Raw genomic sequence first — 57671 nt, 5'->3', positions numbered from 1 at the left:
GGCGAAAAAGTACGTGAAGGATGGCGCGGTGAAATCGTTATTCGTGGACATAATGTCATGAAAGGCTATTATCAAAATGAAGAAGCAAATGTTAAGGCATTTGAAAAAGGTTGGTTTCACAGCGGCGATGAAGGATTTTTCAAAACCGATGAAAAAGGTAGAAAATTCTTTTTCATTACAGGGCGAATTAAAGAACTAATTATTCGTGGCGGTGTTAATATCTCACCATTTGAAATTGACGAAGTGCTTTGTAGCATCGAGGGCGTTAAAGCGGCAATTGCTGTAGGATTTGAAAACGATTGGTATGGCGAAGAGGTCGGCGCACTGGTTCAACTTAAAGATGGCGCAACACTCACAGGCGAGGAAATTATTAAAAAGTGTGCTGAAAAATTGCCATTCAACAAATGTCCAAAAGTCGTGCTCTTCAGCAATGAAATTCCAGTAACTTCAACAGGAAAATATCAACGCAATAAAGTCAAAGATTTATTTAAGCAGTGGAAAAACGTGCAGTTTAAGCAGAATTAAAAAACAACCTATCCCATGGCACTTTTAGAAGTAGGTGCAATAGCGCCAAGTTTTAAGACTACTGACCAAAACGGCGAACCAGTCGCATTAGAAAATTTTAGAGGCAAAAAAGTTATTCTGTATTTTTATCCGAAAGATGATACGCCAGGCTGCACGAAAGAAGCATGTGCGTTTCGCGATAATTTCGCAAAATTCAAAGAACTAAATGTGGAAGTGCTAGGAGTGAGCATCGACGATGAAAAAAAACATAAAAAGTTTGCAGAAAAATACAATTTGCCGTTCCGACTTTTAGCAGACACTGAGAAAAAATTGTACAAGATTATGGCGCTTGGGGCGAAAAAAGTCTCTACGGAAAAAAATATATGGGTACGAATCGAGTAACTTACCTCATTGATGAAAATGGAAAAATTGAGCATGTCTTCCCGAAAGTCAAGCCCGAAACACACGCTGAAGAATTACTAAAACTGCTTTCAGAAAAAAAGAAATGAGAGCTATCGTGGTAGAAAAGTATGGCGGCGTAGGAGAATTAAAATGTCAAGAGCGTCCCGTGCCGTCCCTCAAAGCAAACGAAGCACTGGTTAGGTTGCATGCAATCGGCGTCAATTACATTGATGTTTATCATCGTACAGGGCTGTATCCACAAACCTTACCGTTTATTCTGGGGATGGAGGGCGCTGGCGTCGTAGAAGCTATCGGAGAAAATGTAACTCTTGTGAAAGAAGGCGACCGTGTTGCCTATACAGGTCGACTCGGTACCTATGCAGAGTATCATGCTGTGCCAGAAGCGCAATTGGTGCAATTGCCTCAATCACTCTCGTTTGAGCAAGGCGCCGCAGCAATGCTACAAGGTATGACCGCACACTATCTTGCCACAACGACCTACCCACTAAAACAAACCGATACCGCACTGATTCATGCTGCAGCAGGCGGCGTAGGATTGCTGCTAGTTCAACTTGCAAAAATGCGCAGTGCACGTGTTATCGCCACGGTCTCCACCGAAGAAAAAGCCGCACAAGCAAAAAAAGCAGGGGCAGATGAGGTCATCATATATTCCACGCAAGACTTTGTGTCTGAAACCAGAAGGCTCACGGCAAACGAAGGCGTAGATGTCGTGTATGATTCCGTAGGCAGAGATACATTTGAAGGGAGCTTGAGCGTACTTAAACCACGAGGAATGTTCGTCTCATTTGGCAATGCAAGTGGCTTGATTCCGCCGTTCAGCCCACTTCTACTGAGTCAAAGAGGATCGCTATTTATGACTCGCCCTGCGCTAGCACACTACACCGCTACACGTGAGGAACTCTTGTGGCGAGCTCATGAAATTTTCTCCTGGATTCAAAACGGTGCATTAAAGCTATTTATCTATGCACGCTTACCGCTGAACCAAGCCAAAGATGCCCACCAACTGCTTGAAGAGCGTAAAACCATTGGAAAAGTTTTGCTTGAGCCCTGAAGGAGTTACATAACCTTTGCTATATTTATCTCAACATAAACGTTACCAAAATGAGCGCAGAGAGCTTCTCTATCGACGCGGAAGTCAACACAGTGTATGACGTCCCAATTGAGAAAGAATCCCTCATGCAATTCCTGTCGCAACCAAAGACATTTGAAGAGTATATGCCATCGGTGCGCGCCGTCAAGCTAATTGGCAAAAGCAACAGTGGCTTACCACTCTATGAATGGCAGTATGATGTTGACATGCCACTTGCACCAACATTGCACATAAGTATCCCAACCGAATTTTGCAGAAACGGCGCTGTCTTTACGCACTATACGCCAGACCAAGATGCGCACGATTGGATGATGTGCAAACTAACATTTGAACATGCAGAGCATAGCTCAACCAGCAATCCGCACACACTGGTCAGAATGCATTTGCACATTCGGCTCCGACGCGCGTCAGGAACAGATTTTCACCCCTTGGGGGCGTTTATGGGACAAGCCTTTATGTGCAGTCAGATGAAAAACCGAATGCAGACAATTGCTGACACGTTTGTGTACAAAAGTGTGAATGCACTCTATGAGAAAATGAAAAAGGGAGACTAGTAAAGACAAAGCAAGATTGAAATGAGAATTGAGATTACGGTGCGATATGGCAATGGAAAAGAAAAGTGTGTAACAATTGAAACCGAGAATGTAACGCAGCGTTCACTGCAAGACCTGGCGCTCGATGAAGGTGTGCAAATTGGTGGCGCATGCGGTGGAATAGGGCTTTGCACAACCTGTCGCGTGCAGGTTACAAGGGGGGCAGAGCACTTACCGCCACTGACGCGCGCTGAAAAAGAGTTCCTGGCGCAAAAATTGTTAAACTCACAAGAACGCTTAGCGTGCCAAATTGCCCCACAAAGTGATTTGAGTGTCGTCTTAGATAAATGAATGATGATGAAATCCGCCCTGCTTGCGCTGCTTACAACGCTGAGCTGCTTAGCCCTGAGTTGTGCAACACAGCACCCAGAAAAATCCACATCCGCGCCAGAACACATCAAACATACACTGACATTAGATTCTTCACTCATCCAACTCTATGAGCAAGCTGCACGCATGGCGCAGAGCGTGCAGACACTCGAGGCTATGGCAATGTAGAAATTGATGCGCCAGAATTGCGTCAGTCGCTTGGATGCGTCATCAAAGCAAAACGCAACGAAAGTATTCAGATTGTGGTAACAGCATTTTTGGGTATTGTGGCAGCACAGACCCTGCTGCGCACCGACAGCGTGTTTGTGTATATTCCACTCCAAAATACACTCCTGATTGGGCAAAACAGTCCTGAAAACTTGCGACGCGCAACAGGCATTGGCGCAACCTTCAAAGATGCCGCTAATGTGTTTCTTGGCGTACCTGAACTGACCGTGCCACTGCATGCACTTGAAAGTGTAACGAGAGAAAATGATGCAATCATCTACACGCTTCGTGGCAAGGAAGGATTTCAAGTTGTGCAAATTGATTCAGCAACAGCATGCGTGCGAGCACTTGCACAACTCGATACCGCCAAACGCGTGCAACTTCAAACTATCTTTGAAGATCCAGAACCTGTTCAAAGCGGCAAGACAGCAGTACTGCTGCCCAAGCGAACCGTGGTGGAAACGTTTGAGTACCCGCAGGAGCATGAGAGCCCCAAGACACCAATCATACGGCGCATGAGGATTACCTATGCCTCGCGCATGCTTAATGATTCAAATTTTGTAGTAAATTTCACTATGCCACGCTTTGCCTTGATGCGCCGCATTGAAGACGTGCTGCTCTTTTCAAGATGAGAAGTGATAGCGTGGCAGCGCAAACCCAAACGAAAAGTTTATGCTGATACCAAGACCGATTTTACTTTACGATGGATATTGCAACCTTTGTATTCGCCTTGTGCGCTGGCTTGAAACGATGAATCAAGACGGTGAGCACTACCGAATGGAGTTTGTGCCATTTCAACATGCCGATGACCTTATTGCACAATTTGCCTTGAAAAAAGAAGCGTTGCGCTCGAGCTTACATGTGATTGATGAGCAGGGCAGAGTCTATCAGCGCTCGGCTGCAATTGAAAAACTCTCTGAAAAATTTCCGCTGCTTAAATTAACAAGCCCACTCTGGAAAGTTGAATTTTCTGATGCACTCTATGATACTGTAGCTGAAAATCGTTACAAACTCTTTGGCTGCGCTGAAGCATGTTATATCTCTGCACACAGAGAGCAGGAAAGTAACGCTAATACTTCGTCAAACACTAATCCGTGATGAGAGACTATGAAAATTTTGCACACCGCAGATATTCACGTCGGATATGAAACTCATGGTCGGCACGACGCAAAGTCAGGGCTCAATTCGCGCTGGCTGGATGTGCAAAAGTGCCTTGATTTATGGTTCAAAAGGCACTCGAAGAAGAAATCGACCTCTTTCTCTTTTGCGGCGACGCCTACAAAGAACCACAGCCGACACCGACTGAACAGCGAATTTTCGCATGCGCTTTGAGACCGCTGCTCGATAAAGGTATTCCAACGGTATTTGTCATAGGCAACCACGACTACTCAAATACAGCAGGAAGAGTCAATGCCTTGCAGATTTTCCCCGACCTGCACGACAAAGTCTATCTTTTTCAAGACCGCATAGTAAAGACTTTGAGACAAAATCTGGAAAAATTAGGATTGTCGGGTTACCTTGGCCCGCGCGAAAACATGCTTGCGGGACAAAAAGAAAACCTTGGCAAAACACCAGAAGAGTTGAACGCGTTGGTGCACGAATACTACGCTAATTTTATTGAAAATGAAGCCGAAAAAATCCGAAATAAAAATTTACCCTATCCTGCCATTCTTGCTGCGCATATACATGTAGCTGATGCAATCATTTCCGAAGGCTCAGAGCGAATCAAAAGTAGAGACCCGATATTCAATGTTGCAGCCTTAGCCAAGCGAGAGTTTAGTTACGTGGCTTTAGGTCATATTCACAAGCACCAAGATTTGAACGAAGGGGCAGTGGAGCATGGCGAGCCGCCAGTGGTGTATTCAGGGAGCATTGAACGTATCACATTCTCTGAAGAAAAAGACCCGAAAGGATTTGTCATCGTAGAGTTTGATGAGCACAAGCGCGCAACTTATCGCCATGTGCAAACCCCTGCACGCCCAATGCAAACCATCAAAATCAATATCAAGGAAAAAGGTGACCATGAAGTGATGCAAGAAATTCTCAGTACCCTAAGTTGCTGCGATACAAAAGACGCGATTGTGCGTATCAATATTGAGTGTAAGAAAAATCAGCAGCGCCTTGTCGACCTCGTAGAAATTAAAAAGGCGCTTTCGTGCTTCAATCTCTCGACGATTGAATTCAATGTTCATCAAGAAAAAAGTGTGGAAGATAGTAGCCGCCGAGCTATTGCGCGTGCTTCAACCATGCGTGAAGCCTTCTCACGCTATATTGACGCTCGAAAAGATCTTGTGCCAAAAAAAGATAAACTGCTCTCAAAGTTTGATGAACTGGAGCACGAATTAAACCAAGTAGTTTGAAGCTCAAGAGTGAAGCGCAAAAGAAGTGAAAACAAAGAAAACTCATCTGCTTATTGAGCTTCAAGGCGTAAAATTTCAAGCGGCGGCTTGGTAACCACATCGCGACTGATAAGAACACCAATAAGAACGATAAGACCGACAACCACAAAATAGCCAACAACAAGGGGAAAGATCGAGGGCAAAAATACCGTCTCAAAGACGAAATATGCTAGTGCCCAACTGCCAAGAAGTGCAAGTCCAAAGCCGGAGAACGCTGCAAAGCTACCTAAAAACACATACTCGACCACCATAATCTGCACAACCTGTTTCTGACTTGCACCAAGCGTGCGCAGTAAAACACTTTCCTTCATGCGCTGATAGCGGCTGGTGAGTACTGCCCCAACTAACACCGTTAAGCCTGTAACAATGCTAAAAAGCGACATAAAGCGAATCACTAAAGAAATTTTGTCGAGAATCTTATCAATAGTACTGATGATGAGCTCAAGGTCAATGATTGAGACATTAGCAAAAGACTGCACAACGGCTTGCTGGACTTTTGCGGAAACTGTAGTGGAAGGCGTGCGCGTAACAAGCGCATAAAACTGTGGAGCGTCGTTAAGCACGCCATCAGGAAAAAGCAACGTAAAAGCAGGCTGGACACGACGAAAATCCACGCGGCGGATGCTCCCGATGTAAGTTTTGATGAGCACACCTTGGACATCAAAGACCAGTTCATCACCTAATTTCAGCCCTTGACTTTGAGCGAAGAAATCAGATACAGAAATCAGCACAGAGTCATGAGGCGAGTGCACTTTGCCAAAGAAGTGTCCTGCAACTAACTGCTCGGTCTCAAGTAGTGAATCACGGTAGGTAGCGCGAAATTCAGCGCGTAAAAAAGAATTTTCTGAAATCGTTGTATCGCGTTGTAGTTCCTTGCCGTTGAGCGAGTAAAGGCGCATGGTAACAACAGGAATGGTTTGTAAAACAGGCATCTGAAAGGATTGAACAAGTTCTTCTACGCCCTCCTTTTGATCGGGCTGGATATCAAACATGACCATATTGGGCTGTTTTTTACCCATGCCAACAATTGAAACTTCGCCTAACAAAGTAATTTGGGAAAGATAAATAGTGGAAATAAGAAAAGTGCCAAGTCCAAGCGATACAATAAGAACTAAAGTTTGGTTGTTAGGTCGATAAAGGTTAGCTAAACCTTGACGCCAGACATAACTCCATGAAGAAGGAAAAAACGTGCGTGTTGCACGCATAAGCAAATGTGCGACAAGTACAAGAAGTCCAAATGAGGCGCCAATAGATAGGGCAAAAAAGACACCTGTTATCCAACCCGTGCGCAGTGAGACGGTCTGTGAGATAGAGAAAAGTAAAATGCAGCCCGAAATAAAAAGATAGACAAGCCAGCGTAAAGCATCTTTAGGGACGGCAGTATCTTCAAATGCCGCGCGCAATACCAACAGTGGCGATATCTTGCGAATGCGAAGCAAAGGTAAGAGTGCAAATGCCAGCGACATGCCAAGACCAATGCCCAATCCTTGCAGCATGGCTTTAGGTGAAAAGGCAAATTCAATTTTGACGGGCAAAAAATCACCCAGAATAGAGGGCAAAAGAAGTTGCACGCCAATCCCTAAAAAAGCACCAAGTGAGGAGCCAATCAGTCCCATGACAGCGGCTTGAATAAGGTAAATAAAAAAGGTTTGTGCAGTGCTTGCACCCAGACAGCGCATCACAGCGATGGTGCCGAGTTTTTGCTTTACATAAACATTCACAGCACTGGCTACACCAACGCTGCCGAGCAGAAGGGCAATAAACCCCACGAGATTTAGAAACCGATAGAGATTTTCGACTGAGCGACCCAGTGCAGCTTGACGCGATTCGGCAGTGACAAGCGAGACTTGCTCTTTTTCAAGTGTTGGACGAAGCAGGGTCGTCAGAGCTGTGAGATCTTTTTCGGGCGGAAATTTGAAATAAGCTTTGTAGGTTGCTCTGCTGCCATATTGAATGAGTTTGGTATCTGCTAAAGTCTCAAGCGGAATGTAGATGCGCGGTCCAACCAGTGCAGTTACGACTGCTTCACCTGCGACTTCTTTTAGGGCACCAGCGATTGTAAAATAAGCCTCGCCAAGTTTGAGTGTGTCGCTAACCTCAGCGCCAAACTGAATCATCAAGGCTTCATCGACTAACGCTTGAAAGCCCTTGCGAAAAGAATGTGCGGCGCTGTCGGGTTCTGTGATGAGCGCCCCATAGTATGGAAATTTGCCCTGCAGCGCACGCACTTGAGAAAAACGCGTGTTGCCGCTCTTGGTGAAATACGCCATAGATGAAAAGCTCACTTCGCGTGAATGCTCACCAAGTGAATCAAGAAGGTGCTCGAGCGTCGGAGAAAATGCTTGGCGTGATTCAAATTGCAAGTCTGCCCCTAAAAGCGATTTAGCTTGCTGTGCAACAGCGCGTTGCAAGTTTTCACCAAGTGCGGTAATAGCAACAAGTGCGGCTGTGCCCAGCACAATGGACGACATAAAAAACAGCAACTTGCGACGATGTGTGCGGCTATCGCGCCACGCCATTTTCCAAACAAATGCATCGAAGAGCATCGTGGCTATAGTGTTAAGTACTTTAGGAAGCGTCAAGACTGGTCGGTGCTGCAGAGTGCACAAGGCGTTCATCGCTAATGACTGAGCCACCTTTCAAGCGGAGAATGCGCTGCGTTTTTTGGGCAAGTTCGAGATTATGTGTTACCACAACAAGCGTTGTGCCTTTATCATGGTTGAGTTCGAAGAGCAGTTGCTCAATTTTTTCGCTGGTCTCTGCATCAAGGTTACCTGTCGGTTCATCTGCAAAAAGGATTTTGGGACGGTTGATAAATGAGCGAGCAATGGCGACACGCTGCTGCTCACCGCCAGAGAGTTGCGCAGGGTAGTGTGAGAGGCGATGCCCTAAGCCGACGCGCTCCAGAAGCTCTATTGCATCGCGCCGCGCCCGTTTTTCACCACGCAATTCCATCGGCACCATCACATTTTCTAGCGCTGTCAGTGTAGGGATAAGTTGAAAACTTTGGAAGACAAAGCCGACAAATTGATTGCGCACACGCGCTCGCTCATCTTCACTGAGCACATCGAGCACAGTGCCACAAAGCGTAATTGAACCAGAAGTTTGTCGGTCAAGACCAGCACAAATGCCAAGCAGAGTGGTTTTGCCGCTGCCCGAAGGACCTACGATTGCGCAGGAATCACCTTCATTGAGCTCGAATGAAACATCATTTAGAACGGTAAGAGACCCTTCACCACAGCGGTAGGTTTTCGTTAAATGTTCGGCAAGAAGAACTGTAGACATACTGATGAAATTAGTGCAGACATCAAAAATATATGCTCGTAAAGTATGCTCTGAACAATCAAGTGATTTCTTTCTAAAACTATATGATATACTTAATCAGTTCATCGGCGTATTGCTCTGTGGTAGCATGGCCTTTGAGATCGGGCGTGCGCACTTTGCCTTCTCCCATCACACGATAAATTGCGCTGGTAATGCGTTCTGCTGCATGATGTTCGTTAATGTGTTGCAGCATCATGACGGCTGAAAGCAGCATCGCTGTTGGGTTTGCGATACCTTTACCTGCAATGTCGGGCGCAGAGCCATGCACAGCCTCAAAGACACTGGCTTCGGTGCCAATGTTTGCGCCAGGCACGACACCTAATCCACCTACAAGTCCAGCGCACAAATCCGAGACAATATCGCCGTAGAGATTTTCAAGTACCATGACATCGAAACGCTGTGGATTGAGTACAAGTTGCATGCAGCAATTGTCTACGATGACTTCGTCGTATTGAAGCTCGGGATAATCTTGGCTAACCTCTTGGCAGCATTTGAGAAAAAGCCCATCGGCAAGTTTCATAATGTTGGCTTTGTGAATAGCGCTGACTTTTTTGCGATGATGCGTGCGTGCGTATTCAAAGGCAAATTTTGCAATGCGCGTTGAGGCTTCGCGTGTAATCACCTTCGAGGCTTGAATAACGCCCGGAGCAATTTCATTCTCAATGCCGGCATAAAGGCTTTCAGTATTTTCGCGCACAACGACAATATCAACCCCTTCATACTTTGCGCCAGCACCGGGCAGTGTCTTGACAGGACGCAAGTTGGCGTAAAGATTCAGCGTTTTGCGCAGTTGCACATTGACAGACTTGAAGCCCTTTCCCACTTCCGTGGTCAGCGGTCCTTTCAGAGCAACTTTATTGCGCAGAATTGAGTCAAGTACTGCTTGCGGCAGCGGGTCGCCATATTTTTCAACTGCGGCTTTGCCAGCAAGATATTCTTCCCATTCAATTTTAACGCCCGTCGCAGCAATGATGCGCTTGACAGCATGCGTGATTTCAGGACCGATGCCATCGCCAGGCAAAAGTGTGATGGTGTGCGACATACAAAGCAAGTTTTTGAGGTTGCATGAAACAGTTGAAATGTACAGGGTGAAGTAGCGTTTAGAACGCTTAGAATTAAGGCAGACGAGCAAATTCTGTCAATGCAAAGATAACAAACTCGATAACAAACCTTAATGCTCTACTATGACGAGGCGCAAGACTTTTTTCGTGGAAGTAAGCTCGAGCGCATGGATTTATGCTCAACGAGCAGCGAGCGCAGACTGCAAAGGTCTGCGGCAGTTTACTCTGAAAACTTGCGCCAAAGATAAAGGATAGCAGAAAGTAAAAGCGAAATCAGAATAGATGTGCCAAGCGGAAAATAAAAGCTAAAATTTTCTCGCTCAATTTTGAAGTCAAGTGGCAAGCGACCCAGCCAGTTGAATGCAGAAATTTTTGGCGCAAAGTAAAATGCGGCACCAAGAAGAAGCAGAAGTGCGCCAAGCCCCATCAACAATTTACCGAATTCTGACATCGCAAAACTTTTTGACAAATTTAAATTCGTATATTAAATTTTAGGTCTCAAAAAAATTTAAGCAATTCAAAAGAGCCAAAAGGCAAAAAAGCAAAAGTATAAAGGTATGCATATTGCGCATGTTATTGTCGTTGTAGCAGCAATGATTGTTTCAATCTTATTGATTTTGGTGGTACTCTTGCAAAGCAGCAAGGGTTCAGGCTTAGCTAGTGCTTTTGGCATTGGAATGGGGGCAACACAAGTGTTAGGGGTGCGCCGTACAGCCGACATTCTAAGCCGTACGACAACTTACCTTGCGGTTATTTTTATGTTGCTGTGTGTCGCGGCGGAATTTACGACACGCTTAGGCAAAGAAGAGACACCGCAGGAAAGTATCATTCAGAAGAGTGCGCCAAAGACAGCGCCAACGTTGCCCTCGCTGCCATCGACTGGGTCTTTACCAAAAGACGAGGCCCCTGCTGCGCAGCCAAGTGACTCTGGCAAGTAAGTGCAGCGTATAGACAGGCATCCGTAGCTCAGTTGGTAGAGCAGCTGACTCTTAATCAGCGGGTCCTAGGTTCGAGTCCTAGCGGATGCACAGAAAATTTCTCACGCCTTCTGTTCATACCATACTGTTCGTTTGCCTATCCTGTTTGAGTGATGCAGGTTGCCCATCCTGAAGGCTTCTTCAAAATCTAAAACTTGCTGTAAAGACGATATTGCTATTGCGAACGGTTTCATTCACCACGCGAGAGCCGCTGTACAATCTGCCTTGCAGATTTTGCGTGGAGAGAAGGTAGGCGATGTCGATGGAGAGTGTTTGCTGAAAAAGAAAACCTGCACCAAAACTCAAGGTTTGTCGTGCATCTGCAAGTGAGGTGCTGATGCGCTCATTTGGATTGTCTGAAAGTCGGTAGCGGAACGGTGTCTGTTGAATTGTGTAGCCCACGCGCAAGCGCAGCGGCAGCAATAGGGGGCGTGCTTCAAGTCCAACTGATGCTCCAAATGCACCTTGTAATTCCGATGCGATAACACGGTTGATGTCAGCAAATGAGATAGCAGCACTGCTGTAAGAAAGCTGCGTCCAATCACGGTAGTTAAATTCTGTTCCCAGCGTGAAGAACGAGTCTTCGAATGAAAGGCTAATTCCAAAGACCCAAGGTGTTTGCAAGCGATATTCTATGTTGCTTGCGGGAAGTGCATCATTAAAGACTGCGCGGGTTGCGCCATCAGGTGGGCGTTCATAGCGTGTTTGCAAGCTCGTAGTGAATCTATCTTTCAATTCAAGTAACAACGGCGTTTCGAGTGTGAGACCAACCCGCCAGTTTTTATCAGTGCGATAAAGCAGTCCAGCTTTGATATTCCAGCCGGAGGCTTCGGTTTCAAACTCTTCAGAAAGTGTCAGGGAAAGGAAATTGGGGTAGATGTTATTTTCGTCGCTCTCGGTGAAGTTGCGCATGAAGCTGTAGCGCGAGTTCATGAGATTGAGTGTAGCGCCAACAAAGAGCGCGGGTGCAACTTCGATTGCGGCAGAAATTGAAAACGCATTGGCGCCACCATCTTCGAGCAAGTTAGAACGCTGCAGAACCTGACCACGATTGATAAGTGGATCGACATACTGTCCATTTCTATCGTTGATAAGGAAATGATTAAATGCAAGCGCGCCCACGTCGTCAAGTAAAATACGTTGCTGCGAATCGAAACGGGGGGTAAAAGAAAGAAACCAATCGCTAATGCTGCCTGATGGATTGAAGGCAGTGGCATTTTGTGCGGCACGGAAGTTTCTTAGTCGGTTGTAGCCTGCAGCAACGACAAAACTGCCTTGGTAGGTCGGAAAAGGCACAACAAGACCGATGCTGTTGAGCGCATTGCCTGAATTTGTAGCATTGTTGCTGACATCAAGGTAAAGCGCATCGGCGCTGTATTGGAAAAAGTCGAAGCCGAGCGTTGCCTCAAAACGCTTGATTTGTCCAAGTCCAGCGGGGTTGAAGAAAACGGCGGCGTAGTCGTCGGAAATGGCGCTGTATGCCGGTCCAATAGCAATGGCTCGTGCCCCAATGCCATGACCATGTTGCGCTTGGCGCACGGCGTCGATTTCATTTTGAGCTCGCAGCGTTGAAGCACAAAAAAGTAACAAAAATGGCAGCAAAATGAGGCGAGACGTCATAGCCTAACGTTGTGGTTTAGAGTTGAGAGAAAAGCGTTGTTAATGCCACAAGCACGACGAACCAGTGTATTACTCACGAATGCGTCCAGAAGAGCGTGGTGTAGACTCTGACTTCGATTCGCCACTACTTTGTCGAGACCCGTGATTTTCTTTGCTCGACGAGCCAGCCTCAGAAGAGGAGCGTGTGTTTTGCCCAGATGAAGAAGGCTCAGAAGGTTGTGCACCGCTGGCAGCAGTCGTAGCAGAGGCAGGAGATGATGCTGGGGTCGTGCGTGCAGCGGGTTGCGCCCCGGAATGCGGTGCTGAACTTTGCATCGCACGACCGAAAGAACGCCGATAACTTTGACGGATACGCTCAGGTGTAGATGCAGCAGCGGGCGAAGTACTTACGCCATAGAAACCAGACTCTACAATCACAGGATTGAACCACCACGCAGCGTAATAGTAACTGCCTAAGTCAGAATGAAGATAATTTTCATAACCACGCAGTTCAGGCATAGCGCGGGTTTGAAGTAAATCGATTTTCTCGATGCTGGTGGTGCTGCCCGACGTGCGCAAAAGATGACGATACACATCAAACTTGCTGGGCTGATTGGCGTGACAGTTTCGGCAGTTCGAAGCCAGTGTAACTTCTTCAAAAATATATTTCTCAAGATGTTCGTCGTAGACTTCTACCTCAGGATGTGAAAGCATCGTATAAGTGGCACAACCTGAAAGCAAAGCTATGACAAGGAGTAGAGTGGCAACTAAGGTGCAACGCATAACTTCGTATCACAAGGTTTAGCGGTTTCTGCCAGAGCTGCGCGTCCCTGAACTCGATGAAGCCGAGCGCGATGACGAGGAACTGCCAGGACTTGGTGAACTCACCGATGAAGGGCTTGAACTGCTCGAGACAGTTGAGCGCGAACTGAAGAAGAAGATGGACGTCGTGTTGATGAGGTCCCTTCAGAATTTATCCACGGCAAAGTGTAATAGCCCGGACTTACAGGGCGTCGGACTGCATTGCGCTTATCTGATGCCGATTCAGAAGATGAGCGTGATGCATTGCCTTGAGGAGAAGCAACAGGTACAGCTGCGGGTGCAACTGTACTAGGTAAAGTTGAACTGTGGCGGATGCGACCAAAGTTACGCGGCGTGCCTGCAACAGGTGTAGCAGGTGCAATAACAACGGGAACTTGAAGCCAAGGTCCAACAGGATAACCCCACGCCCAGTATGGTGATGACCAGCCCCAGCCGCCATGCCATGCCCAGTATGGTGATGACCAGCCAAAACCAGCAAAGGACCAAGGAGAGACAAAGAACCGGTCAAACCAAGGATCAGACCAGAATGGTGTGTAGCCCCAAGCACCTAAGAAGGGTGAGGCAGGCAGAGGCATGTGTGGCGAAAGATACTCTTGAATAATCACGGTTAGGTCGCCATTTGAGTCTTCTATGGTTTCTACTTGGGTTTCAGGAGCACGCATGTTGCGAGAAAGACGCGGATCGTCGTCAGCAAAAAACTTGGTATAACAGCCTGTAAGACTGCTCATCAAAAGCAGGGAAACGAAGAGCAAAGGCACGCGCATCATACAACCTCCAAGAAAAAGTTCATAAGGGCTTTTTACTTCTTACAAAACTTAACGTGCAAAAGTTTCGCTTAAAAGCAATATCATACTGTGACGCGGCATGGATTTGAGCGTAGTGAGCAAGCCGAATGAGAATCCATTAGCCTGTATTGCGAATGCCTGCGGCAACGGAATTGACGGAATCACGCAGAACTGCAAGCAATTTTTTTCGCATCTCTTCGTTGTCGCAAGAGCGATATTTCTTCATGGCAATGACTTGGATGTAACTCAGTGGGTCGATGTAGGGCTCACGGGCGCGCAGTGAGCGACGAAGTGTAGGGTTGTTTTCTAAAAGCGTTTGCTGAGAGGTGATTTTGCAGATAAGATCAATCGTGTGGTAGAAGCGCGTTTCAATAGCGTGAAAAATTTCTCTGCCCAAAGCGGCATCGCTGACGAGCTTGGAATATTCTTCTGCGACGCGAATATCGCACTTAGAAAGCGACATTTGCATACTATCAATCAGGGTTCTGAAGAATCGCCAGTCCTCATACATTTCTTGAAGCAGGGTCATGGGTGTTCCGTTAGCAAGTACAGCGTCGAAGCCATCGCTGACGCTGAGCCAACTGGGCAGAGTTGCGCGGCTTTGTGTCCAAGCAAAGACCCAAGGAATGGCACGAAGATCTTCGATGCGTCCTGCACCACGCCGGCGCGAGGGGCGAGAGCCAATTTTCATTTCGCTAATGATTTCAATTGGTGTGGCTTCATAGAAATACTCTGCAAAGCGGGGATTGTCATAGACGAAGGCGCGGTAGGCTTTAAACGCGGCGGCGGACATTTCTGACATAACATGCAGCCACTCAGGTTTAGGGTCTGGTTCATGCATGGCATCGAGGGAGGCAATCATGACCGCGGTGGTGGTAAGTTCCAAATTGCGTGTCGCAATGTGGGGCGTAGCGTATTTAGAGGATATGATTTCGCCTTGCTCAGTGAGTTTAATTCTGCCATCGATGGTGCCTTTAGGTTGCGCTAGAATAGCTTGATGAACAGGTGCACCACCACCACGCCCAACAGTGCCACCACGTCCATGGAACAGTTTGAGTTTAACCCCGTAGCGTTCCGCGCAGGCTTTAAGGCGAATTTGGGCGTTGTAGAGTTCCCAGTTCGAAGCCAGCAAGCCACCGTCTTTACTCGAGTCTGAATAGCCAATCATGACTTCTTGTAGCATACTGCGTGCGCGCAGTTGTTTTTGGTAGACTGGCATCTCAAAGAGTTGGCGCATGAAGTCATCGGCGTGTTGCAGGTCGCTAATCGTCTCAAAGAGCGGCACGATATTCAGGTCGCTTTGGAATTCATCGCTATCAGTGTGGCGAATTAAGGCAGCTTCTTTAGCAAAGAGCATCACTTCCAAGACATGGCTAACTTCTGCGGTCATACTGATGATGTAAGTATCAATTGCGCGGCGGCTAATAGATTCAAGCGAGCGGCGAATTTGACGGAACGTGCGTATCACTTCATTGGTCTCTTCAGAAAAGCCAAGTTTGTAAGGCACAAGTGGACGGCGCGTTTGAATCTCTTGCGAGAGCCATGCGCGTTTTTCCATCTCGCTCATTTCTGAGTACCGCTTTGGCAAAAGGCGCAAGCTGGAGACAATCTCATCGAGTGCTTGAGTGTGCTTGCTGCTGTGTTGACGAATGTCAAGGATGAAGAAAGAAAAGCCGAAAACTTCAAGACGGCGAATCAGTTTGCGCACTTGTGCCTCGGCAATGCGCTTACCTTTGTTTGCAATAAGGCTGCGCTCGACAACGCGCAAATCGTCTAAAAATTCTTCCTCACTGTGATACGCTCCTGTCAGCATGTGCTCAGCATCCAGAGAGGCGAGAGTTTGAGAAAGCCTGTAAGAGATATAGCGCAGTTTAATGCGGTAGGGCTCATTGAAGTTTCTGCCAGCCCAACCAGCTTCAATTGCGTTGCGTCCATACGCCTGCTCATCGCGCGCAATAGAGGACTTCAATTCTGCGGAGACTTGAACACGGTTGAGTGAACTGCTTAGTTCAATTACGGCTGCTTCAATACTGGCAATGTATTTCTTTAGGACTTCCGATTTAAGAAAGCGCAGCGTATTGCGCGTTACCTCATGCGTGACAAATGGATGACCATCACGGTCGCCACCTGTCCAAGAGCGGATACGCAAAAAGGGCGGAATGTGAAAAGTATAATCGGGATAAAATTTGGATAGCGCCTTTTCAAGGTCGGCATAAAGTTTAGGTAAAGTATCCCAAAAGATGTTTTCTAAGTAGTAAAGTTGGTTACGCACTTCTTCAAAGACGGTCAGGCTACCTTCACGCACATTGTCGGTTTGCCACAGTGCGGTGATAATAGCAGCAAGTTCATCAATCGTGTCATTGCGCTCATTGGGGGTCAGATTAGGTTGACTGAGCCGTTCCAAAAGTGAAGCGATATTGCGGCGTTTGAGCAGTACACTTTGGCGTGCGGCTTCAGTAGGGTGTGCGGTCAGTGTGGGCTCAATTGAGAGCTTAGAGAGCAGGGCTTGAAGGTCATCGGCACTGATGCCACTGTGCTTGAAGCGTTCGATGACCTCGTAGATTGAACCTTCAAGCACAGGTTCTTTACCAGAGTCAGCAAGTTGTCGGAGTGTTTCGGTATCACGACGAGCTTGATGGACTTGGTCAGCCACATTGGTGAGATGAAAAAATGTACCGAATGCACGCACCAAGTTGCCTGCTTCTTCGACCGTGAGAGATTCTAAAAGGCGCATCAGCTCAGTGCGCAGATTGTCTTTCTTCTCAAGGCGAATCTCCTTGCAAAGCAAACGCACCTTTTCTTCTAACTCTAAAAACGAGGCACTTTCTTGCTCAACAAGTGTTTGCCCGAGAAGATTGCCAAGCAGTTTAACATCGCGCTGCAAGAACTCATCTACCGCTGAGGCAAGTGCTTCTTGTGGGACAGATACCTTGATACCGCTGCTCTCCATTGATACGTCAGAAATTAATGTTTAGCACAAAAACACTAAAAAGAAACAACGCCTACAGGGTAGCAAATCTGGGTTATCTAAGCTTTTTGCTGTGTGACACCGGCAGTTGGTGAAATTCGAAAGGCGCTAAAGAAAGCCTCAAACAAATTGCCTTTTCGCTGCATTGAGGCGGCATCCTCACTGACGTTTTCAAAGCCGACGGTTGAAAAGTAAATGGCTTTGTCGTAGAAATAATTGATGCGTTGAGAAAATTCTAAAGCACGCTGCAGTTCCAGACTGTCCTCAAACACGCCTTGATTGCTCACATAGTTCCAAAGCTCAACGCGTGCAAGAATAATTGAATAAATCACCTCACTGAGTTTGAAGCCTTGCTGGGCGCGCTCCCGACCGAGCATGACGAAATACTCGGCAATGTCTTCGAGTGTAGATTCCTCTTTTTTGAGCCAATAGCCTAAGCGGCTATAGATGTTATAGACGGAATCGTGCAGCGACGCATCCGAGAAGTTGCGATAACTTTTTGTCGCTTCATTAGTTTTGACTTCTTGAATCCAAGATTTGGTGAGGGATTCCGCGTGATTTTCAATCAGGCGAATAAGACGATTGTACAACATACTCTAATGCAGGTTTTATGCAGGTTTAGTTTAGCAGTAGAAATCTAAAGCATTTCTGTGTTCGTTCAAAACAAAGTTTTATATGCGTGTCAGAGCATCAAGGATTTGGAAAAAGTTTGGAAAGGACACTGCGATAGAAGCCTGCTCAGAGAGTTCAAGTGGGGTGGCAGCAAAATAAGATGCAATGTGAAAACTCATGGCGATGCGGTGGTCGCCAAAGGTCTCGATGCGAACAGGACGTGTGGGAATGCGCTCACGGCCATGTACGCAGAAGCCATCGGGGTATTCCTCACAAGTAAAACCAAGTGCGCGCAAATTGAGCACAAGTGCAGCAATACGGTCTGATTCTTTCGTGCGAAGTTCTGCAGCGTCGGAAAGAGAAAATCGCTCTGTTGCCAGCGCTGAAAGCACGGCAAGCATGGGAATTTCATCAATGACATTGGCGACAAGTGCCTGTCCTGAAAGCATAAGTGGCAAAGAAAGTGCAGCATTTGAAATCACAATATCGCCAAGACGTTCGCCGCCGAAGTGTCTTACATTTTCGAGTCTCAAATCTGCACCAGATGCACGAAGCAGGTCGAGGTATGCCGTGCGTGTAGGATTCAGACAAATGTTTTTCAAAACAAGGTCGGAGTGGCGCGCAAGCAGCGCAAAAGCGATGATAAAACAAGCCGCAGAAGGGTCTGCTGGAATGACAAAATCTTGCGCTGCAATTTCTCGAGCGCCACGAATATAGACTTTGTAGCGTCCATCGCTCAGCGTTTGACTCTCTAAGCCAAGCATCAATTCCGTGTGATTGCGAGAGCATGCAGGTTCAATGACTTCACTTGTGCCATCAGCGTGCAGTGCAGCGAAGATGATGGCAGACTTCACTTGCGCAGAAGCGATGGGCGAGGCATAGGAAATTGGACGCAGGGCGGTTGAGCCTTGAATGTGAATTGGCGCGGTGTGCGCAGGTGAAAGCTCAATTTTGGCGCCCATTTGGGAGAGCGGCTCTGCAATGCGACGCATCGGGCGTTTCATCAGCGAAGCATCGCCAAGAAGTGTTGTAGAAAAAGGCTGTGCGGCAAGAATCCCAGAGAGCATGCGCATGGTGGAGCCAGAGTTATGGCAGTCAATCGGTGCAGCCGAGGGCTTAAAACTCCATAGCCCCTGCGCGTGTATGACAACCTCACGTCGCCCGTCTGAATGAAGCGTTTGCTCACACGCAATGCCGAGTGCGCGCAGGGCGTTAAGTGTGGTTTGATTATCCAAGCCACCAGAGAAATTCTCAAGGCGCGATGTACCCTTGGCTAATGCCGCAATCAGTGCGGCGCGGTGCGAAATAGATTTATCTGGCGGTAGAGTCTCAAGAGTACCACGTACGAACAGTTTCTCAGAAGTCATTACGAGAGGATTGCGTCTAAGACGGTTTCAGTATCAGCAAGATTAGCAAAGACATAATCGGGTGAATAGGCTTGGAGTTGCGACTCGGTGTAGAAGCCAGTGGCAACAGCAATAGCTTTTGAGTCGAGCACTTTTGCACAATTGACATCATGCGGGGTATCGCCAATGATGACCACTTCTTTAGCTTTGAAGCGTTTGCCAGTGTAAGCAAATGCACGCTCGACGGCGATGGGCGGCAGTGCGTTGCGTGTCTCGGCATCATCGGCAAATGCACCGAAAGGAAAGTAGTGATTGAGATTTTGCAAGGCGACTTTGTGCCGTCCCGATTCCTCAAAGTTACCAGTAAGCAAGCCAAGACTAACGTCATAGCGTTGCAGGCATTCGAGCAATTCAACAACACCTACCATCATTTTAATATGTGCAGGCGTAACGCGTTCTTTGAAGAGTCGAATGTAAGTTTGTTTGACAGCTTGAAAGCCGCGCTTGATGTCTTCATCGCTTAGTCCAGCAGCACGCATCACTTCAGAGATGATGACGCTGTCGAGTTTGCCTGCAAAATCGTGTGTCTGTGCAGAACCTGAAGTACCATAAACACTTCGGAGTGAATCAATTAGCGCATTGCGACTAATGCCCTCTACTTTGAGCAGAGTGCCATCAATATCAAACAAAACAAGTTTGTGCATGTGGCAGTGAGCCAAAATTAGGTTGTCTGCGTATCATTAAAGCGTACGGCAACAAGTTTTGAGACGCCTTCTTCTTCCATTGTAACGCCATAGAGTGTGCGCGCAGCTTCCATGGTACGCTTATTGTGTGTAACAATAATGAACTGTGTATCCGTTGCAAATTTTTGGAGCAGTTTGACAAAGCGGTCGATGTTGGCGTCGTCGAGTGGGGCATCGACTTCATCGAGAATGCAGAACGGACTGGGCTTGACAAGATAAATCGCAAAGAGCAGAGCTGTTGCGGTCAAGGTTTTTTCGCCGCCAGAAAGTAAGGTGATTGCCTGTGGACGTTTGCCCTTTGGTTTAGCGATAATCTCGATATTGGCTTCCAGTGGGTCGGGCGCATCTTCCAAGATCAGGTCTGCCTCATCGCCTTCATTGAAGAGTTCGCGGAAAATGTTGATGAAGTTTTGACGAATCGCTTGAAAAGTCGTGTTGAAGAGTTCAGCGGCGGTTTTATTGATTTCAGCGATGGTGTCGTGCAATTGTCTTTCAGCTTTGAGCAGATCGTCGCGCTGAGAGACAAGAAAATCAAGACGCTTTTTTTCTTCTTCGTACTCTTGAAGTGCCAGTTCGTTGACAAGTCCGAGCGAGCGCAGTTTTTGTTTGAGCTGTGTGGCGCGTTCTTGTGCGGCGTGCATCTGAAAGTCATCAGTTTCAGCAAACTCTTTTTGTGTGAGTTCTACATCGAACTCAGTTTTGATGACTGTGCGAATATGTTCGGCGCGAAGCGAATGTTGAGAGAGTTGCTGTTGAAATTCCAGAATGAGTTGTGAGAGCACTTCGCGCTGGCGTGAAAGGTCGCGCAGTTTGGATTCACTTTGAGCAAGTTCGCCTTTAAGCGTGGAAACTTCGCCCTCGAGAGTGTGGCAGCGGTTCTGCAGCACGTCGCGCTCAGTGTAAAGTCGGTGCAAATTGTCGTTCATTGTGTCAAGTTCACTGCGAAGCCGAAAAATCTCGTCTTGACTTTGTTGAGTTTCAGTGAGCAATTTTTGTTGCTGACGCATACTGGCGTTTTGTTCATTTTCCACGCTGTGCACTGCAGCGCGCAGTTTCTCGACAGCAAATTCAAACTCTTTGAGTTGCAAGTTTTTTTCTTGCAGCGCTGCATTTTGGGTTTGAACATGTTGTTCGGAAAGTTCAATAACGCGCAGATGCTCATTGAGTTCAAGGTTGAGGGCTTGAAGGTGCGATTCCATTGTATCAAGTTCGGGTTGCAGCGAGGCTAAGGCACGCGCAAGTTGCTCTTTTTCGCTATCGAGCAGGGCTACGCGTTCGGTCAGTTCCACAATTTCTTTCTCAAACGAAGTGCGCTCAAAATCAGCTTGCGACAGCCGTTTTTCAAGTTCTAGCAGTCTCTGTTCAGAGCGGCGAATTTCTTGCTCAAGCTCGGAGAGTGTGATGTCAGAAATGGCGCGTTGCAAGTCGTTGATGCGCTGTTCGGTGGAGCGGATCTGCACTTGAAGTGCCTCAGTTTCTATAAGCAGCCGTTCCATTTCCTCGCGTTTGCCAATGCGAAGTCCTTCAGACGCTTTGACACTTCCGCCACGAATGAACCCACGGGCACTGAATTTTTCACCAGAGAGTGTAACAACTTCAAGATGCAGATAGCTGTTGCCAAGTTGCACAGCACGCTCTAAGTCAGGAGCGACAATCACATGTCCAATCAGAAGTTCCAAAACAGGGCGAAGTTCGGGTGCAATACGCACCATGTCAATAAGGCGTGTAACATTGCTTATGTTTGAAAAATCGGGCAACGCAGGCGCTGAGAGTCTATCTAACACTGTAAAGGTGAGTTTGCCTTTAGCTGCAGTTTTAAGTGCGCTAATGGCTTGCAGCGCATCGTCGGTTGTAGGCGAAATGTAGAGGCTTTGCGCTTCGCCAAGAGCGGCAGCCAGTGCAAGTTTGTACTCCTCATCTATTGAGACAAGGTCAGCCAAACTGCCCAGACCAAAGCGTTTGTTTTGTTCCAAGTCTAAGAACTTGACGCCTTCGGGCAAGCCTTCATAACTGTCCAAAAGCGATTGCAGAAATGTCAGACGAGTGTGTTTAGCATCACGGTCGGTGCGAAGGCGCAGTAAGTGTTCTTTCTCATGTTCAAGTTCAGCCTGCAGCTGTGCGCGATGTGCTTTAGCGTCGGCGAGAGCGGTTTGACGTGCGCTCAGCACCTGGCGTTCGTGCTCAAGTTCAAGTTTGAGCGTTTCTATTTGCGAGCATCGCTCTGTGATTTTTTCTTCCAGGTCGTTTCGGCGTGTATGGCTTTGAGTGCGCTGTGCATCGAGATTTTCAATGCGATTGTGCAGCGATTGGCGTTCAAGCGTCAGGGCACTAATTTTCTTGGATAGCTCAGCAATTGATGTGCGTTTTTGCTCGAGCAACTGGCGCTGTGCGCGCAGTTCCTGTTCGGCTACAGCAAATGCGGCTCGCGATTGCTCGAAGGCTTCATGGTGATTGCGCAAGTCTAACTCTTTAAGACGCAAATCTTCTTGCAGCGACAGTTTTCGCGTGCCAAGTTCTGAGAGTTTGGTGCGAATGCTCTCAAGTTCAGCTTCAGCGCGGGAGAGCGTCTGCAAGAGCAATTTTTGCCGCTCTTCGTTGGAGAGAATCTGTTTTTCAGTAGCAGTAATCAGTTCAGTTTTTTGATTAGCGTCTTTCTGTGCTGCACTCAGGGCTTTTTCAAGATCAATGAGAGCAAGCGATTTGGCTTGAATATCGGCATCAAGGGTATCGATTTGAGTGCTGAGGACAAGTTTTTCTTGCTCTTCTTTGGCAAGGCGTTCGGCAAGCGGCTGGGTTAGTCGAGCAATCTGGGCAAGTTCGCGCTCGGCAATAGCAATTTCAAGCTGGCGCAATTCCTCGCGTGCCTGACGTGCTTGCTCGGCTTTCTTAGCTTGGCGCTCAAGTGAAGCGACTTTCTTTTCAACTTCCAAAATAATGTCTTGAACCCTTGCTAAATCTTGTGAGGTTGTCTCTAACTTTTTGAAGGTTTGTTTTCGGCGCTGCTTGTATTTGGTAACCCCTGCAGCTTCCTCAAAGAGTTTGCGCCGTTCATCAGCATTCTCAGAAAGAATCTGCTCAATCATCTTCAGCTCAATGACCGAGTAGGCATCGCTGCCCATGCCAGTGTCGGTAAAAAGGTCTGTGATGTCTTTAAGGCGACAAGGCACTTTGTTGAGCAGATATTCACTTTCGCCATTGCGGTAGAGCCGACGCGTGATGGTTACTTCGCTGTACTCGGTGGGCAAAATGTTTCGCGTGTTTTCAATCGTAATGGAGACTTCTGACATACCTAGCGGCTTGCGTGTTTTTGTACCATTAAAAATCACATTCTCCATTTTGTCGGAGCGCAAGACACTAGTTTTTTGCTCGCCAAGCACCCAGCGAATTGCATCGACAATGTTGGTTTTGCCACAGCCGTTTGGACCGACGATGGCGGTCAGACCGCTATCGAATTTCAAACTGACGCGCTGCGCAAAACTCTTAAAGCCGAAAACTTCTAAACGTGAAAGGTACATTGAGACTGAGAAGACAAGTTATGGTTGATAGTGTGTAATGAAATGGCTTACAATTGTGTAGAAATAATTTTGAGTCCCTCTTTGAGTCCATGATATTGATACTGCAAATACGCAGATGTGTGATAAAAAGTATCTGAAAGATAGAACAAGACACTAAGACTGAGCACAAGCAGCAGAAAGCCTGTGAGCCAGACGACAACACGATTGACTTCTGCAACGACGGCGATACCGCGTAGGAAGCGGCTAAATGCAATAAGGAAAAGAAGGATACAAAGAAAGAGCACGACGAAATTAAATGCATTGTTTTCTAGACGATCGATAAAAGCTGCAGCAAAGACCAGTATGATCCATGGTGCTGATGCCCATGTCCAAACATGAAGCAGTTGCAGATAAGTTACTCTTGTGCGTTTGACGAGCCCGATGAGGAATTTGCTAAGCAGTGGCAAGAGCAGAGAGAAAATAAGAAAGACAAGTGCGAAGATGAGAATAGCAAAATGTGGGTGCAGTGCAAGATAGTTGATGCTTTCTTTGAGCAGAGCAGCACGAATAAAATGCGAAAGCCAAAAGTCCAAATCAGCATTCGTGCGCAAACTGTATAGAAAGGCAGCAAGAATAGATGCCCAAATCAGCGACAACAGTAAAAGTAAAGTAATGGGGTCGAAAGCAGAGTAAAGGCGCTGGTCACGAATGTCCATGTAAAGGTTTATGGGGCGCACTAGTGCGCGCTGCAAGTTTTCCTGCAAGCGCCTATTGCCATTGATGAGATAGACGAGCAAAGCAGTCAGAAAGATACTGGCAAGAATAAGTGAAGGTGAAAAGTCGCTCTTTGGGCTGCCAATTGGTGGGTTATAGACGCGCTCGCCAAGGTAGAGCGACTTGAGCATCTGAAAGCTGATTTTCTTTTCGCGCCCGAGCGTGAGAAGACCAAAAGTTGCAAGATAGGGATCGCGCGCATCGCTGCCAAGAACTGGTGCAATAGCAAGATGATAGTCGCAAAAGGTATAGACAAACCCACCTGAGACAGGCTGACTTTGTTGATAGGCTTCTTCTAACAGACGAAAGCGATCTAAAAGAAACTTAGCTTGATGTTCAAGCGAACGTGGGTCGCTGTAGCCGTTATGGTTGTCTGTCTCAGCAAGGGCACCGTAGTGAGCAATTAAAATCGGTTTTTCGGTGTTCGCCAAAGTTTTAGCAAAATCAAACTTATTCTTGAATGCATCAAAAGAGCCATTGAAGTCAGAAAAGGCAATGAAATCGGAGTATTGCCAATAAGGGCTGGGTTGCAAGGATTTTGCGGTAAAATACACAAGCCCTTGTGTGTTTGTTCTGACAAGATTTGAAAGTCCTTTCAAGTAAGCTTCAGGTGTATCAGCCAAATCTATGCCTTCCCCAAGACCGTAGCCAATCACCGAGGGGTGGAATTTTGAGCGTAAAATGCTCTCTTGCAGAGCAAGTTCAGACTGCTGCAAAAAGCCGGGTTGCACCAGCAGGCGTGAAGGCGCGTTGCGTACAGGCAGTTGAATGAACAACAAAAGACCAAGACTATCGCAGAAGTGATACCAAATCGGATTAGGCAGTTCAGTCAAGCAGATGGCGTTAACACCAGCACTACGAATCAGCATAAGATCACGCAGAATATCATCAGGTGAGAGCACATTAGCTGTTTGCTCTGTTTCTTCGCTCACATGCAATCCTTTGAGCAAAAAGGGTTTGCGGTTGAGTTGAAAGTTACCTGAGGCAAATCCAACTGTTCTGAAGCCAAGCAAGAAAGTCAGGTCGTCGAGCGTATCGCCAGTTGAAGTGAGAAGTTCAAGGTGCAAGCTGTAGCGTGTAGGTGACGTTGGTTGCCAGAGTTTCGCATTGAGAATCTGGAAAGATGATGGAGCACGAATTACTTGGTTGCTTGCAGCATCGAATTGTGCAAGCTGAACTTTGTCGCTGACTTTCAGCGTATCGAGGAAGAGTTGACCATAAGCCACAACACGCTTTCTGCCTATAGAATCCACGGCAAGGCTATAGCCACGCAAGTCAAACTGTTTAACGCTTACCGTAAGGTCGAGCTTGACGGTAACTTGTGTATCAGGAAGCGCTGCTGGTGTTCTTTGAAGCGGCATGATTAGGGTATCAGAGACGTGATAGCGGAAATCAACATCATCAAAACGAATCGGTGAAGTGGCAACAAGATAGAGATTGCGGAAAAGCCCTGCGAAATTTTGCTTGTCATAGGCTTGGGGACTGAGTGGAAAAGCGTTGGGCACATTGAGGCGGCTGTCACAAATGATTTTGAGGGTATTCTCTGCGCCAAATCGCAACATTTCGCTGGGAATGTCTATCTTGAAAGGCGCACCGCCAACGGTCTGAGCCCCAACAAACTGATCATTAAAAAAAATCTCGCAGCGTGTGCCCATGCCTTCACTGACGAGCATCAGAGCACGGGATTCAAATGCTTTCGGCAGCATCATAACTTTTTCAAAGGTAACTTTGCCTGAAAAACTAAAGGCGGACGGCACATTGATTTCACTTTCAAGACCGCTGGGCAGTTTGACTTTCCACTTACCGACAAGTGAGAGTATTTGGCGTGTCTGGCTTTGTGGATAAGCGCGAATCGAAGCTGGTGTAATCGCACGGTTCTCAAAGAACGTGTAGACCTGCGCCGAAAGTGGAGGCGTAAAAAGAACGGTAAAGAGAAGTAGAAAGAATGATTTCACGAGAAAGTGATTGATTTTTGAGTTCAGAATTGTTTCCTTAATGCTTGCTGCTGTCAAAGAATCTTTATGTGACTGCCTCATCCTTGGATATCAAACATTCCAAAATTCTCTATCAAGGCTGCGATATTGAATGGCTTGAATGAGGTGTTTCATCTCTATGCGCGGCGAGCCATCAAGATCGGCAATCGTGCGGCTGACTTTTAGAATGCGATCATGCGCGCGCGCTGAAAGATTTAAGCGCTTCATGCTGTCAAGCAGGCGCTGTTCACTTTTTTCATCGAGCGCACAAAACTCTTTAATGAGCTTGGTATTCATCTGTGCATTGCAAAATATGGATTGTGCATGATAGTCTTTGAATCGCCGCTGCTGAATTTCTCGCGCTTTGATGACACGCTCACGAATAACTTCAGAACGTTCACCGGATTCTTTTGAAAGCAGGGCACGATGATCGACCTTTGGTACATCAATGTGAATGTCAATGCGATCCAAAAGCGGTCCTGAAATTCTAGAAAGATATCGCTGAATCTGTTGCGGCGTGGCTGTCAGGTTCCCATTTTCGTCGCGCAGTGCACCTGCAGGGCTGGGATTCATGGCAGCAACAAGCATAAAACTTGCAGGATACTTGATAGAAAGCGCAGCACGTGAGACCGTTACTTCACGATCTTCGAGCGGTTGACGCATCACTTCAAGCGTAGCTCGAGCAAATTCAGGCAGTTCGTCTAAGAAAAGTACGCCATTATGCGCAAGACTAACTTCACCGGGCTTAGCTTGATTGCCGCCACCTATGAGAGCCACACTGCTGCTGGTATGATGTGGACTGCGAAAGGGACGCTGTGTGAGAAGTGCAGCGCCCGGTGGTAAAAGTCCAGCGACAGAATAAATTTTTGTGGTCTCTAAGGCTTCTTCAAAAAGCATAGGCGGCAGAATGCTGGGTAGGGCTTTGGCAAGCATGGTTTTCCCGCTGCCGGGTGGACCAATCATGATGATGTTATGTCCACCTGCTGCCGCAATTTCCATGGCAAGTTTTGCATCTTGCTGCCCTTTAATGTCTGCAAAATCAACACTGTATGTCGCTCGTGAGGTAAGGTAATCGTCAAGGTTAATCGAAGTTGGTGCAAAGCGATCGGGTTCGTTGAGTAAATCAATTGTCTCTTTGAGTGAAGAGACGCCATAGATGCGCAAGCTAGAGGAGAGTGCGGCGGCAGCCACAGCAGCTTCATTGGCGTTTTTTCTTTTGGCACAATCATGCGTGAAAAATTGTCGCGTGCCGCCATCACCGCGATAGGAAGTGCACCAGAGACACGGCGTAAGGCGCCATCGAGCGCAAGTTCACCAAGCAAAAGTACACCCTTGAGCACCTCTAAACTAACGACGCCCATGCAAGCTAGCACACCAATCGCAATAGGCAAATCAAATGCTGTACCTTCTTTACGCACATCTGCAGGTGCAAGATTGACCGTGATTTTTCTGGGCGGTACACTAAACCCTGAATTTTTCAATGCAGTCAACACGCGCTCACGGCTTTCCTTGATAGCGCTATCGGGCAAGCCAACCACGATGAACGATGGCAAGCCACTATCTAAGTTCGTCTCAATATCGATTTTAATGGCATCAACGCCCAGCGCCGCCGCCGATGAAAGTTGCGAGAGCATATCACGCGTGCGTAGATGATGAAAAGTTGCAAATGGCGCAAGGTATGCGTGCATACTGCAAAATACGCTCAGTCCACAATAGGACGACCAATGCTGTAATACTCAAAGCCTAACTGCTTGATTTTGTGTGGATCATATACATTGCGTCCATCGAAAATGACTTTACCACGCAGGTAAGATTTAATCTTTTGGAAGTCAGGGTTGCGAAATTCGTTCCATTCGGTAACAATAATCAGCGCATCAGCATCTACGAGTGCGTCATAGTCTTTTGCGACAAAAGTAATTTTACCTTCATAAATTCTGCGTGCATTGTCCATAGCTTCGGGGTCAAAGGCAGCGATGCTGGCACCACGCTTCAAAAGTTCATCAATGATAACAAGCGATGGTGCCTCGCGAATGTCATCGGTGTTCGGCTTGAAGGAAAGTCCCCAAAGCGCAAATCTCTTGCCTTTGAGGTTTTGTGCGCCGCCAAAATGCTTTTCAATTTTTTCAATCAAAATGCGCTTTTGCAAGTCATTGACCTGCTCAACGGATTTCATAATTTTCAAGTCATAGCCATATTCTTCTGCGGTTTTGATAAGCGCTTTAACATCTTTGGGAAAGCAACTGCCGCCATAGCCGACACCGGCATAAAGAAATTGCTTGCCGATGCGCGAATCGGTACCAATGCCGCGCCGCACTGCATCAACATTAGCGCCAACTCTATCGCAGAGATTTGAGATTTCATTCATAAATGAAATTTTCAGCGCAAGCATGGCATTAGCAGCATATTTGGTGAGTTCTGCGCTGCGTTCATCCATCACAAGAATAGGGTTGCCTTGCCTGACAAAGGGCTCATAGAGTTGCTTCATGACCTCAATTGCACGTGGTGATGAACTGCCAATAATTACGCGCTCTGGCTTAAGAAAGTCATCAACAGCCACACCTTCGCGCAAAAATTCAGGGTTACTGACCACATCAAACTCACACTTGGCGTTTTCAGCAATTACAGCACGTACTTTTTCTGCAGTGCCAACAGGTACCGTAGATTTATCCACAATGATTTTGTAAGACCGAATGAGCTTGCCGATCTCATGAGCTACACCAAGCACATACCTTAAATCGGCAGAGCCATCTTCACCTTGCGGTGTAGGCAGGGCAAGAAAAATAAGATCAGTGGCTTGGACCGCATCAGCAAGGCTTGTCGTAAAACGCAATCGACCTTCGCGCAGGTTGCGTTTGAAGAGCACTTCTAAGCCGGGCTCAAAAATTGTAATCTTACCAGCAGAAAGCTGCTTGACTTTCTCTTCATTGGTGTCGACGCAGATAACTTCATTGCCTGTTTCAGCAAAGCAAGTGCCCGCTACAAGTCCAACATACCCCGTGCCAACGACAGAAATTTTGAACATGTGCGTTAGAGTCTAAGTTTTTTTTGAAATGCCAAAGATACAAAAAAGTGCATGCCTTTTTCAGGGGCTAATCGATGATTTCTTTTTGAAGTGCCCTGTGCAGAGCGTGACCAAGTGAAGGTTATTTCGGGGCAAGTTTGCGTTGCAAGGCGCCAGCAAGATAAGCGTTTTTTATCTTTGATGCGCTCGTAGCACATCATAGCAGAATCACGCTCACCAAGTTCATAGTAACACACACCAAGACTGAAATATGCTTCGGCATTGAGTGAATCTAAGGCGAGTGCACGTTGGTAGGGAGCAATGGCTTCACGGAATTTTTTCATCTTGACATAGACATTGCCAATGTTGCGGTGAGCATCAAAACTTTGCGGGGTGAGCGCAGCAAGTTTCTCAAAAGCCCAAAGTGCATCTGCATAACGCTCGAGCTGAAAAGCCATCACACCGAGCGTTACCAATGTGGAGGTATCGGTCGGATTGAGTTCAATAGCTTTTTGAAAGGCGCCAATGGCTTTTTCATACTCTCCGAGTGAAGCATATGCCGCTCCAAGGCGCGTAAAGAGTTTCGGATTGTTCGGAGTGTATTTTACGGTCTCCTGCAAATTCTGGATATCCTCTCGTGCTTTGGCTTTGGGGTCGTTACATGAGAGTGCAAAGAGCGCAGAGAGTATAACGAAACACGACTTTGCTAACTTCATCTGAGACACAATTACAAAAGGTGAGAAAGTTGTTCAGCCAGCGGACTATTCAGCGATTGAAGGCGATGGTATTGCTCGTGCACACCGTGTCGGTTCCCAGTGCGGTAGTGAAGAAAGCCGAGAGCAAGATGGGCTTCTTCGAAATTAGGTTGAAGTGCAAGTGCATTTTGAAAGGCGCGCATTGCGTCATCGTTCTTGCCAGCATCATCGAAGGCGTTGCCTAAGTAGAACTGAATTTCCGCAGAATGAGGATTAAGTTCTGCAGCCTTTGAGAGTGCAGCGATAGCTTGCTCGAAATTGCCAAGTTGAAGTTCAGCGATACCCAAGCCGATAAGAGCAGGTTCAAAATCAGGTTTAAGCTCAAGGATAGCACGGTAAGCACGAGAGGCTTCAGCAAATCGACTGCGTGCAGCAAACGCTTCAGCAAGAGTATAGTGTGCTTGGATATCTTCAGGCTGCTCAGTGCACTGGCGCTCAAGTGCGGCAAGTTCTTCAGAGTCTTTAAGTGACTGGCTAACAAGTTGCTTTAGGGTATCGTCGTATTGCTGCATCGCTTAAAAATGTTTGACTTCAAAGGAAAGTATGCTAAGCCGAAATTTAATGCACGTCTTCGCTGAAAAAAGTTCCTTTAAATGTTGGCGCGCATTGCTTAAGTACGCTTCAATTTCTTGTCTATCAAGATGCTGCTCGATGGAAATCTCGTCAATACTTTTGTGCTTGATTTCATAGAGTGTGATAAGGTCGCGCTCAACGCGTGGCAACTTTTCGATGCAGGCAAGCAGACGCTCATGATCTGTTTTGGGTGCCCGTTTGGGTTGAGAGGTTTGAGACAAAACAGGCTTGATAGCACCATAACGCTTGGCAGCCATAGGTGGAAGTTTTGTTGGACGAGAAGCTGGAGCGATAAATTCGTCGGTTTGCGGCAGCGAATCGGCATTAGAACCGATAGCGACTTTATCGCCGAGTTGATTGCGCTCAGGCGGCAAGTTCGATAAATCAATCGGAATCGGTTTCTGAGAGTTGCTCATTGCAGAAGCGGCACTTTCGCCTGCATTGACAAGTGCGTGAGCATCAAGGTTAAGGTTTGTAGCAAGTTTAAGATCGCTTAGGTGTGCAGGTTCAGGTTTGCGTGTATCAACCTCTCCAAAGAGTGACATGAACTCGTTGTAGCTCAAGCCGCGCGCTTCACAGTATGGAATTTCACGGTTCCAGATGCGCTGGCAAAGGTCAGCAAACTTTTCTTGAATCTCTGGCAGGCGAATTGCCACGTCAAATGAATCGGCAATATCGCGTGCGGCTGAACTATAAGGCAGATTCATAATAATGTTGATGCCTGCCGCTTTCGCATAGCGCTCTGCGATGCCACTGCCATCATCACGGTTGACAATCAAGCCAAGTAAGCGAGAACTGCCACCAACGGTCTTGAAATAATTATTTGCCATGCAAATGTTGTTTGCGGCAAAAATTGATTGTCGGTCATTAGAGACGACCAGAATGACTTCTTCGCACAACGAGCGTGCAAGTGGTGTGGCAAAACCGCCGCAGACCACATCGCCAAGAAAATCCATTAGAATAACATCCAAATCCCATCTGAAAAGCCCAAGCCGTTCCAAGACATCAAAGCCAGAGATAATGCCACGTCCACCGCAGCCGCGCCCAACTTCTGGACCGCCAAGTTCAATACCAAAAACAGGTTGTGGAAAGCCGTCTAACTGCCGCTTGAAGACAATATCCTCGAGTTGGACTTTTTCGTGCGTTTGAGTCTTCTGACCAAAGACTTCCGTAACTGTGGGGAGAGAAATACCGCCAAAAAGTGAGGTTGTAGAGTCGTGCTTCGGATCGCATCCGATTTGCAACACGCGCTTGTTCATCAGCGCAAACATGGCCGTCAAGTTCGTGGTGATAAAGCTTTTGCCGATACCGCCTTTACCGTAAATCGCAATGCTACGCGCTGGCATAGTTTTCTCCTTTTTTCAACAAGTTAAGACTGTTTATTGCTTCAAGAATACCTCAAAGCCTGCTGCATATTTGGCAGGCAAGAACTCAATGACTTGGTAAGTAGCCACGCCATTGAGAATGTATGGGTCTTGGCGCACGATATCTTCGAGCTGCTCACGCGACGCAAGATGTGAAATCAAGACGCCGCCTGTAGGTGGATTTTGCCGACCCGAGACAACAAAATGCCCTGCGGCATATTCCTTGTCCAAAAAGGCTAGATGTGCACTGCGAAAGACATCGACCTCTTCAAGAGCTTTCGAGTATGTATAAAGCACAACAAACATCTTTGCTAGATTTTATTCGGGCTTCCAAGAAAGTGCGAGCTTAAGGCAATTGCTGTCGTAGAATGCTGTTTCATATGCCTTTGCGAGACCATTCCATGCGGAGCTGTAGTGCGTAAAGATGCGCTTAAAATCAATCACTTTATTAGCCATAATCGCAAGCGTACGGTCTAAGTCACCAAGTGCCCATTGCTTAGCGGCTAAAATTTTGATTTCTTTCATAAACGCGAAGTGATAGGCCAAATCAATGCGCTCATAGTAGCCGCCAAGAACAAGTGTTCCATTCATTTTGAGAAACCTAAGGCTATCTTCAATCGCTTTCATTGAGCCAGTGCAATCAATCACGACATCAAAGAGCATAGAGCCTAAGGCGTCTTCGAGCGAAGTATGGGCGACATTGATGCGCAAATGTGCAGATGATTTGGAAAGCCGAAAATCGCTTAGGTCAGTGGCAGCAACCAAGTCTGCGTTGAAGAGTTTTGCAAAGTCGCAAACCAGCAGCCCTACGGCGCCTTCACCAAGCACGAGGATGCGTTTATCGGTTACTGCGGCTAAATCAACAATGTGCAAGGCAGTAGCGGCAAGTGGGAGTGCAAGTCCTAACGAAACATCCTCAAGCATATCGAGGCGTGTGGTTTTGTGGTAGGGTGAGACCACATACTGCGAGGCACCACCAAACGCAGCATTGACATCAGTGTAGCCAAAGGAACCTGACACATAGACAAACTTACCTAAGTATTCCTCAGGGACGTTGCTGCCAATTTTGATAACTTTACCAACAGTTTCATAGCCGGGAATGACGGGGTATTCGGTCATCTGCATTTTGGGCAAGCGCCCCATGAACAGCATTTTCTCTGTGCCAGCACTGATGGAGGTCCAAAAAGTCTCTACTAAGACGTCACTGGGCTCAAGATCGCGCAAATTGACGTCGCGCAACTCCAGATGCTCAGGCGCAGTGAAAACAACCGCCTTCGACTTCATAGCTATTCTCCTTTACTACTTTTACTTCTAAAAACTTCTTTTGCACTTGGTCTGCCAAGTGTCAGGACAGCCTGACATTAAACCAGACCTTGGGCTTTCAAGCGCCGCTCATTGCGTTTTTCTAGCCAGACACGCACAAGATATTGCAGCGCATTGATCACATAACTCAAATATGCAGCGAAAGCTGACCAAATCAAAACATCAGTTGAATAGTTGAAATAAGCCAAGACAAAGTATGAGAAATGAACAATGATGGCAATTGTGCTACCTACATCTTCCCAAAAAAACTCTGGTGAATAAACCCAGATGCCGAAAACTTCCTTTTCCCAGATGGCGCCCGTAACAAAAAGCAGCACTAAAAAAAGCGTCTTGACCAAAACCCCAATCGTAACAAGCGAAAAATCATGAATGATACCTTGATAATAGAGCAATGTAATGACAAAGCCGACAATGAAGACAACAAATTGAATCGGAGCTAAGATGAACTGAACTTTGGTCCAAATTGAAGAGTTACGAATACGTAATTGCTCTGGTGTGTAGCGAGGCATAAAAAATGTCTCTCCTTTCTCAAGTAATACTAAGAGTAAATCTAATACAACACGACACGACTTGCAAAACTTAGTGCGTGAGTTCTTCAATTATGTGCTGGTGCTGTGGATAGCTTGCCATAAGTATCTGACGCTGGGCAAGTTCAAAATCAGCAAAATCAAAACCGGGCGCAACGCTGCAGCCAACCAGCGCAAACGAATCTGGTGCAGTAACTTTTGCACCAAACCAACAGCCTGCAGGTACAACAGCCTGAAATACTTCACCATCCATAAGATGACGACCAAGCCTATGCGTCTGTAGCATGCCATCGGGCGTAATCACATAGAGCTGTAGCGGTGAGCCCTCATAAAAGTGCCAAATTTCATCTGAACGTATGCGGTGGAGAGCAGAAAAATCTGAACTGCGCAAAAGAAAATAAATTGAGGTAGCAAAGCATCGATCTCCTGAAAAGCGTTCTGGCAACGCATGGTGTGGCAGAAATTCGCTGGAGCGATAAACTTCACGAAAAAATCCGCCCTCTGGATGCGGTTGTAAGCCCAGCGATTGAATGAGCAATTGAGCTGTAAGCATAACGCAGAGTGAATGTCAAATAATGTAAAAAAGAAAAGCGCCCAAGTGCAAAACATAGCATTGAGCGCTGCAAAATCAAAAGCTAAGAGCGTTAGCCTTCTTTTTCTTTCTTCTTGGTCTTTTTCTTTGCTTTCTTGCTCATGTCTGGTTTTTCTTCTGATTTCTTTTCAGTTGAGTCGGAAACCAGCGCAGGGTTATCGCTCTTGAAGATAAAAGCATTTGAAGAGCTGGTTACAGCAAAAAGTGCAAAGCAGCCGATGACAACAGCAAAAAGTATGCGTTTCATATTTTTTTTCAGCGCGCAGTGGTGCAATGGAGTGTAAAAATAAAAAAGTAAAAACAATGCAGCAATATCTTCACAATTTGATAACCTTAATGCTCATCTGGGGGCTTTGCATTGGCTTGGGGTTTGAGGTAGTCTATGCACAAGAAAGGGAAAGTTGCACATTAGGCTATCTTGCAATGCCAAAAGTGCACTCGGCAGCAGCGGTGGTGTTCTTGCACGATAATTACGGTTTAGACTCTTGGACAAAGTCGCTGTGCGATTTGCTGGCGTGCGAAGGCTTCAACGTGTTGGCGGTGGATTTGTATCGCACGAGAGTGCCGCAAGATTTTATGGAAGCCCATGAACTCGAGCGCGCTTTGCCTGAATCAGAAGCGCAGCAGAGCATGGCGGCAGCGGTGAAGTTTCTCAAAGAAGATTTGAAAGTCCAGCGCGTAGGCATGGTGGGCGTGGCAATGGGAGGCACTTTCGCCTTAGATTTTGTTGCAAATAGAGCAGGGCGAGATATTGCGGCTTTAGTCGTAAATTATGCAGCGTTACCTACTGAGACAGAAAAAATAAAAACCTTGTCTGCCCTGTTATGGCGCACTTTGGCGAAAACGATGTAGGCATAGACCAAACAAGCGTTTTACGATTTACACAGATGCTAAAAGCGCATAACAAAGCCGTAGATGTGAAAGTCTATCCTGGAGCTGCTTTTGGCTTTCTACGTCCGACAACCGATAGCTATCACGCTGAAAGTGCAGCTGATGCGTGGGCACGCACGATACGCTTTCTCAAAACACACTTGCAAAGTAGACCCAAACCATAAATTCATCATGCACAGACGAGCCTTTTTGCTCCTGCTTGTACTGCTTATAGCAGCAATTCCACTTCAAGCAAAAGTGGTATCAAAAACTGTTACCTATAAGTCGGGCAGCGATGATGTTTCTGCTTATTTAGCTATGCCTGAAGAGAAAGGCAAGTATCCCGCTGTCATTATGATTCATGAGTGGTGGGGCTTGAACGATTGGATAAAAGATATGGCAAATGCTTTGGCGAGCGAAGGCTACGTGGTGTTAGCTGTAGATCTCTATCGTGGAAAAGTTGCCTCAAAACCGGATGAAGCCGGCGCACTAATGAACGGATTACCGAAAGACCGTGCCACAATGGATTTGAAGAGCGCTTATGACTACTTGAAAACTTTACCTGAAGTCGATATTGCTAAAGTTGGAACGATTGGCTGGTGTATGGGTGGGTCGTATTCGCTGCTGGCAGCAAAGGAGTTAGGCGAAAAACTCACGGCTTGCGTTATTAACTACGGACGTGTAAGCGGCGACAAAAACGAGCTGCGCGCTGTCAAAGCCAGTGTGCTGGGCATTTTTGGTGCGCAGGATAGAGGCATCCCTGTTGAAAACGTCAAGGCTTTTGAAGCAGCACTCAAAGAACTTGGTCAGAGTGTGGAGCTAAAAATCTATACTAACTCTGGACATGCGTTTATGAACCCAAATAACACAAGAGGGTATAACAAAACTGATGCAGAGGATGCTTGGAAAAATACGCTGGACTTTCTCAAAAGAACTCTAAAATCATAACACATAAGCGTATGTTACAAAAAAATTTAGCCGAGTTAGCTCAAAAAAAATTTGATTACAAGACAAAGCCCCAAGGCTCGCTAGGCGACTTAGAGAAAATGGCGGTGCGTCTGGCTACGCTTCAAAACACGCTTTCACCCAGTGTGGGAAGAAAAAGAATTTTGGTTTTTGCCGGCAGTCATGGTGTTGCAAAGCGAGGGGTGAGTGCTTATCCTGAAGAGGTTACGGCGCAAATGGTGCTCAACTTTCTGAGAGGCGGCGCCGCAATCAATGTACTGGCAAGGCACGGTGGGATTGATTTGCGCGTTATCAACGCAGGGGTAAATGGGGATTTATCAAATGTGCAAGCGTCAAATTTTCGTAATGAACCGGTGCAAAGTGGCACGCGTGACTTTACAACAGAGCCAGCTATGACCAAAGAGGAACTTGACGCAGCGCTTGCACTAGGCAAAAGTGAAGTAGAGCGCGCAAAGCAAGAAGGCTTCGAGCTCTTGGGTATCGGCGAAATGGGAATTGGCAATACCACATCGGCAGCGGCACTTTGTGCGGCATTGCTGGCGTTGCCACCGCAAAAAGTCTGTGGCAGAGGTACAGGTGTAGATGATGAAGGCTTAAGACGCAAAATTGCAGCCGTGTGCACGGCGTTAGATCGACATGGCTCAACATGCAAAACGGCGCTTGAATGGCTAGCAGCGGTTGGCGGATACGAAATTGCGGCAATGACAGGCGCGATTTTCGCAGCATCGCAATACCGTCTGCCGATAGTGATTGATGGCTTTATTGCAACAGCGGCAGCACTCGTTGCTCTGAAAGCAAATCCAGAGGTGTCTGATGTCTGTTTCTTTGGACATCTCTCAGCGGAGGGTGCGCATCAAGATGTATTGCAACACCTGAAAGCAGAGCCAATCTTGGCACTGAATATGCGTCTGGGTGAAGGCACTGGGGCTGCGCTGGCAATGCACATTCTCGATGCCGCTGCAAAAATTGCTCTGTGAGATGGCGACCTTTGAAAGTGCAGGGGTATCAGAAAAATTGTAAGTAAATTTGTAAGTAAATGAAAACACATTTGCGCAAAGGACTATGTGAAAGTCAAAAAAATGCGTAAATTTTGAGCCTTTCCATAAACAAGCTAAACTCTAAAGTATGGCGAAAAAAGAAGCAAAAACAGCGGCAAGCAAGAAAAAAGTAGAACTTGGCTTCAAAGCCGTTAAGTTGGTTTATTCAACCAAGTCGCCGAAAACCGGACAGTGGCGCTTTTCAGAAAAACTTGTCAAGATTCCAAATGGACAGGATGATATAAAGTTTCTTGAACAAGAAATCAAGAAAGGCTAATGAGTTTTGGTGTTTAAGAGAGCACGCTAAAAACTTTTTGGAGGGTAATTTTTTAGAGAATCAAAAAATGCAACTCGCTTGCAATTACGACCCATTTGCAGATGCAATGACAACTGCGCGAGTCTTTGACAATTGTTCTATGGACGCAAAATTTGATGAAAAAAAGGAGAGGGGGCATGAAGCGTATCATCAAACTTGAATCTATTAACCTTGACGCCATTGGTTTCTCAACCTCAATGCTGTGTGCAGTGCACTGCGCCGCATTGCCATTTGTGCTTACGCTGTTGCCGCTGGTGGGACTGGAGTTTTTGGCAAATCCCATAGTTGAGATGAGCATAATAGCGCTTGGGTTGGTGGTGGGTGTCTCTGCGCTGTGGCATGGCTTTCAGCATCATCGTAACCTGGCGGCGGTAGTTGTGCTGGTGCTTGGCTTTGGTATGATTTTTCTAGCCCATTCAGGCTGGGTAAGTGAAACCGTTGAAGACACGTTGACCCCGATTGGTGCATCAGTTGTGGCGCTAGCGCATGTGGCTAATTGGCGACTAAGCAAAAGAGCATGCCAAAGTGAGTCGTGTGAGCATTGAATCCAAATTTTTTGGAAAGGTCTCAAATGCAAACCATGTGCAAGCGCAATGATGTAGTGCAGCGGCTTGTCTGTTGTGTAGTGCTTTTCTCAGCCTTGACGGGAGTGGTAAATGCGCAGACTGTATCGCTTTCAGGTTCGGTGCGCGATAGAGAGACTGGCGAAGCTATTGTGGGTGCATCAATTAAAATTTTGGGCACGCGCTTTGGGGCACTGACCAATCTTGAAGGGAAGTACCGTATTGAGAATTTGCCATTGGGAGACTATGAGCTACAGTGCAGCGCAGTAAGCTATGAGTCTCAAACTGTAGCTGTGCGGGTGATGGAAAATCAGGAGCTCAATTTCAGGCTAAGTCTGCTCAATGTCAAGAAAGAGGAAATTACGGTTACATCGGAGCGGGAGAAAGATGTGTTGCGTCAAGCGGTGCAGTCCATTGCACGCATGGAGAAAGCAGACCTTGATAAGCATCGTGGGCAGACGCTTGGAGAGACCTTGCATGAGTTGCCGGGGGTAACAGTGTTGCAAACGGGACCCTCGATTGCAAAGCCAGTGGTACGTGGGCTACATAGCCAGCGTGTGGTGGTACTCAATGCAGGGGTAAGGCAGGAGGGTCAGCAATGGGGTGCTGAACATGCGCCAGAGATTGATCCCTTTGCCGCAGCAAAAATTGAAGTCGTAAAGGGCGCTGCCAGTGTCGAGTATGGTGCAGATGCAATTGGCGGTGTCGTTCGTGTCGAGCCACGTCCTTTACCAAAAATCATGCTTTGGGTGGAGAACTTACGCTCAATGCCTTTGGCAATAATGCACAAGGAGCACTCTCAGCGTTGCTTGAAAGTGCAATTGGTGAGGCAGTGGGTTGGCGCGCCCAAGTAAGTTACCGTCGCGCTGGTGATGCGGCTACACCGCAATACTTTCTGACCAACACAGGATTCACAGAATTGAACGCTTCAGCGATGGCGGGTATTGCAGGTGACTGGGGCGAGGTTACCGCCTACTACAGTCGATTTGCGACAGAACTTGGGGTGCTTAAAAGTGCGCACATTGGCAATGTAACCGATCTGGTACGAAGCATGCAGCGTACGCAACCGATTATCACAGAGCCGTTTTCTTTTCGTATTGACTTTCCGCGCCAGCGCATTACACATGATTTGCTCTCGCTGCGTGCAAAATTGAAACTCGGTAGCTTAGGCAATCTTCAACTCAATTACGGCTATCAACAAAACATCAGACAAGAGTTTGATGCGCATGTGCCACTGGGCACAGATCCGAGTCGACGTGAGATTCCTGCCTTTGACCTGACGCTCTACACGCACACTGCTGAAGCAAAACTCAATCATTATCCGATTGCAAACTTCGTTGGGGCACTAGGTGTAGCGGCACTAGTTCAGTCTAACAAAAACTTTGGGCTTACTGGACTCATTCCAAACTTCAGCGCAGTAACAGGTGGCATATTCTGGCGAGAAGAATGGGTAAAAGACGATTGGACTGTTCATGCTGGAGTACGCTACGACTTACGCTGGCAGCGCGCCACTCCCTATGGCAGTTCGCGGATTGCACGTCAGTTAGCAAGTGGAGTGATTCAAAGTCAACAGAACTTTCAGACGGTTACGGGGGCAGTGGGTGTCATCTATCAATTTGCACCAGAGTGGTCAATTAGTGCGCAAGCTGCAACTGCATGGCGAGCGCCCAGCATCAACGAACTCTACAGTGATGGTGTGCATCATGGCACGGCGCAGTATGAAACTGGCGACCCGAATCTGCAAATAGAACGCAGTTTCAACCTTGATGCGACGCTGCGGCATATTGGCGCAAGAACGCGTTTGGAACTCTCGCTTTACCGTAACGCAATTTCAAACTTCATTTATCTTTTCCCGACGGTTGAGCCAGTCATCACGATTCGTGGTGCCTTTCCCGGATTTGAGTATCGACAGGCTAATGCGCTGCTATACGGCATTGATGGCTTTTTTGAGTGGGAGGTGTCGGAAATTGTGCGTGCGTTTGCCTCACTATCCGCAGTGCGTGCTTGGAATGAAGCGCAGCGCGAGCCGCTGATTAACATGCCATCCGACAGAGCCATTATCGGCTGCCATGTAGATTTGCCCAGCATCTTGAGTTTAGAAAAAACCTACTTAGAAATTTCTACCACGCTAGTACGCATTCAAGACCAATACCCACGACTTGAAGTGCCGAACAGTTTGCCGCCAGCAGTTTCTGATGAAGAAGCCTACAGGTTTTATGTCGAAAACCTCACACGCCCGCCAGCAGGGTATGGATTGCTTAACCTAAGCCTCGGTACTGAATTAAAAATCTTTAACCAAGAGACGGCAATAAGGCTGACTGCACAAAATGTGCTTGACCAACGTTATCGTGATTATCTGAGCCGGTTCCGATTCTTTGCTGATGATGCAGGGCGGAACATCATTTTGCGCCTAAGCATGAACTTTGGAGCAATATCAGGCAAGTAACTTGTTCTTTGAACTTTAACTTTCTCTAACAATCAAACTTATAAAGTATGTCAAAAATGAAGTTATACACTGCTCGCAATATCCTAAGTCTTTTTCTTGTAGCAATTATGCTGGTTACAACCGTAGGTTGTCGCCAAGATAACCCTGTTGATACAAATGAACAGGAAAAGATTACAACGCTAAAGCTCAAACTGACGCCAGCAGAGGGGAGGACCATAGAAGCGGTGTGGCGTGATTTGGATGGACCAGGCGGTAATCCACCTGTAATTACACCCTTGAATCTGCGCGCCGGGGTAACCTACGACGGTGAAGTAGAGGTCTTGGACGAGAGCAAAGTTCCACCGGAAGACAAAACTGAAGAGATCGAAGAAGAAGGTGATGAGCATCTCTTTACTTACACAGTAGGCGGCGGTGCACAAGGACGCCTAACTATTACACGCACTGACCGTGATAGAAACGATCTGGAAATAGGATTGCGTTTTCGTGCTCAAGTGAGCAGCGGAGCAGCTACAAGTGGAACATTGCGCGTCATACTTTACCACTATTCTTCATCGGTACGTAAAACCCCCGCTTTGCAGCCTGGACCTGAAACGGATATTGATGCGACCTTCCCTGTAAACATCGCACAGTAAGTATCGTATAACGTGCTCTGTGTAAAGCCTGATGAAAAGCCTGCATACTCGTGTAGGCTTTTTAGCTCGAAGAATAAATCGCAAGGAACGCCATGTAAGCATGCAGGGTTTCTATGGTCAAACTTTTAACAAAGATGATAAAAACATTGAAAGAGCAGCCACTACTACACGATCAGTCCTTATCACAGACACATCTGTTGCCAACGCAACAAGACCTGCTTGCGGCACAACAAGACGCAACACTAGAGCGTGTGCCAGTTGAGACCAGCGAGTGGTTTGCGCTCTGGTTCAACAGTCCAATCTACCTCAAGCTCTACGAACATCGAAATTTCAAAGAAGCAGAGAAAACGGTAGAGACAATTTTGCGCTACTCAACCATTCAAGCGCGGTGTGCTTCGCCGAAGGTGCTTGACATTGCTTGCGGTGCCGGTCGGCATGCTGTAGCGTTTGCTGAAAAAGGTTGTAGCGTAACAGCAAACGACCTTTCACCAATGCTCTTACAAGAAGCGCGTCGCTTGGCTGAGCAGCACCATGTCAAGCTCACTTTCTTGCAAAAGGATATGCGAGAGATTGACTTTAGTCAAGACTATGATCTGGTGGTTCAACTCTTTACAAGTTTCGGCTACTTTGAGGAGCCTGATGATGACAAGCGTGTGCTTGAAAACGTGTATCGTGCGCTGAAAAGTGGTGGAATCTATGTGTTGGATTTTTTCAATGCAACCTATGTGCGTAAAAATTACAAGCCGCTCACGAAGCGGATGCTAGATGGAATTTATGTCAGTGAAGAGCGAAAGATCGTAGGAGATTCCATAAAGAAGGTAATCACGCTCGTGGAGAATGGCAAGCTCAAGCGCTTTATGGAGTCTGTCAGGCTCTACAGCCACACAGAGCTGATAGAGCAATTAAGCGCAGTGGGATTTTGCATTGTCGGTATCTTAGGTGATTATGATGGTGCGCTGTTTGACCCCGACAGCTCACCACGTGTCATCATCTTTGCAGAAAAAGCCTAGAGTAAAGTTGCCGTAATTGCAGCACAAAGAAAGGCAACTTGTCTTGCAGAAAGCAAGAAGTTTTGCTATTTTCGCACAAGTAGGTTTGGAAATAGCCTCGTCTCAACCTCATTCGCAGGGTGAAGCGAAAATCCAATCTAACTCTCTACTTGCACAACAGTCCAATGGAGGACTTGAACTTAGAGACGAGGCGTATTTTAACGATGGGGTATCGCCAAGCGGTAAGGCATCGGCCTTTGGAGCCGACATTCCCAGGTTCGAATCCTGGTACCCCAACAACTCCAGTATCGCCTGCCAGGACGGACAGGCGATTTTCATTTCAAGCGTGCTGAAGCGAGGGCATAAAGCATAGAGGGAGCAGAAAGTAAAATGCAAGGGGAAGCAAAAGCGATGCAAGATCTTAAATCATTAAGTCTGAACGAGCTCAAATCGCGGTTAGCAGCACTTGGTGAGCCGGGGTATCGAGCCGAACAGATTCGGCACGCTTTGCATTCGCAGGATGTAACGGATATTGCTCAGATGACTACTCTTCCCAAGGCCTTGAGAGAGAAACTTGCCCATGAATTTTTTATCTCGCGCTTGCACCCTGTGCTGGATGTAAGTTCGGCAGAGCGTGAGAATGCGCAGACCATCAAACTGCTCTATGAACTCTCCGATGGAGCACGCATTGAGACTGTACTCATTCCTGATTTACGCGAAGGGCGCGAGCGAATGACGGTGTGCGTGTCCTCGCAAGTAGGCTGTGCACTAGCATGCAAGTTCTGCGCTACAGGCTACATGGGTTTTTCACGCAACCTCACGATTGGAGAAATCACCGACCAAGTCTTGGGCGCAATGCAGATGGCTAAAGCGCGTTACGGTAAGCGCATTTCAAATGTGGTGTTTATGGGTATGGGCGAGCCAATGCTGAACCTCGAACGGGTGATGGAAGCGATTGAAATTCTTGCGCATGACCGCTATCAATTCAAAATCGGAGAGCGTCACATTACGGTCTCGACTGTTGGGATTGTGCCCGGCATTGAACGCCTGACAGAAAGCCCTGAAAAGTTTCGGCTTGCACTCTCGCTGCATTCAGCCATTGAGGAAAAACGGCGCGAGATGATGCCGATTACAAATGTCTATCCACTCAAAGATCTCAAACAAGCCCTGCAGCGTTATGCACAAGTCAAAAAGAAGCCAGTATTTCTTGAATATCTCTTACTCAATGGCATCAATGATGGTGAAGAGGATGTAGCGGCACTCATTAAGTTTGCCCGCAGTTTTCCCTCAAAAATCAATCTGATAGATTACAATCCAATTGCTAACATGGACTACAAGCGCAGCACAGAAGAGCGCAAGGAAATGTTCCTGCGTAGATTGTCTGAGGCGAACCTAACCGTAACACTTCGACGCAGTCGTGGTAGAGATATTGACGCTGCATGTGGGCAACTTGCAACCAGTACGAGCACGGGAAAGAAAATTAAACTGGCGACGCTGCAAAGTGCCTAAAAGTTCATTCCGCTTAGGGAAGCATACCACACTGCATCTGCCACATCCAGCACTCCTACAAAAGCCACACGTTGAAAGAAAGCAACAAAGAAAATTTGCATAACTTTGCGTGCAGTCTAACCAACTTAACTCAAATTAACCATGAGAGATGTGTTCTGGATGCACCTAATCGTGGCTCTAGCACTTTTACTTTCGGTGCTCGTGCCAGCCAATGAATCAATTGGTTGGGGCTTTTGGGCGCATAAGCAAATTCACCGACGGGCTGTGCAGGCGATGCCCGAACCTGTTGCAGATTTTTTCAAAGAGTACTCAACATTTCTCATTGAGCACGCGATTGATGCTGATGATCGTCGCCGAATTGATCCGACGGAAGCTGAGCAACACTTTATCGACATTGATCGCTACGGAAGTTATCCATTTCCTGAATTGCCACGACGCTTTGAAGAAGCAGTCAAGAAATACACACTTGACACAGTGCGTGCCAACGGGGTCTTGCCATGGCGAATTGTGGCGTTTAGCGATAGCCTCACGCGTGCTTTCAAAGCAAAAAACCTCGATAGAATTCTTTACTTTGCAGTAAATGTAGGACATTACGTTGCTGATGCACATGTACCGCTGCATGCCACTGAAAATTATGATGGACAGCTGACAGGACAGAAAGGCTTGCATGCACGGTGGGAATCAGAAATTCCAGAGCGGTACATGCGGCACTATGAAGCAAAAAATGAATCTGCACCCCGCGCAAAGTATATTGCCGATAAAACCGAAGAGAGTTTTAAGTGGGTTTTGGAAAGTTATCTGATGGTCGATTCGGTATTAAAATGCGATCTCAAAGCTAAGGAAGGCTTAAAGCCTGAAGAGATCCGCACGATGGTGACGGACAAAAATGGGCGAGAGCGTGAAATCTATACGCCACTCTACTATGAGCGCTTCAAAGAGGCATTAGGCGATATGGTTGAGCGTCGGTTTGAGCAAACCATTGAGCGCGTGGCGTCGGTGTGGTATTCTGCTTGGGTAGATGCAGGCAAACCAGACCTGAAAGATTTGATGCATAAGTCACACGAGTGACAGTTTTTTGTAAAGCAGCTGCCGTTGCTTTTAGGAACGAAGTTAAGTAGAGCAGCAAGGCGCAGGGTATTGTTGTGCCTCGGGATGCAATTATATTTAGGGAACTTTCTAAGCTGCCATGCAATTTCAGATATTTAGTTTAGTTCTATCCAAGGCAAGACAATGAGTAAGGACGTGGATGTGGAACAGCAAAGGGCAACGGCAAAGGTTCAAGTGCAGAAGATGCACAGTGCGGGCATTGCGCTAGCCGAAGATATTCTTGCCGTAGAAGAGCCACTGGAAATCCGTTTAGCCGTGCAAGGCGAACAGGAAGTAAAACGCGTCGCTGTAACGATGCGTACCCCTAATCATGATGCAGAACTGGCAGTTGGATTTCTCTTCACCGAAGGCATTCTCAAACACCCCAGTCAAATTAGCCGAATTTCATATAGCGACAAGCCTATTCAGGGCGTCTTACACCACAATGTGATTTGTGTGGAACTCAAGCCTGAGGTCAAAATTGACTTCAAGCGGCTTGAGCGGCACTTCTATACGGCATCGAGTTGCGGTGTGTGTGGCAAGGTTTCAATTGAATCGGTGCAGGCTTCGGTGTGCACCGTATTTCCGAAAAATCGACCATTTTTCGAAAAGAGCATTATCTGTCGCTTGCCTGAGACCTTGCGCAAGGCACAGGCTGTCTTTGAGCAAACAGGTGGATTACATGCTGCAGCACTCTTCGATATTCGTGGCAACTTACTGATGCTGCGTGAAGATGTCGGACGACACAATGCGCTGGATAAACTCATTGGAGCAGCGTTTTTGGAGCGACGCCTGCCCTTGCATAATGAACTTGTTTTGGTGAGCGGACGCGCAAGTTTTGAACTGGTACAAAAAGCCTTGATGGCAGGAATCCCCATTATGGCAGCTGTCGGGGCACCTTCAAGTCTGGCTGTTGAATTGGCTGATGAATTTGATATGACGCTGATTGGCTTTCTGAGAGGCGAGCGGTTTAATATCTACAGCGGTGCATGGCGTGTGCGCTCTGACAGTGTCTATGCACCGATTACACCAGAATTTAACGGACAGTTTGATTTAGAAACTGCGAACCTGAAGTTGCGTCCTGTAAGTCTAGAAGATGAAGCATATTTCTTCGAGACTTGGAACGATCGGGCATTTCGTCGTTATCTTTTTGACGACCGTCCTGTACCCCGAGAGTTTGTGCACGCACAAATTGAAGAGAGTATAAAGAATTTCCGTGAGCAGCGCTTGGGGATTTGGACACTGGTGCGCAAAGATGAAGAGCGCCGTATTGGGTTTTGTGCCTTACGGTTAAGCCCGAACCGCACGGGTGTAGAGCTGGTCTATGGGATTGAGACAGGTTTTTGGGGACATGGCTATGCAACTGAAGCAAGTCAAGCCGTGCTGCGCTACGCACTGGAGAAACTGCATGTGCAGTGTGTGGTCGCAACGACAGATTGGAGCAATGTAGCCTCGCGCAAGGTGTTAGAGAAAATTGGGATGCGCTTCGACCACCTTGAGAAGGGAACACATGACGATATGGCGTATTTCATTGCAGAGTTAAGCTCATAAAAGAATTATTCTGTTATTGCAATAAACAAACAACAAAATAGAAACTTATGAAACTGCGTGTCAAAGGGAACTCGCTGCGCCTACGGCTCTCGCAAACCGAAGTAAGGCGTATTGCTGAAGAAGGGCGTGTGGAAGAGACCGTGGAGTTTGGTACTCAGCCACATCAAAAAAATGTCTTATGCGATGCAGAGTGATCCGCACGCAACTGAGATTTATGCAACTTATGAGAATTGCACGATCACGGTGTTTTTACCAGAGCAGATGGCGAAATCTTGGGCAACTTCCGCTCAAATCGGGCTTGAAAGAGAGCAAATTATCGGTGAAGGAAAAACACTTAAGCTCTTGATAGAAAAGGATTTTCAGTGTTTAACTGTAAGACCAGATGAAGATGAATCGGATAATTATCCGCACCCAGATGCAGCAGTAGGGCATAAGGCGACAAACTGCGCAAGCTAAAAAATGAAAAGACATTAAAGTTAAAAAAGTTGCAAAACTCAAACTGGAATACAAACAATGAGTGCGTTAATTGGCGAAGCAAATAGCGAGCAGCGGCATGAAAGCCTAATGGCAAATAGTGAAGCGGCAAACGATAAGGACACTAATGTCAAGACAGGGATTTCGGGAAAAGAAGAGCAGCCTGTGGCAACCACGCCAGAGCAGCCTGACGATGAGCGGTTGTCTGTAAGAAAAGCGAAAACCGTGGCAGGTGGTCTCCCAGCTGTAGCCTCTGCAATGAAGCATACGGTGACGGAAATGGGCGTGGTGCGCGGTATGAAAATGCTGTTGCAAGTAAATCAAGTTGAGGGTTTTGATTGCCCTGGTTGTGCATGGCCAGATCCAGATGATCACCGCGCTGTAGCTGAATTTTGTGAAAATGGTGCCAAAGCGATAGCAGAGGAAGCGACGACGAAGCGTATCGGACCTGAATTTTTTGCAAAACACAGTGTGGCTGAACTTTCACGACGAACGGATTATTGGCTCGGTAAGCAAGGACGACTCACGCACCCGATGGTGTTGCGCAAAGGGCAATCGCACTACGAGCCCATCTCTTGGGACGACGCTTTTAAGATGATTGCTGCACATCTTAACGCGTGCCGTACGCCCGATGAAGCCGTGTTTTATACCTCAGGGCGAACCAGCAACGAAGCAGCCTTTCTCTATCAACTGTTTGTGCGCCAGTTTGGTACAAACAACCTGCCTGATTGTTCGAATATGTGTCATGAATCCAGTGGGGTTGCACTCAAAGAAACGATAGGTATCGGCAAAGGCACGGTTAAACTCAGCGACTTTGATTTAGCGGATTTGATTCTTGTTATTGGGCAAAATCCGGGCACAAACCATCCACGGATGCTTAGCGCACTTCAATCTGCGGTGCGCAACGGGGCGAAAATCATTCATATCAATCCACTTCCAGAAGCCGGGCTGCAGCGCTTCAAACACCCACAAGAAGTCTCGGGCGTGCTAGGTAAAGGGACCACACTGGCTACACTCTTTTTGCAGGTACGCATCAACGGCGATGTAGCATTATTGAAGGGAATTATGAAAGAGATGCTTGCTGAAGAAGAGCGTACAGGAGAAGTCTTTGATAAAAAGTTCATTGCAGAGCAAACGACAGGGTTTGAAGAGTTTATCGCCGACCTACGCGCGGAAAGTTGGGAAAAAATTGTAGAGCAAAGCGGCATCGCACGTGAGCAAATTAAAGAAGCAGCCACGCTCATTATGCAAGCTAAGCGTATGATTTCCTGCTGGGCGATGGGACTGACACAGCACAAGAATGCTGTAGCAAACATCCAAGAAATTGTCAACTTGCATCTTTTGCGAGGAATGGTCGGTAAGCCAGGCACAGGACTTTGTCCCGTGCGTGGGCATAGCAATGTGCAGGGTGATAGAACCATGGGCATTTATGAAAGACCAGATCCTGCCTTTTTGGATAGACTTGCTAAGAATTTCAACTTTACGCCGCCATATCATCATGGCTATGATGTCGTAGATGCCATCAAAGCAATGTATGAAGGCAAAGTGCGTGTCTTTTTTGCAATGGGTGGTAACTTTCTCTCTGCAACGCCAGACACGAATTACACTGCGGAAGCACTCCGACGCACAAAACTCACCGTGCATGTTTCCACAAAACTCAACCGCGCGCATCTCATCACGGGTGAGGAAGCGCTCATTTTGCCATGTTTAGGGCGGACTGAACTGGACATTCAGGGTGGAAAGCCGCAGTTTGTCAGTGTAGAAAACTCAATGGGTATTGTGCATTCGTCGCGTGGTTCGCTGCCGCCAGCTTCGGAGCATTTGCTCAGCGAGCCAGTTATTGTAGCGCGCCTTGCGGTGGCAACGCTAGGGGAGAGAACCACAGTGCCGTGGATGTGGCTCGTTGAAGATTACGACCGTATTCGAGACCTCATTGAAAAAACGATTCCCGGATTTGAGCGCTATAATGAGCGTGTGCGCAGCAAAAGCGGGTTTTACCTCCCTAATGGCGCGCGCGAAGGCGTGTTCAATACAAGTGATAAAAAAGCTCATTTTAGCCGACATGCTATTCCTGAGCATCGCCTTGAAAAAGGGCAATACATTATGATGACTATCCGCTCACACGATCAATACAACACAACGATTTATGGACTCGACGACCGCTATCGTGGCATTTACAAAGCTCGGCGCGTGATTTTGATGAATCCTGACGACATGAAAGAGGCTGGTATCAAGCAAGGCGATGTTGTGGATTTGACAAGTCATTTTGAAGGAGAGCAGCGCGTAGCTAAGTACTTCGTAGCTGTACCTTTTAACATTCCGCGTGGCTGTACTGCAACTTACTTCCCAGAGGCTAATGTGCTCGTACCTGTAAATAGCATCGCAGAAAAAAGTCAAACACCAACTTCAAAGTTTGTCATCATTACGCTTGCGCCCTCGAAAGGGACAATGAAAGATGTTGAGCGTGAAGCTGAACTTGTAGAACAAAACTTGTGAGGCGTTTAGCACCAAAATCGAGCGGTATGGCTTGAGCAGAAGGGCTGGCGGCGAGCAAAATGCTGAGTCGGAATTATCCAGTAGAATTACCTAACCTTTGATTCCAACCGCATGATGCGCTAGCGTAGCTCTTGTACATCTTTGAAGAGAGCCGTGAAAGCAAGCAGAGCGCGCTCTACGTTTTCAAGACGTCGATCAACATTTTCAAGCCGACGCTCCACACTCTCAAGCTGACAGTTCATATCCACGACAACGATTTCAAGATTTTCCACTCGACGCGTGAGCGCCCTGATATCTTCCTTGATGACTCGTATATCAGTGCGCATCTCGCGAATCGCAGTGCCGTGGTCTTGCAGCGCAAGCAAGATAGCTTCGAGGAGGCGATTCGTCTTGTCTTGTCCATTCTCGCTGCTCATCGTTTCCAAATTTTTTTCAGTGAAGTATACACGGTGAAAAGTTACTCTGTTTTCTAAGTGTCTTTTGCGCAAAGAAGCATCTCAATGTGTGCAATGCCATCTTCATCGTAGGGCGCAGAGCAGCGTATGAAACCGAAATCGTTGTAGAATCGCTCCAAGTAAAGTTGAGCCCCGATGCGGATAGGTGAGTTCGGATAAAGTAAGTGCAAGCGTGAAAGGGCTTCTGCCATAAGCAGTTTACCATACCCTCTGCCACGACCTTTTGCCGTTGTCATGACTCTGCCAATGGAAGGTTCGTTGTATTTCGTGTGCGGCGGTACAATGCGGCAATACGCTAAAAACTCCCCCGCATCACTGCGTCCAACCAAATGGTACGATATCTGGTCGTAATCATCTGCATCAAGGTATGTGCAATGCTGCTCTACGATAAACACTGCTTGCCGCGCTTTGAGAATCTCGTAGAGTTCAAACGGTGTCAGGTCGCTAAACGCCTTGAAGGACCAGTGCAGCATACAGGCTCAGAAAAAAAGTGCAGCTACGGTGAAAGACCAACGATGTTACCGTAGTCAAAGCCATGTTGAAAACTTAGGCTCAAAAACTTGTTTAAAAAGGCATAAATTACAATAGTTGCAAAAAAGAGAATTGCAGTAACCAGAAAAATCTGGTGAAAAACCAGAGTCACTCAAACAAGCTCAAACATCAGTAACATGAGAAGCGCTATCTTACTTTTTTTGTGGTGTTCAGCGTAATGGCGTGCAGCAAAAAAGAAAATCAAAGTGCTGGCGCCAAGACTGCAGAGGCAACAAAGTTTGCAGCGCCGCCCAATACGCTGGTGCATACCTACCTTGCTGACTTGACGCTCAATCCAATCATTCAAAATGAAAGTAATTCGCGTGAGTTTTGCGAGATGATTTATCCAAAATTGATGCGAGAAGAATTTGATACAGCCGTTGGTCTTATCACCTATAAGCCACTTTTTGCCACACGCTGGGAAGCACGCAATGGCAATCGCGAGATTGTCTTTACACTGCGGCGCGATGTCAAATGGACAGATGGGCAGCCTGTTACCGCGCGTGACTGGCTATTTAGTTACGAACTCTATGCAGATACGGTTATCGCATCTATTCGGCAGAATTTTATTAGTGAAAACTTTTTGGCTCAAAAAAATGGTGAAGTGGATCTCAAAAAAGCCGTTGAGATTCCAAATGACTCAACACTCATTGTGCGCTTTCGAAAGCCGATGCCTATTGATTTGATGTGCAAGTACACAAATTTGCCATTCATTGCGGCGCACATTTGGAAAGAGGTCAAGCGTGAAGACTTCCGTAAGAGTGATTTTAACCGCAATCCTGAGAAGCTCATTGGCTGCGGTCCTTACAAAGTTGAGAAGTGGACACCGAACTCGGAGTGTGTGCTTGTAGCAAACAGGTCGTGCAATTTGCCAGCGCCACCGAAGATTGAGCGCATTGTGAATCGAGTCGTTCAAGAAAACACGACGCGCCTGACAATGCTGCGCACGGGCGAATCGGATGTGCTGCAAGCGGTGCCGCCTGAAGAAGCTGAAAAGATGAAAAAAGAAAACCCGAACGTGCAAATTTTGCCACGCGGTCAAGTGGTGTTTCTTTACATTGGCTGGATGAATATCGACCAAAACCTTTACAATCAATCCAAGAAAATTCAGCCGCATCCGCTCTTTGGCTCAAAGAAAGTGCGTCAAGCTCTGACGTACGCAATTAATCGGCAGGAGTATCTTGATGGTTTTTTAAGAGGATATGGTGAGTTAGCGGTTACAGATGTGGTGCCAATCTGCCGCTGGGCAATCGATGTTGAACTCAAACCATATCCATACGACGTTGAAAAAGCCAAAGCCTTGCTTGCAGAAGAAGGTTGGAAGAAGGGCAGTGATGGAATTTTGGAGAAAAATGGGCGAAAGTTCAGTTTCAAGCTGGCAATTAACAAGGGCAATAAAGGTCGGGAATTTCTTGCGGTCTTAGTTCAAAAGAACATCAAAGAAGTAGGCATTGATTGCCAAATCGAGACGATTGAATCGAATGTGATGAGCGAAAAGATGCGAACCCGTGAGCTTGATGCCTTTATTGGCGGGTTTGTGGTAGCGCCGCCCGATGTAGATCCATCCGAAATTCGCTTTTCCGACCTTGAAAAAACACCTTACAATTTCACTTGCTTTCAGAACAAGCGCGTCGATGAGTTGATTAATCTGGCTAAAGATGAGCTTGAGATACTCAATACTGCAAAGTATTGGAAAGAATACCAAAGAATTATTTACGAGGAGCAGCCTGAGACGATTGTAACGTGGTCGTCGCCGCTAATCGGCGTCAGCAAGCGTATCAAGAAAGCCATCATTACGCCTGTAGCAACTTTCGACCAGATCTGGGAATGGGAAATGGAAGGCTCAAATGTCGCTGAAAAATGATTCAGAACCTGCAAAAGGTACAAAAGAGACAAAAGAGGGTAGACCAAAAAAGGCGGATTTGAAGTCCGCCTTTTGCATTCTAAAAGAAACTTAGAAGTACATACCAATCATAGGTACAGCAAAGAAGCCATTGCGTTCAGCGACAAATGCATGGCGCAGGTCAATGCCGACAAGTAAATTGCGCAAAATGAAGAATTGAGGAATTTGGTAGTAAAAGACATTACCAACGGAGTAAAACACAGCATTCAGACCGAAAGGTGCGATGCTATTGGGTGCGATACTTGCTGAAGGTGAATAAATAGGATTGCCGAAGCCGGTCTGAGGGAAACCGAAGAAGTTCAGGTTAGACCAGAGCAATCCTACGCCAGCATAAGGACGGCTGAAGAACTGGCCGCCAAAGATTTTGACAGGAATTTCAAAGCCGAGTTCTGCGCCAAGCAAGTTGTTGTTAAGCCATGCGGCATTGCTCATTATCATCGGAGTGCCGGATGTAAAATCCGTGCCGATGGAAAGTAATCCAGTCATACCTAGGTAGAGCCCGAAAGGAAAGCTGTAGCCTACGCGCGATGCGCTACCGATTCCGTAGCCTAAGCCAAAACCATAGCCTGCACCTGTCATCATTGTGATACCAAGACGCTGTCCTGACCGAAGAGACTGAGTACCATTGACCATCGGAATTGGTTGCGACGTTTCAAGTCCAGGGTAGGGCGTAGGTTTCACGGACTCAAAGCCGGCACTGGGTGAAGGTTTATCTTCACGAGAGAGGATAGAAGGAGCTGTTGTAGTTGTTGGAAATCCTGTTGGGTTCGTGGCATTCTTATCTGCGGAAAGGCGAGTACCGAATTGAGCATGTGCAGAAGTAGCCAAAAGCATCAGCGAGAAGAAAAAGATGTATCGCATACTGAAAGCAAATTTTGTTTGAAGGTAAGCCATTTCTTTAAGTTAGCGACGCGCTGAAAAAGTTTCAAATCGTTTGTAAAGAGTCTCTGGTAAAAAAAAATTCTGTTATTGCAATAAAAAAAAAAGGTAAACATCTATATTCTAGGAACTTCAACAAACCAAGCGCAAAGAAAGGAAGACACACTATGGCGGACGCATCCTATTACATTGAGATCAATGGCAAACAATATGATCGCAAACTTATTGAATTGGCAGAGGAATCGGTCAAGGGGCGTGGTGACGGACGCATTTCGCTGAGCGATGCCCAAAAGCTCTTAGCGGCAGTCAAAGATGGCAATGTTTATACAGATATTGAAAAAGCAACAATGGAGTATGTGCGCGAAAACTACAAGTTTACGCCAGAAGCCGATGAGTGGTTCCGCACAGAGATTCGTAAGTGGGCGGCAACCAAGTAACTGCCAGCACAAAATTTTTATGGCATTGCACTGAAGAGAGAAGGCTGTGGTGCGCTGCGTAAAGCCTCAATGACGCTTTTATTGGCTTTAGGAAAAGCATAGTTTGGCAGCTCATCAATTGGAACCCAACGCACCTCTTGACTTGATTTTGCTTGGGCCTCACCTGAAAGATATGTACAGTGAAAGGCGTGAAGGGTAATTTTGAAGTGCGTGTAAGCATGTTTCACCTCTGCAAACTTTTCGCCAACTGATACATTCAAGCCTGTTTCTTCAGCGATTTCGCGTCGGCAGCACGCTTCAAGTGATTCACCAGTGCGCAATTTACCGCCGGGAAATTCCCATAAGTTGCCCAAAAGTCCTTCGGCTTTACGCAGCGCAATTAGCACGGTGTTACCACGATGCACAACGCCAATTGCAATATGATGATGTGGCACAGGTGACTTGCGCGACTTAAACGGCAGTTTGCTAACAGCATCATGCTGGAATGCATAGCAGCCTGATTGGAGAGGGCAGCGTACGCATTCAGGTTTTTAGGTAGGCAAACAGTTGCTCCAAGTTCCATGACTGCTTCGTTAAATGTGCCTGCATTTCCCTTGGGGAGATAACGCATTGCTATGGCTTCAATTTGAGCTTTTGTTGAGTGCTCGCGCAAGTCACTCTGGATACCAAAGTAACGCGCAAAGACGCGCAGTACATTTCCATCGATTGCTACGCAATCCTCACCAAATGCTATGCTTGCAACGCTGGCAGAAGTGTAATCGCCGAAGCCTTTGAGCGTGCGTAAGTCTTCGCGAGTGCGCGGTAGCATCCCATCAAACTTTTGCATAATTGTCCTTGCCGCATGCTGTAAATTGCGTGCCCGTGCATAGTAACCAAGCCCTTCCCATGCTTTCATGAGCTCATGAGAATCTGCATTTGCTAGTGATTCAATTGTTGGAAATTTTTCTAGAAAGCGCCGGTAGTAGGGAATCACAGTAGCAACTTGTGTTTGCTGCAGCATGACTTCTGAGACCCAGATGTGGTAAGGATTGCGCGTGTGTCGCCAAGGTAGATCTCGCTTATTTTTGCAAAACCATTCTATTAAGACTTCTGAAAACTCTTTACTCATAAGGTACTCTAAAAAAAGAGCTTAGTCGGTCAATAAAAATATCTGAGATAAATGCGTAAGTGAAGCGACCACGTGGCAATTTTCGCGTGGAGTCAGAGTTCTATCCAGCAAAACAGCGTGCAGACCTGCTGAAGTTGCACCAATGACATCAATCGAATACACATCACCGACATAGACACATTCTTGTGGTGAGAGCTCGAGGCGCTCGAGGGCGAGTGTAAAAATTCGAGGGTCAGGTTTTTCCACACCAACGTGGTGTGAATCAATCACAAATTCCAGATAATTGCGCAAACCATGCTGAATGGTGAGGGCTTCAGCGCGCCCATCAGAGTTAGAAATCATGGCGAGTCTGTAAGACGATTGCAAGGTTTGCAGGGTCTCGATGGTATTTGGCAGAAGGTATCGCCAGAGGTTATCACGAGCGTGCTCGCGTAGGATGAAGTCATGAATGTATGTTGCACGGTCAGGGAGTGCTTCTTCTGGAAGCGGGAGTGCAGCGAGCAGATGTTCAAAAAAGAGAGGCAAACGTGAAGCATCAGTAGTTGCTTTATTTTCAGCGACGATGCGGCTAAGCGTGTCAGTAGCAATCGATACAGCTTTGAAAAAATCATCTTCGCTGAGCGCAACTTTGAACTGCTGCTGAAAGGCATCGTGAAAGAAAGGATAACTCAGGTGGAGCAGAGTGCCCCCCAAGTCAAAAATGATAGCTTTGATGTCGTTGGGACTGAAGCGCATAGCTGAGAGATTAAGGTTTAGGCTGGGCTTGCTTGTGGTACAGCACTTGGTGTAGGCAACGCATCGAGGTATGGCAGTAACGAGGATTGTGATTCTTCGTTGAGACGAATGGCTTCAAAAGTATTGTTTTTTGTCTTGGGATGCCAGAGCGAGAGCACAGCTAGTTCAGCCACGTCGCTGCGATCAATCAGACCAGAGATTCTATCACCCACATCCAGCTGCAGCTTATGCTTAAGTGGTTCGCCATCTTTCAAGCCGCCTGGTCGGATAATCGTGAAAGTGCGTCCTGCTGTAGAGAAAACTTTTTCAAGATGCAGTTCTGCGCGGCGTTTTTGGGACAGGATACCACCGAAAAGATTGAGCGGGTGAAAGGGTTTTGTTACGGCAATCGAGCTGATGAGAATAAAGTGCTTAACGCCAGCGTCAGCCGCAGCATCAATGAGGCGGATAGTGCCGTCACCATCGACCTGGACGGGAGAGCTTTCGCCGAGCATAGCGGTTGCTCCAAGAGCGCAAATAACGGCATCACATGCCTTGACGCATCGCTGCACCGCTGTTTCATTTTGGATGTGACCAAGTTCGACTTCAATGTTATTAAACTCGGCAAGTTTATCAGCTTTTCGTGCAAAGGCACGGGTCGAAATCTCGTAGTGCAAGAGTCGGCGGACAACCCACAAACCAGTACGACCAGTGGCGCCGGCGACTAAGACTTTACCTTGAAATTTTGGAGTACTCATTTTGTAGAGAAGTTATTTCAAAAATGCAAACGTTGTATTTTGCCAGAGTGAATAGTGTATGGAATACACGACGCCTGCATCAACAATCATGTGTAGGACAACAATTCCCCAAACATCCTTGAAGAAAAAATATAGCGCTGACCAGCACAGGACTAACGCAACTTGGAATGGGAAAAAAAGCTGCTTGAAAATAACTTTATCAGGCGGGAGCTCTGAGATGGGTATCACATGTGGCGGCAAAGTATTAATCCAAAGGACGCCATGAATAAATCCGCTAAAAACCATAAACAATAAGATGCCGCCAAGAAAAAGATAAGGCGATTTATCTGTGAAGTTACGCATCATGTTTTCACCAAGCTTAAAGACTGCAAGAAAGACAAAAGTTTCACAAGAGCCATTTAAGATTGCAAAAATGACAAATGTAACAGGATCAAAGGGGCGATTGCCATTGCTGGTTGCGTTGTAATAAACATAGATATTCGCTAGAACAATGATAAATGAAGCAAGAAAAAGTAGGTTTCGTTTGGTGGCGGTGTCACGGTCAGGCGGCGTTTGTTTTTGAGGAAAAAGTTCCTCGCTAAGAAAAAATATGGCACAAATAATGCCAATAGCCCAATAAGCAAGAACAAGTAGTGTCATTTTGAAGAGCAGGTTAAGAAAGTATTATTTTCTACTGAAGACGCCAACTTTTTCTTTTCCAAAAACTTTTTTAGTATAAGCAGTATTAAAATAAAATACACAGCATATTTTCACAGAAATAGGCAATATATTAGAGTTAAGGCGCATTTCTGTAAATCCAGTCGGCGATGAAGACGTTAGTCTCGCCACGCATTTTACCATTGCGGTTAGATGCAAAAATAATTTTCTTGCCATCACGTGTGAAAATTGGAAAGCCATCAAAATCAGGACAGCGCGTAATGCGTGTAAGGCCTGTGCCATCTTCATTGATAAGGTATAAGTCGAAATTGCGCCCTCGAACCGTATCACCAAGGTTAGATGAAAAAATAATTTGCTTATTATTTGGATGAAAGAAGGGCGCGAAATTAGCTTTGCCATTACTTGTAACCTGACGTCGATTTTTTCCATCTGCGTCAATTACATAGATCTCTAATTTATTTGGACGAATCAGACCTTGTTCAAGCAGTTCAAAGTAAGATTTCATTTCTGCACTGTCCTGAGGTGCAGAGGCTCGAAAGACTATTTTCTTGCCATCCCATGAGAAAAATGCACCACCGTCGTAGCCGATATGATTGGTAAGTCGCTTTTGATTTCTCCCGTCGATGTCCATTGTGTAGAGTTCAAGATCGCCATCACGAACGGAAGTAAAGACAATTTTATCGCCTACGGGTGAGACTGTGGCTTCAGCATCGTAGCCGGGTGTAGTGGTAATTTGGCGTAAGTTTGCACCATTGGTGTCTGCAAAAAAATGTCGTAACCTTTGTAGAGCGCCCAAGTATAGCCTTTTGAAAAATCTGGTGGTGGCGGACAGTCAGGACTGGCAGCGTGAGTAGACGCATAGAGAATTGTTTTTCCATCAGGCAAAAAATATGAACACGTGGTTCGCCCTTTACCGGTGCTCACAAGGCGCTTGTTTGAACCATCGAGGTTCATGATGTAAATCTGGTCGCAATCTTGTCCGACTGAGCGTGATTGAAAGATGAGTTGCTTTTCATCAAACGATAGGTACGCTTCTGCATTTTCTCCTCCAAAAGTAAGCTGGCGCACATTTGCAAGGAATTTTTCTTCGCCTTTGTAGAGCAACGTGAGTGAATCAAAATCGGCAATTTCAGAA

At 46.8% G+C, this 57671-nt stretch carries 51 protein-coding genes, 2 tRNA genes and 7 pseudogenes (1 of these 60 running past the window's edge); 29 read left to right on the top strand and 31 right to left on the bottom strand.

Features of this window, described 5'->3' with window-relative positions; genetic code table 11:
• The 9 genes and pseudogenes from CMR00_05350 to CMR00_05310 all read left to right on the top strand — a co-directional run.
• Window positions 1–525 carry the 3' portion of an AMP-dependent synthetase gene (locus CMR00_05350; GenBank protein PIO48356.1) on the top strand. 1191 nt of this gene lie to the left of the window's left edge, so the window shows 525 of its 1716 coding nt (coding positions 1192–1716); its start codon lies off the left edge, out of view; its stop codon occupies window positions 523–525.
• A gap of 15 nt (window positions 526–540) precedes the next feature.
• A pseudogene (locus CMR00_05345) lies at window positions 541–1013 on the top strand (thioredoxin-dependent thiol peroxidase).
• Window positions 1010–1978, top strand: coding sequence for an NADPH:quinone reductase (locus tag CMR00_05340; GenBank protein ID PIO48355.1), 969 nt, complete (start codon window positions 1010–1012; stop codon window positions 1976–1978). The pseudogene CMR00_05345 and the gene CMR00_05340 overlap by 4 nt, the downstream one beginning before the upstream one ends.
• A 50-nt stretch (window positions 1979–2028) precedes the next feature.
• Window positions 2029–2571: a hypothetical protein gene (locus CMR00_05335; GenBank protein ID PIO48354.1), complete on the top strand. Its 543-nt coding sequence runs from the start codon at window positions 2029–2031 to the stop codon at window positions 2569–2571.
• A gap of 21 nt (window positions 2572–2592) precedes the next feature.
• Window positions 2593–2901, top strand: a complete 309-nt coding sequence (locus tag CMR00_05330) for a hypothetical protein (GenBank protein ID PIO48353.1) — start codon at window positions 2593–2595, stop codon at window positions 2899–2901.
• The gene (locus CMR00_05325; protein ID PIO48352.1) at window positions 2902–3108 is read left to right on the top strand and encodes a hypothetical protein; all 207 of its coding nucleotides are present in this window, start codon (window positions 2902–2904) and stop codon (window positions 3106–3108) included. It begins immediately after the preceding gene.
• Between the two features lie 2 nt (window positions 3109–3110).
• The gene (locus tag CMR00_05320) at window positions 3111–3779 is read left to right on the top strand and encodes a hypothetical protein (protein ID PIO48351.1); all 669 of its coding nucleotides are present in this window, start codon (window positions 3111–3113) and stop codon (window positions 3777–3779) included.
• A 40-nt stretch (window positions 3780–3819) separates the two neighbouring features.
• Window positions 3820–4245, top strand: a complete 426-nt coding sequence (locus CMR00_05315) for a hypothetical protein (protein PIO48350.1) — start codon at window positions 3820–3822, stop codon at window positions 4243–4245.
• A 122-nt stretch (window positions 4246–4367) separates the two neighbouring features.
• The gene (locus CMR00_05310; GenBank protein ID PIO48349.1) at window positions 4368–5507 is read left to right on the top strand and encodes a hypothetical protein; all 1140 of its coding nucleotides are present in this window, start codon (window positions 4368–4370) and stop codon (window positions 5505–5507) included.
• 50 nt (window positions 5508–5557) lie between these two features.
• On the opposite strand, the gene CMR00_05305 is transcribed toward CMR00_05310, so the two are convergent.
• From CMR00_05305 to CMR00_05290, 4 genes are all read right to left on the bottom strand, one after another.
• Window positions 5558–8092 (bottom strand): ABC transporter permease, encoded by a 2535-nt coding sequence (locus CMR00_05305; protein PIO48348.1) that lies wholly within the window; start codon window positions 8090–8092, stop codon window positions 5558–5560.
• A gap of 22 nt (window positions 8093–8114) precedes the next feature.
• Window positions 8115–8831: an ABC transporter gene (locus CMR00_05300; protein ID PIO48347.1), complete on the bottom strand. Its 717-nt coding sequence runs from the start codon at window positions 8829–8831 to the stop codon at window positions 8115–8117.
• A 79-nt stretch (window positions 8832–8910) separates the two neighbouring features.
• Window positions 8911–9912, bottom strand: a complete 1002-nt coding sequence (locus tag CMR00_05295) for an isocitrate dehydrogenase (NAD(+)) (protein ID PIO48346.1) — start codon at window positions 9910–9912, stop codon at window positions 8911–8913.
• A 239-nt stretch (window positions 9913–10151) separates the two neighbouring features.
• A complete protein-coding gene (locus CMR00_05290; protein PIO48345.1) occupies window positions 10152–10382 on the bottom strand; it encodes a hypothetical protein in 231 nt (76 codons plus the stop codon).
• 106 nt (window positions 10383–10488) lie between these two features.
• Between CMR00_05290 and CMR00_05285 the strand changes: the two genes are divergently transcribed.
• Window positions 10489–10869: a preprotein translocase subunit SecG gene (locus CMR00_05285; protein ID PIO48344.1), complete on the top strand. Its 381-nt coding sequence runs from the start codon at window positions 10489–10491 to the stop codon at window positions 10867–10869.
• 17 nt (window positions 10870–10886) lie between these two features.
• A tRNA-Lys gene (locus CMR00_05280) sits at window positions 10887–10959 on the top strand.
• A 90-nt stretch (window positions 10960–11049) separates the two neighbouring features.
• On the opposite strand, the gene CMR00_05275 is transcribed toward CMR00_05280, so the two are convergent.
• From CMR00_05275 to CMR00_05185, 19 genes and pseudogenes are all read right to left on the bottom strand, one after another.
• Window positions 11050–12528 (bottom strand): hypothetical protein, encoded by a 1479-nt coding sequence (locus tag CMR00_05275; protein ID PIO48343.1) that lies wholly within the window; start codon window positions 12526–12528, stop codon window positions 11050–11052.
• Window positions 12529–12597: 69 nt separating this feature from the next.
• On the bottom strand, window positions 12598–13221 hold the full coding sequence (locus CMR00_05270; protein ID PIO48342.1) for a hypothetical protein: 624 nt from the start codon (window positions 13219–13221) through the stop codon (window positions 12598–12600).
• A 170-nt stretch (window positions 13222–13391) separates the two neighbouring features.
• The gene (locus CMR00_05265; GenBank protein ID PIO48341.1) at window positions 13392–14096 is read right to left on the bottom strand and encodes a hypothetical protein; all 705 of its coding nucleotides are present in this window, start codon (window positions 14094–14096) and stop codon (window positions 13392–13394) included.
• Window positions 14097–14232: 136 nt separating this feature from the next.
• Entirely contained in the window at window positions 14233–17064 is a 2832-nt protein-coding gene (locus CMR00_05260) for a phosphoenolpyruvate carboxylase (protein PIO48340.1), read from the bottom strand.
• 77 nt (window positions 17065–17141) lie between these two features.
• On the bottom strand, window positions 17142–17675 hold the full coding sequence (locus tag CMR00_05255; GenBank protein ID PIO48339.1) for a hypothetical protein: 534 nt from the start codon (window positions 17673–17675) through the stop codon (window positions 17142–17144).
• Between the two features lie 78 nt (window positions 17676–17753).
• On the bottom strand, window positions 17754–19061 hold the full coding sequence (gene aroA, locus CMR00_05250; GenBank protein ID PIO48338.1) for a 3-phosphoshikimate 1-carboxyvinyltransferase: 1308 nt from the start codon (window positions 19059–19061) through the stop codon (window positions 17754–17756).
• Window positions 19061–19744: a hydrolase gene (locus CMR00_05245; GenBank protein PIO48337.1), complete on the bottom strand. Its 684-nt coding sequence runs from the start codon at window positions 19742–19744 to the stop codon at window positions 19061–19063. Before CMR00_05245 ends, aroA begins: the two co-directional genes overlap by 1 nt.
• A gap of 17 nt (window positions 19745–19761) precedes the next feature.
• Complete coding sequence (gene smc / locus CMR00_05240) at window positions 19762–23298, bottom strand: chromosome segregation protein SMC (GenBank protein ID PIO48336.1); 3537 nt, start codon at window positions 23296–23298, stop codon at window positions 19762–19764.
• 47 nt (window positions 23299–23345) lie between these two features.
• Window positions 23346–26087: a hypothetical protein gene (locus tag CMR00_05235; GenBank protein ID PIO48335.1), complete on the bottom strand. Its 2742-nt coding sequence runs from the start codon at window positions 26085–26087 to the stop codon at window positions 23346–23348.
• A gap of 9 nt (window positions 26088–26096) precedes the next feature.
• Window positions 26097–27658, bottom strand: a pseudogene (locus CMR00_05230) (magnesium chelatase).
• Between the two features lie 68 nt (window positions 27659–27726).
• Window positions 27727–29046, bottom strand: a complete 1320-nt coding sequence (locus CMR00_05225) for a UDP-glucose 6-dehydrogenase (GenBank protein PIO48334.1) — start codon at window positions 29044–29046, stop codon at window positions 27727–27729.
• A 5-nt stretch (window positions 29047–29051) separates the two neighbouring features.
• A complete protein-coding gene (locus CMR00_05220) occupies window positions 29052–29741 on the bottom strand; it encodes a hypothetical protein (protein ID PIO48333.1) in 690 nt (229 codons plus the stop codon).
• A gap of 11 nt (window positions 29742–29752) precedes the next feature.
• On the bottom strand, window positions 29753–30292 hold the full coding sequence (locus CMR00_05215) for a hypothetical protein (protein PIO48332.1): 540 nt from the start codon (window positions 30290–30292) through the stop codon (window positions 29753–29755).
• Between the two features lie 465 nt (window positions 30293–30757).
• Window positions 30758–31699: pseudogene (locus CMR00_05210) on the bottom strand (chlorophyllide a reductase iron protein subunit X).
• A 33-nt stretch (window positions 31700–31732) separates the two neighbouring features.
• Window positions 31733–32023: a GTP cyclohydrolase gene (locus CMR00_05205; protein PIO48331.1), complete on the bottom strand. Its 291-nt coding sequence runs from the start codon at window positions 32021–32023 to the stop codon at window positions 31733–31735.
• 12 nt (window positions 32024–32035) lie between these two features.
• Window positions 32036–33001 carry a chlorophyll synthesis pathway protein BchC gene (bchC, locus tag CMR00_05200; GenBank protein PIO48330.1) on the bottom strand — a complete coding sequence of 322 codons (966 nt, stop codon included), beginning with the start codon at window positions 32999–33001 and terminating at the stop codon, window positions 32036–32038.
• A gap of 77 nt (window positions 33002–33078) precedes the next feature.
• The gene (gene bchF, locus CMR00_05195; GenBank protein ID PIO48329.1) at window positions 33079–33549 is read right to left on the bottom strand and encodes a 2-vinyl bacteriochlorophyllide hydratase; all 471 of its coding nucleotides are present in this window, start codon (window positions 33547–33549) and stop codon (window positions 33079–33081) included.
• Window positions 33550–33619: 70 nt separating this feature from the next.
• Entirely contained in the window at window positions 33620–34120 is a 501-nt protein-coding gene (locus CMR00_05190; protein PIO48328.1) for a hypothetical protein, read from the bottom strand.
• 91 nt (window positions 34121–34211) lie between these two features.
• Window positions 34212–34406 carry a hypothetical protein gene (locus CMR00_05185; GenBank protein ID PIO48327.1) on the bottom strand — a complete coding sequence of 65 codons (195 nt, stop codon included), beginning with the start codon at window positions 34404–34406 and terminating at the stop codon, window positions 34212–34214.
• Between the two features lie 26 nt (window positions 34407–34432).
• On the opposite strand from CMR00_05185, the gene CMR00_05180 reads away from it, so the two are divergent.
• From CMR00_05180 to CMR00_05105, 16 genes and pseudogenes are all read left to right on the top strand, one after another.
• Window positions 34433–35011, top strand: a complete 579-nt coding sequence (locus CMR00_05180; GenBank protein PIO48326.1) for a hypothetical protein — start codon at window positions 34433–34435, stop codon at window positions 35009–35011.
• A complete protein-coding gene (locus CMR00_05175; protein PIO48325.1) occupies window positions 34984–35214 on the top strand; it encodes a hypothetical protein in 231 nt (76 codons plus the stop codon). Before CMR00_05180 ends, CMR00_05175 begins: the two co-directional genes overlap by 28 nt.
• A gap of 7 nt (window positions 35215–35221) precedes the next feature.
• Window positions 35222–35977, top strand: coding sequence for a carboxymethylenebutenolidase (locus tag CMR00_05170; protein ID PIO48324.1), 756 nt, complete (start codon window positions 35222–35224; stop codon window positions 35975–35977).
• 11 nt (window positions 35978–35988) lie between these two features.
• Window positions 35989–37015 (top strand): annotated as a pseudogene (gene cobT, locus CMR00_05165) (nicotinate-nucleotide--dimethylbenzimidazole phosphoribosyltransferase).
• A 105-nt stretch (window positions 37016–37120) separates the two neighbouring features.
• Window positions 37121–37309 carry a hypothetical protein gene (locus tag CMR00_05160; protein PIO48323.1) on the top strand — a complete coding sequence of 63 codons (189 nt, stop codon included), beginning with the start codon at window positions 37121–37123 and terminating at the stop codon, window positions 37307–37309.
• A gap of 155 nt (window positions 37310–37464) precedes the next feature.
• Window positions 37465–37893: a hypothetical protein gene (locus CMR00_05155; GenBank protein ID PIO48322.1), complete on the top strand. Its 429-nt coding sequence runs from the start codon at window positions 37465–37467 to the stop codon at window positions 37891–37893.
• Window positions 37890–38765 (top strand): hypothetical protein, encoded by an 876-nt coding sequence (locus CMR00_05150; GenBank protein PIO48321.1) that lies wholly within the window; start codon window positions 37890–37892, stop codon window positions 38763–38765. Before CMR00_05155 ends, CMR00_05150 begins: the two co-directional genes overlap by 4 nt.
• Complete coding sequence (locus tag CMR00_05145; GenBank protein PIO48320.1) at window positions 38717–40357, top strand: hypothetical protein; 1641 nt, start codon at window positions 38717–38719, stop codon at window positions 40355–40357. Before CMR00_05150 ends, CMR00_05145 begins: the two co-directional genes overlap by 49 nt.
• A 47-nt stretch (window positions 40358–40404) precedes the next feature.
• Entirely contained in the window at window positions 40405–40989 is a 585-nt protein-coding gene (locus CMR00_05140) for a type 1 periplasmic binding fold superfamily protein (GenBank protein PIO48319.1), read from the top strand.
• A 113-nt stretch (window positions 40990–41102) separates the two neighbouring features.
• Window positions 41103–41999: a methyltransferase type 11 gene (locus CMR00_05135; protein PIO48318.1), complete on the top strand. Its 897-nt coding sequence runs from the start codon at window positions 41103–41105 to the stop codon at window positions 41997–41999.
• Window positions 42000–42203: 204 nt separating this feature from the next.
• Window positions 42204–42278, top strand: a tRNA-Gln gene (locus CMR00_05130).
• Window positions 42279–42368: 90 nt separating this feature from the next.
• Complete coding sequence (gene rlmN / locus CMR00_05125; protein ID PIO48317.1) at window positions 42369–43487, top strand: 23S rRNA (adenine(2503)-C(2))-methyltransferase RlmN; 1119 nt, start codon at window positions 42369–42371, stop codon at window positions 43485–43487.
• A gap of 141 nt (window positions 43488–43628) precedes the next feature.
• Window positions 43629–44555, top strand: coding sequence for a S1/P1 Nuclease (locus CMR00_05120; GenBank protein PIO48316.1), 927 nt, complete (start codon window positions 43629–43631; stop codon window positions 44553–44555).
• 162 nt (window positions 44556–44717) lie between these two features.
• Window positions 44718–46124: a hypothetical protein gene (locus CMR00_05115; protein PIO48315.1), complete on the top strand. Its 1407-nt coding sequence runs from the start codon at window positions 44718–44720 to the stop codon at window positions 46122–46124.
• Window positions 46125–46307: 183 nt separating this feature from the next.
• Window positions 46308–46580, top strand: coding sequence for a hypothetical protein (locus CMR00_05110; GenBank protein ID PIO48314.1), 273 nt, complete (start codon window positions 46308–46310; stop codon window positions 46578–46580).
• 108 nt (window positions 46581–46688) lie between these two features.
• Window positions 46689–49094 carry a hypothetical protein gene (locus CMR00_05105; GenBank protein PIO48391.1) on the top strand — a complete coding sequence of 802 codons (2406 nt, stop codon included), beginning with the start codon at window positions 46689–46691 and terminating at the stop codon, window positions 49092–49094.
• A gap of 119 nt (window positions 49095–49213) precedes the next feature.
• Here the strand turns inward: CMR00_05105 and CMR00_05100 are convergent, their stop codons facing one another.
• Both CMR00_05100 and CMR00_05095 read right to left on the bottom strand, forming a co-directional pair.
• The gene (locus CMR00_05100; protein PIO48313.1) at window positions 49214–49510 is read right to left on the bottom strand and encodes a hypothetical protein; all 297 of its coding nucleotides are present in this window, start codon (window positions 49508–49510) and stop codon (window positions 49214–49216) included.
• A gap of 53 nt (window positions 49511–49563) precedes the next feature.
• The gene (locus tag CMR00_05095; GenBank protein PIO48312.1) at window positions 49564–50022 is read right to left on the bottom strand and encodes a GNAT family N-acetyltransferase; all 459 of its coding nucleotides are present in this window, start codon (window positions 50020–50022) and stop codon (window positions 49564–49566) included.
• Window positions 50023–50258: 236 nt separating this feature from the next.
• On the opposite strand from CMR00_05095, the gene CMR00_05090 reads away from it, so the two are divergent.
• Window positions 50259–51944, top strand: coding sequence for an ABC transporter substrate-binding protein (locus tag CMR00_05090; GenBank protein PIO48311.1), 1686 nt, complete (start codon window positions 50259–50261; stop codon window positions 51942–51944).
• Window positions 51945–52034: 90 nt separating this feature from the next.
• On the opposite strand, the gene CMR00_05085 is transcribed toward CMR00_05090, so the two are convergent.
• Window positions 52035–52877, bottom strand: coding sequence for a hypothetical protein (locus CMR00_05085; GenBank protein PIO48310.1), 843 nt, complete (start codon window positions 52875–52877; stop codon window positions 52035–52037).
• Window positions 52878–53029: 152 nt separating this feature from the next.
• Here CMR00_05085 and CMR00_05080 point away from each other — a divergent pair.
• Window positions 53030–53290, top strand: a pseudogene (locus CMR00_05080) (cell envelope biogenesis protein OmpA).
• 26 nt (window positions 53291–53316) lie between these two features.
• Here CMR00_05080 and mutY read toward each other — a convergent pair.
• The 5 genes and pseudogenes from mutY to CMR00_05055 all read right to left on the bottom strand — a co-directional run bounded on the left by mutY (window position 53317) and on the right by CMR00_05055 (window position 57664).
• A pseudogene (gene mutY, locus CMR00_05075) lies at window positions 53317–54407 on the bottom strand (A/G-specific adenine glycosylase).
• A 21-nt stretch (window positions 54408–54428) separates the two neighbouring features.
• Window positions 54429–55142, bottom strand: coding sequence for a hypothetical protein (locus CMR00_05070; GenBank protein ID PIO48309.1), 714 nt, complete (start codon window positions 55140–55142; stop codon window positions 54429–54431).
• Between the two features lie 17 nt (window positions 55143–55159).
• Window positions 55160–55879 carry an NAD-dependent epimerase gene (locus tag CMR00_05065; protein PIO48308.1) on the bottom strand — a complete coding sequence of 240 codons (720 nt, stop codon included), beginning with the start codon at window positions 55877–55879 and terminating at the stop codon, window positions 55160–55162.
• Between the two features lie 12 nt (window positions 55880–55891).
• A complete protein-coding gene (locus tag CMR00_05060) occupies window positions 55892–56518 on the bottom strand; it encodes a hypothetical protein (protein ID PIO48307.1) in 627 nt (208 codons plus the stop codon).
• Between the two features lie 136 nt (window positions 56519–56654).
• Window positions 56655–57664: pseudogene (locus tag CMR00_05055) on the bottom strand (hypothetical protein).
• Window positions 57665–57671 lie beyond the last annotated feature (7 nt).

This window comes from [Chlorobium] sp. 445, assembly GCA_002763895.1.
Taxonomy (GTDB): domain Bacteria; phylum Bacteroidota; class Chlorobiia; order Chlorobiales; family Thermochlorobacteraceae; genus Thermochlorobacter.
This window is presented reverse-complemented; position numbering and strand designations above follow the sequence as displayed.

What these genes read in the sequence shown, in the direction of transcription:
- CMR00_05290 (PIO48345.1), bottom strand. Translation starts at nt 10,382, where the DNA reads ATGTCAGAATTCGGTAAATTGTTGATGGGGCTTGGCGCACTTCTGCTT.
- CMR00_05245 (PIO48337.1), bottom strand. Translation starts at nt 19,744, where the DNA reads ATGCACAAACTTGTTTTGTTTGATATTGATGGCACTCTGCTCAAAGTA.
- CMR00_05315 (PIO48350.1), top strand. Translation starts at nt 3,820, where the DNA reads ATGCTGATACCAAGACCGATTTTACTTTACGATGGATATTGCAACCTT.
- CMR00_05330 (PIO48353.1), top strand. Translation starts at nt 2,593, where the DNA reads ATGAGAATTGAGATTACGGTGCGATATGGCAATGGAAAAGAAAAGTGT.
- CMR00_05255 (PIO48339.1), bottom strand. Translation starts at nt 17,675, where the DNA reads ATGTTGTACAATCGTCTTATTCGCCTGATTGAAAATCACGCGGAATCC.
- CMR00_05260 (PIO48340.1), bottom strand. Translation starts at nt 17,064, where the DNA reads ATGGAGAGCAGCGGTATCAAGGTATCTGTCCCACAAGAAGCACTTGCC.
- bchC (PIO48330.1), bottom strand. Translation starts at nt 33,001, where the DNA reads ATGAAGTCGAAGGCGGTTGTTTTCACTGCGCCTGAGCATCTGGAGTTG.
- CMR00_05310 (PIO48349.1), top strand. Translation starts at nt 4,368, where the DNA reads ATGGTTCAAAAGGCACTCGAAGAAGAAATCGACCTCTTTCTCTTTTGC.
- CMR00_05225 (PIO48334.1), bottom strand. Translation starts at nt 29,046, where the DNA reads ATGTTCAAAATTTCTGTCGTTGGCACGGGGTATGTTGGACTTGTAGCG.
- CMR00_05295 (PIO48346.1), bottom strand. Translation starts at nt 9,912, where the DNA reads ATGTCGCACACCATCACACTTTTGCCTGGCGATGGCATCGGTCCTGAA.
- CMR00_05060 (PIO48307.1), bottom strand. Translation starts at nt 56,518, where the DNA reads ATGACACTACTTGTTCTTGCTTATTGGGCTATTGGCATTATTTGTGCC.
- CMR00_05305 (PIO48348.1), bottom strand. Translation starts at nt 8,092, where the DNA reads ATGCTCTTCGATGCATTTGTTTGGAAAATGGCGTGGCGCGATAGCCGC.
- CMR00_05100 (PIO48313.1), bottom strand. Translation starts at nt 49,510, where the DNA reads ATGAGCAGCGAGAATGGACAAGACAAGACGAATCGCCTCCTCGAAGCT.
- CMR00_05110 (PIO48314.1), top strand. Translation starts at nt 46,308, where the DNA reads ATGCAGAGTGATCCGCACGCAACTGAGATTTATGCAACTTATGAGAAT.
- CMR00_05090 (PIO48311.1), top strand. Translation starts at nt 50,259, where the DNA reads ATGGCGTGCAGCAAAAAAGAAAATCAAAGTGCTGGCGCCAAGACTGCA.
- bchF (PIO48329.1), bottom strand. Translation starts at nt 33,549, where the DNA reads ATGCCTCGCTACACACCAGAGCAATTACGTATTCGTAACTCTTCAATT.
- CMR00_05085 (PIO48310.1), bottom strand. Translation starts at nt 52,877, where the DNA reads ATGGCTTACCTTCAAACAAAATTTGCTTTCAGTATGCGATACATCTTT.
- CMR00_05265 (PIO48341.1), bottom strand. Translation starts at nt 14,096, where the DNA reads ATGATGCGCGTGCCTTTGCTCTTCGTTTCCCTGCTTTTGATGAGCAGT.
- CMR00_05170 (PIO48324.1), top strand. Translation starts at nt 35,222, where the DNA reads ATGCACAGACGAGCCTTTTTGCTCCTGCTTGTACTGCTTATAGCAGCA.
- CMR00_05160 (PIO48323.1), top strand. Translation starts at nt 37,121, where the DNA reads ATGGCGAAAAAAGAAGCAAAAACAGCGGCAAGCAAGAAAAAAGTAGAA.
- CMR00_05095 (PIO48312.1), bottom strand. Translation starts at nt 50,022, where the DNA reads ATGCTGCACTGGTCCTTCAAGGCGTTTAGCGACCTGACACCGTTTGAA.
- CMR00_05340 (PIO48355.1), top strand. Translation starts at nt 1,010, where the DNA reads ATGAGAGCTATCGTGGTAGAAAAGTATGGCGGCGTAGGAGAATTAAAA.
- CMR00_05135 (PIO48318.1), top strand. Translation starts at nt 41,103, where the DNA reads ATGGTCAAACTTTTAACAAAGATGATAAAAACATTGAAAGAGCAGCCA.
- CMR00_05155 (PIO48322.1), top strand. Translation starts at nt 37,465, where the DNA reads ATGAAAAAAAGGAGAGGGGGCATGAAGCGTATCATCAAACTTGAATCT.
- CMR00_05115 (PIO48315.1), top strand. Translation starts at nt 44,718, where the DNA reads ATGAGTAAGGACGTGGATGTGGAACAGCAAAGGGCAACGGCAAAGGTT.
- CMR00_05105 (PIO48391.1), top strand. Translation starts at nt 46,689, where the DNA reads ATGGCAAATAGTGAAGCGGCAAACGATAAGGACACTAATGTCAAGACA.
- CMR00_05180 (PIO48326.1), top strand. Translation starts at nt 34,433, where the DNA reads ATGGAGTGTAAAAATAAAAAAGTAAAAACAATGCAGCAATATCTTCAC.
- rlmN (PIO48317.1), top strand. Translation starts at nt 42,369, where the DNA reads ATGCAAGGGGAAGCAAAAGCGATGCAAGATCTTAAATCATTAAGTCTG.
- CMR00_05285 (PIO48344.1), top strand. Translation starts at nt 10,489, where the DNA reads ATGCATATTGCGCATGTTATTGTCGTTGTAGCAGCAATGATTGTTTCA.
- CMR00_05325 (PIO48352.1), top strand. Translation starts at nt 2,902, where the DNA reads ATGATGATGAAATCCGCCCTGCTTGCGCTGCTTACAACGCTGAGCTGC.
- CMR00_05335 (PIO48354.1), top strand. Translation starts at nt 2,029, where the DNA reads ATGAGCGCAGAGAGCTTCTCTATCGACGCGGAAGTCAACACAGTGTAT.
- CMR00_05235 (PIO48335.1), bottom strand. Translation starts at nt 26,087, where the DNA reads ATGAGGCAGTCACATAAAGATTCTTTGACAGCAGCAAGCATTAAGGAA.
- CMR00_05070 (PIO48309.1), bottom strand. Translation starts at nt 55,142, where the DNA reads ATGCGCTTCAGTCCCAACGACATCAAAGCTATCATTTTTGACTTGGGG.
- CMR00_05300 (PIO48347.1), bottom strand. Translation starts at nt 8,831, where the DNA reads ATGTCTACAGTTCTTCTTGCCGAACATTTAACGAAAACCTACCGCTGT.
- CMR00_05190 (PIO48328.1), bottom strand. Translation starts at nt 34,120, where the DNA reads ATGCTTACAGCTCAATTGCTCATTCAATCGCTGGGCTTACAACCGCAT.
- CMR00_05185 (PIO48327.1), bottom strand. Translation starts at nt 34,406, where the DNA reads ATGAAACGCATACTTTTTGCTGTTGTCATCGGCTGCTTTGCACTTTTT.
- CMR00_05275 (PIO48343.1), bottom strand. Translation starts at nt 12,528, where the DNA reads ATGACGTCTCGCCTCATTTTGCTGCCATTTTTGTTACTTTTTTGTGCT.
- CMR00_05205 (PIO48331.1), bottom strand. Translation starts at nt 32,023, where the DNA reads ATGTTTGTTGTGCTTTATACATACTCGAAAGCTCTTGAAGAGGTCGAT.
- CMR00_05140 (PIO48319.1), top strand. Translation starts at nt 40,405, where the DNA reads ATGTCAAAAATGAAGTTATACACTGCTCGCAATATCCTAAGTCTTTTT.
- CMR00_05065 (PIO48308.1), bottom strand. Translation starts at nt 55,879, where the DNA reads ATGAGTACTCCAAAATTTCAAGGTAAAGTCTTAGTCGCCGGCGCCACT.
- CMR00_05215 (PIO48332.1), bottom strand. Translation starts at nt 30,292, where the DNA reads ATGCAGCAATACGACGATACCCTAAAGCAACTTGTTAGCCAGTCACTT.
- CMR00_05220 (PIO48333.1), bottom strand. Translation starts at nt 29,741, where the DNA reads ATGAAGTTAGCAAAGTCGTGTTTCGTTATACTCTCTGCGCTCTTTGCA.
- aroA (PIO48338.1), bottom strand. Translation starts at nt 19,061, where the DNA reads ATGACTTCTGAGAAACTGTTCGTACGTGGTACTCTTGAGACTCTACCG.
- CMR00_05270 (PIO48342.1), bottom strand. Translation starts at nt 13,221, where the DNA reads ATGCTTTCACATCCTGAGGTAGAAGTCTACGACGAACATCTTGAGAAA.
- CMR00_05120 (PIO48316.1), top strand. Translation starts at nt 43,629, where the DNA reads ATGAGAGATGTGTTCTGGATGCACCTAATCGTGGCTCTAGCACTTTTA.
- smc (PIO48336.1), bottom strand. Translation starts at nt 23,298, where the DNA reads ATGTACCTTTCACGTTTAGAAGTTTTCGGCTTTAAGAGTTTTGCGCAG.
- CMR00_05175 (PIO48325.1), top strand. Translation starts at nt 34,984, where the DNA reads ATGGCGCACTTTGGCGAAAACGATGTAGGCATAGACCAAACAAGCGTT.